General features: G+C 48.9%; 51 protein-coding genes (1 of these 51 cut by a window edge). 39 read left to right on the top strand and 12 right to left on the bottom strand.

What is annotated here, in order from left to right:
* Positions 1-102: 102 nt before the first annotated feature.
* Positions 103-2,319, top strand: coding sequence for a histidine kinase dimerization/phosphoacceptor domain -containing protein (locus tag H6F68_RS12660; RefSeq protein ID WP_190559459.1), 2,217 nt, complete (start codon positions 103-105; stop codon positions 2,317-2,319).
* Positions 2,309-3,427, top strand: coding sequence for an ATP-binding protein (locus tag H6F68_RS12655; RefSeq protein WP_190549611.1), 1,119 nt, complete (start codon positions 2,309-2,311; stop codon positions 3,425-3,427). Before H6F68_RS12660 ends, H6F68_RS12655 begins: the two co-directional genes overlap by 11 nt.
* Positions 3,428-3,432: 5 nt before the next feature.
* Here the strand turns inward: H6F68_RS12655 and H6F68_RS12650 are convergent, their stop codons facing one another.
* On the bottom strand, positions 3,433-7,854 hold the full coding sequence (locus H6F68_RS12650) for a PAS domain S-box protein (RefSeq protein ID WP_190559457.1): 4,422 nt from the start codon (positions 7,852-7,854) through the stop codon (positions 3,433-3,435).
* Between the two features lie 404 nt (positions 7,855-8,258).
* Between H6F68_RS12650 and H6F68_RS12645 the strand changes: the two genes are divergently transcribed.
* The 4 genes from H6F68_RS12645 (at position 8,259) to H6F68_RS12630 (ending at position 11,544) form a co-directional block, all read left to right on the top strand.
* Positions 8,259-8,993, top strand: a complete 735-nt coding sequence (locus tag H6F68_RS12645) for a response regulator transcription factor (RefSeq protein ID WP_190435775.1) — start codon at positions 8,259-8,261, stop codon at positions 8,991-8,993.
* Positions 8,994-9,006: 13 nt separating this feature from the next.
* Complete coding sequence (locus H6F68_RS12640) at positions 9,007-9,165, top strand: hypothetical protein (protein WP_190559455.1); 159 nt, start codon at positions 9,007-9,009, stop codon at positions 9,163-9,165.
* A gap of 213 nt (positions 9,166-9,378) precedes the next feature.
* Entirely contained in the window at positions 9,379-11,085 is a 1,707-nt protein-coding gene (locus H6F68_RS12635; RefSeq protein ID WP_190559453.1) for a SpoIIE family protein phosphatase, read from the top strand.
* 3 nt (positions 11,086-11,088) lie between these two features.
* Positions 11,089-11,544: an anti-sigma regulatory factor gene (locus tag H6F68_RS12630; protein ID WP_190559451.1), complete on the top strand. Its 456-nt coding sequence runs from the start codon at positions 11,089-11,091 to the stop codon at positions 11,542-11,544.
* A gap of 16 nt (positions 11,545-11,560) precedes the next feature.
* Here the strand turns inward: H6F68_RS12630 and H6F68_RS12625 are convergent, their stop codons facing one another.
* The 4 genes from H6F68_RS12625 to H6F68_RS12610 form a co-directional block, all read right to left on the bottom strand.
* Positions 11,561-12,004 (bottom strand): nuclear transport factor 2 family protein, encoded by a 444-nt coding sequence (locus tag H6F68_RS12625; protein ID WP_190559449.1) that lies wholly within the window; start codon positions 12,002-12,004, stop codon positions 11,561-11,563.
* 225 nt (positions 12,005-12,229) lie between these two features.
* Positions 12,230-13,777: a dolichyl-phosphate-mannose--protein mannosyltransferase gene (locus tag H6F68_RS12620; RefSeq protein WP_190559446.1), complete on the bottom strand. Its 1,548-nt coding sequence runs from the start codon at positions 13,775-13,777 to the stop codon at positions 12,230-12,232.
* 242 nt (positions 13,778-14,019) lie between these two features.
* Positions 14,020-14,568 carry a Coq4 family protein gene (locus H6F68_RS12615; RefSeq protein WP_190559444.1) on the bottom strand — a complete coding sequence of 183 codons (549 nt, stop codon included), beginning with the start codon at positions 14,566-14,568 and terminating at the stop codon, positions 14,020-14,022.
* Positions 14,569-14,709: 141 nt separating this feature from the next.
* Entirely contained in the window at positions 14,710-15,228 is a 519-nt protein-coding gene (locus tag H6F68_RS12610) for a P pilus assembly/Cpx signaling pathway, periplasmic inhibitor/zinc-resistance associated protein (RefSeq protein ID WP_190559442.1), read from the bottom strand.
* Between the two features lie 214 nt (positions 15,229-15,442).
* Here H6F68_RS12610 and H6F68_RS12605 point away from each other — a divergent pair, with 214 nt between their 5' ends.
* The 17 genes from H6F68_RS12605 (at position 15,443) to H6F68_RS12525 (ending at position 32,014) form a co-directional block, all read left to right on the top strand.
* Positions 15,443-16,669: a sensor histidine kinase gene (locus tag H6F68_RS12605; protein WP_190559440.1), complete on the top strand. Its 1,227-nt coding sequence runs from the start codon at positions 15,443-15,445 to the stop codon at positions 16,667-16,669.
* Positions 16,666-17,349, top strand: coding sequence for a response regulator transcription factor (locus H6F68_RS12600; RefSeq protein ID WP_190559438.1), 684 nt, complete (start codon positions 16,666-16,668; stop codon positions 17,347-17,349). Before H6F68_RS12605 ends, H6F68_RS12600 begins: the two co-directional genes overlap by 4 nt.
* Positions 17,350-17,385: 36 nt before the next feature.
* On the top strand, positions 17,386-18,183 hold the full coding sequence (locus tag H6F68_RS12595; RefSeq protein WP_313930105.1) for an alpha/beta fold hydrolase: 798 nt from the start codon (positions 17,386-17,388) through the stop codon (positions 18,181-18,183).
* A 9-nt stretch (positions 18,184-18,192) separates the two neighbouring features.
* A complete protein-coding gene (locus H6F68_RS12590; protein ID WP_190559436.1) occupies positions 18,193-18,939 on the top strand; it encodes a 4'-phosphopantetheinyl transferase superfamily protein in 747 nt (248 codons plus the stop codon).
* Between the two features lie 59 nt (positions 18,940-18,998).
* Positions 18,999-19,919, top strand: a complete 921-nt coding sequence (locus H6F68_RS12585; protein ID WP_190559434.1) for an NAD(+) kinase — start codon at positions 18,999-19,001, stop codon at positions 19,917-19,919.
* Positions 19,920-20,265: 346 nt separating this feature from the next.
* Positions 20,266-20,991: a hypothetical protein gene (locus H6F68_RS12580; RefSeq protein WP_190559432.1), complete on the top strand. Its 726-nt coding sequence runs from the start codon at positions 20,266-20,268 to the stop codon at positions 20,989-20,991.
* Between the two features lie 6 nt (positions 20,992-20,997).
* Positions 20,998-22,095: an aromatic ring-hydroxylating dioxygenase subunit alpha gene (locus H6F68_RS12575; RefSeq protein WP_190559430.1), complete on the top strand. Its 1,098-nt coding sequence runs from the start codon at positions 20,998-21,000 to the stop codon at positions 22,093-22,095.
* A complete protein-coding gene (locus H6F68_RS12570) occupies positions 22,092-22,934 on the top strand; it encodes an SDR family oxidoreductase (RefSeq protein WP_190559428.1) in 843 nt (280 codons plus the stop codon). Before H6F68_RS12575 ends, H6F68_RS12570 begins: the two co-directional genes overlap by 4 nt.
* Positions 22,934-23,854: a ferritin-like domain-containing protein gene (locus tag H6F68_RS12565; protein WP_190559426.1), complete on the top strand. Its 921-nt coding sequence runs from the start codon at positions 22,934-22,936 to the stop codon at positions 23,852-23,854. The genes H6F68_RS12570 and H6F68_RS12565 overlap by 1 nt, the downstream gene beginning before the upstream one ends.
* Positions 23,851-25,122 (top strand): P-aminobenzoate N-oxygenase AurF, encoded by a 1,272-nt coding sequence (locus tag H6F68_RS12560; protein ID WP_242065474.1) that lies wholly within the window; start codon positions 23,851-23,853, stop codon positions 25,120-25,122. Before H6F68_RS12565 ends, H6F68_RS12560 begins: the two co-directional genes overlap by 4 nt.
* A gap of 2 nt (positions 25,123-25,124) precedes the next feature.
* Positions 25,125-26,177, top strand: a complete 1,053-nt coding sequence (locus H6F68_RS12555) for a Rieske (2Fe-2S) protein (protein ID WP_190559424.1) — start codon at positions 25,125-25,127, stop codon at positions 26,175-26,177.
* A gap of 145 nt (positions 26,178-26,322) precedes the next feature.
* A complete protein-coding gene (locus H6F68_RS12550; RefSeq protein WP_190559422.1) occupies positions 26,323-26,622 on the top strand; it encodes a 2Fe-2S iron-sulfur cluster-binding protein in 300 nt (99 codons plus the stop codon).
* Positions 26,619-27,641: an aromatic ring-hydroxylating dioxygenase subunit alpha gene (locus H6F68_RS12545; protein WP_190559420.1), complete on the top strand. Its 1,023-nt coding sequence runs from the start codon at positions 26,619-26,621 to the stop codon at positions 27,639-27,641. Before H6F68_RS12550 ends, H6F68_RS12545 begins: the two co-directional genes overlap by 4 nt.
* Before the next feature lie 2 nt (positions 27,642-27,643).
* Positions 27,644-28,363 (top strand): sterol desaturase family protein, encoded by a 720-nt coding sequence (locus H6F68_RS12540; RefSeq protein ID WP_190559418.1) that lies wholly within the window; start codon positions 27,644-27,646, stop codon positions 28,361-28,363.
* A 22-nt stretch (positions 28,364-28,385) separates the two neighbouring features.
* On the top strand, positions 28,386-29,156 hold the full coding sequence (locus tag H6F68_RS12535; protein WP_242065473.1) for an acyl transferase: 771 nt from the start codon (positions 28,386-28,388) through the stop codon (positions 29,154-29,156).
* Between the two features lie 12 nt (positions 29,157-29,168).
* Complete coding sequence (locus H6F68_RS12530; RefSeq protein WP_190559416.1) at positions 29,169-30,506, top strand: glycosyltransferase; 1,338 nt, start codon at positions 29,169-29,171, stop codon at positions 30,504-30,506.
* Entirely contained in the window at positions 30,470-32,014 is a 1,545-nt protein-coding gene (locus H6F68_RS12525) for a GH3 auxin-responsive promoter family protein (RefSeq protein ID WP_190559414.1), read from the top strand. Before H6F68_RS12530 ends, H6F68_RS12525 begins: the two co-directional genes overlap by 37 nt.
* A gap of 43 nt (positions 32,015-32,057) precedes the next feature.
* Here the strand turns inward: H6F68_RS12525 and H6F68_RS12520 are convergent, their stop codons facing one another.
* Positions 32,058-32,342, bottom strand: coding sequence for a DUF427 domain-containing protein (locus H6F68_RS12520; protein WP_190549653.1), 285 nt, complete (start codon positions 32,340-32,342; stop codon positions 32,058-32,060).
* Positions 32,343-32,660: 318 nt separating this feature from the next.
* On the opposite strand from H6F68_RS12520, the gene H6F68_RS12515 reads away from it, so the two are divergent.
* From H6F68_RS12515 to H6F68_RS12505, 3 genes are all read left to right on the top strand, one after another.
* Positions 32,661-34,634 (top strand): long-chain fatty acid--CoA ligase, encoded by a 1,974-nt coding sequence (locus tag H6F68_RS12515; RefSeq protein WP_190559412.1) that lies wholly within the window; start codon positions 32,661-32,663, stop codon positions 34,632-34,634.
* 134 nt (positions 34,635-34,768) lie between these two features.
* Positions 34,769-35,218, top strand: a complete 450-nt coding sequence (locus H6F68_RS12510) for a YlqD family protein (RefSeq protein ID WP_190435841.1) — start codon at positions 34,769-34,771, stop codon at positions 35,216-35,218.
* A 235-nt stretch (positions 35,219-35,453) separates the two neighbouring features.
* Positions 35,454-36,797, top strand: a complete 1,344-nt coding sequence (locus tag H6F68_RS12505) for a dihydrolipoamide acetyltransferase family protein (RefSeq protein ID WP_190559410.1) — start codon at positions 35,454-35,456, stop codon at positions 36,795-36,797.
* A gap of 95 nt (positions 36,798-36,892) precedes the next feature.
* On the opposite strand, the gene H6F68_RS12500 is transcribed toward H6F68_RS12505, so the two are convergent.
* Entirely contained in the window at positions 36,893-37,531 is a 639-nt protein-coding gene (locus tag H6F68_RS12500; RefSeq protein ID WP_313930104.1) for an HAD-IA family hydrolase, read from the bottom strand.
* A gap of 266 nt (positions 37,532-37,797) precedes the next feature.
* Between H6F68_RS12500 and H6F68_RS12495 the strand changes: the two genes are divergently transcribed.
* The 4 genes from H6F68_RS12495 to H6F68_RS12480 all read left to right on the top strand — a co-directional run bounded on the left by H6F68_RS12495 (position 37,798) and on the right by H6F68_RS12480 (position 43,302).
* Positions 37,798-38,796 carry a zinc-binding dehydrogenase gene (locus tag H6F68_RS12495; protein ID WP_190559406.1) on the top strand — a complete coding sequence of 333 codons (999 nt, stop codon included), beginning with the start codon at positions 37,798-37,800 and terminating at the stop codon, positions 38,794-38,796.
* A gap of 34 nt (positions 38,797-38,830) precedes the next feature.
* A complete protein-coding gene (locus H6F68_RS12490; protein WP_242065472.1) occupies positions 38,831-41,059 on the top strand; it encodes a pentapeptide repeat-containing protein in 2,229 nt (742 codons plus the stop codon).
* A 368-nt stretch (positions 41,060-41,427) separates the two neighbouring features.
* Positions 41,428-41,781 carry a PAS domain-containing protein gene (locus tag H6F68_RS12485; protein WP_190559404.1) on the top strand — a complete coding sequence of 118 codons (354 nt, stop codon included), beginning with the start codon at positions 41,428-41,430 and terminating at the stop codon, positions 41,779-41,781.
* An 84-nt stretch (positions 41,782-41,865) separates the two neighbouring features.
* Complete coding sequence (locus H6F68_RS12480) at positions 41,866-43,302, top strand: ATP-binding protein (protein WP_242065471.1); 1,437 nt, start codon at positions 41,866-41,868, stop codon at positions 43,300-43,302.
* Here the strand turns inward: H6F68_RS12480 and ilvN are convergent.
* The gene (gene ilvN / locus H6F68_RS12475) at positions 43,299-43,817 is read right to left on the bottom strand and encodes an acetolactate synthase small subunit (RefSeq protein ID WP_190435859.1); all 519 of its coding nucleotides are present in this window, start codon (positions 43,815-43,817) and stop codon (positions 43,299-43,301) included. The two genes, H6F68_RS12480 and ilvN, sit on opposite strands and share 4 nt — an antisense overlap.
* A 344-nt stretch (positions 43,818-44,161) precedes the next feature.
* Between ilvN and H6F68_RS12470 the strand changes: the two genes are divergently transcribed.
* Complete coding sequence (locus tag H6F68_RS12470; RefSeq protein WP_190435863.1) at positions 44,162-44,551, top strand: BON domain-containing protein; 390 nt, start codon at positions 44,162-44,164, stop codon at positions 44,549-44,551.
* A 106-nt stretch (positions 44,552-44,657) separates the two neighbouring features.
* On the opposite strand, the gene H6F68_RS12465 is transcribed toward H6F68_RS12470, so the two are convergent.
* Positions 44,658-45,611 carry an alpha/beta fold hydrolase gene (locus H6F68_RS12465; RefSeq protein ID WP_190559400.1) on the bottom strand — a complete coding sequence of 318 codons (954 nt, stop codon included), beginning with the start codon at positions 45,609-45,611 and terminating at the stop codon, positions 44,658-44,660.
* Positions 45,612-46,195: 584 nt separating this feature from the next.
* Between H6F68_RS12465 and H6F68_RS12460 the strand changes: the two genes are divergently transcribed.
* From H6F68_RS12460 to H6F68_RS12445, 4 genes are all read left to right on the top strand, one after another.
* Positions 46,196-46,795, top strand: coding sequence for a LexA family transcriptional regulator (locus tag H6F68_RS12460; RefSeq protein WP_190559398.1), 600 nt, complete (start codon positions 46,196-46,198; stop codon positions 46,793-46,795).
* Between the two features lie 82 nt (positions 46,796-46,877).
* Positions 46,878-47,732, top strand: a complete 855-nt coding sequence (locus tag H6F68_RS12455) for a HEAT repeat domain-containing protein (RefSeq protein WP_190559396.1) — start codon at positions 46,878-46,880, stop codon at positions 47,730-47,732.
* Between the two features lie 243 nt (positions 47,733-47,975).
* Positions 47,976-48,935 carry an orange carotenoid-binding protein gene (locus tag H6F68_RS12450; RefSeq protein WP_190559394.1) on the top strand — a complete coding sequence of 320 codons (960 nt, stop codon included), beginning with the start codon at positions 47,976-47,978 and terminating at the stop codon, positions 48,933-48,935.
* Positions 48,936-49,030: 95 nt separating this feature from the next.
* Positions 49,031-49,351 (top strand): hypothetical protein, encoded by a 321-nt coding sequence (locus tag H6F68_RS12445; RefSeq protein WP_199295655.1) that lies wholly within the window; start codon positions 49,031-49,033, stop codon positions 49,349-49,351.
* 12 nt (positions 49,352-49,363) lie between these two features.
* Here the strand turns inward: H6F68_RS12445 and H6F68_RS12440 are convergent, their stop codons facing one another.
* Positions 49,364-50,152, bottom strand: a complete 789-nt coding sequence (locus H6F68_RS12440; protein ID WP_190559392.1) for a peroxiredoxin-like family protein — start codon at positions 50,150-50,152, stop codon at positions 49,364-49,366.
* Positions 50,153-50,449: 297 nt separating this feature from the next.
* Between H6F68_RS12440 and H6F68_RS12435 the strand changes: the two genes are divergently transcribed.
* Positions 50,450-50,899: a hypothetical protein gene (locus tag H6F68_RS12435; RefSeq protein ID WP_190559390.1), complete on the top strand. Its 450-nt coding sequence runs from the start codon at positions 50,450-50,452 to the stop codon at positions 50,897-50,899.
* 78 nt (positions 50,900-50,977) lie between these two features.
* Here H6F68_RS12435 and H6F68_RS12430 read toward each other — a convergent pair whose 3' ends face one another.
* Both H6F68_RS12430 and H6F68_RS12425 read right to left on the bottom strand, forming a co-directional pair.
* A complete protein-coding gene (locus tag H6F68_RS12430; protein ID WP_190559388.1) occupies positions 50,978-52,246 on the bottom strand; it encodes a glutathionylspermidine synthase family protein in 1,269 nt (422 codons plus the stop codon).
* 6 nt (positions 52,247-52,252) lie between these two features.
* On the bottom strand, positions 52,253-52,603 hold the full coding sequence (locus H6F68_RS12425; RefSeq protein WP_190559386.1) for a hypothetical protein: 351 nt from the start codon (positions 52,601-52,603) through the stop codon (positions 52,253-52,255).
* A 139-nt stretch (positions 52,604-52,742) separates the two neighbouring features.
* Here H6F68_RS12425 and H6F68_RS12420 point away from each other — a divergent pair, with 139 nt between their 5' ends.
* The 3 genes from H6F68_RS12420 to H6F68_RS12410 all read left to right on the top strand — a co-directional run.
* The gene (locus H6F68_RS12420) at positions 52,743-53,630 is read left to right on the top strand and encodes a hypothetical protein (protein ID WP_190559384.1); all 888 of its coding nucleotides are present in this window, start codon (positions 52,743-52,745) and stop codon (positions 53,628-53,630) included.
* A 99-nt stretch (positions 53,631-53,729) separates the two neighbouring features.
* Positions 53,730-56,456, top strand: a complete 2,727-nt coding sequence (locus tag H6F68_RS12415) for a valine--tRNA ligase (RefSeq protein WP_190559382.1) — start codon at positions 53,730-53,732, stop codon at positions 56,454-56,456.
* A gap of 245 nt (positions 56,457-56,701) precedes the next feature.
* A protein-coding gene (locus tag H6F68_RS12410) for a DUF3616 domain-containing protein (protein ID WP_190559380.1) crosses the window boundary here: on the top strand, positions 56,702-57,671 show its 5' portion. It continues 137 nt past the right edge of the window; only the first 970 of its 1,107 coding nucleotides appear in the window; it begins with the start codon at positions 56,702-56,704; the stop codon falls past the right edge of the window.

Here is a 57,671-nt window from a genome sequence, read left to right as displayed (position 1 = left end):
CTTTTCTAACAAGGTACCTTAAGAAAAACTCAACTTAAAAGATAACGGGTCGTATCGACGATCGCTCTTAGTAGCTAGCCTGCAACAACCACCTGCTCAACTATGCAAGCACAAGATCCGTTAACCTCTCCACTGGCTTTAGAGACTGCGATCGATCGGCGTCCTTTAACGGCATCTCCTGACACCTCAGTGGCAGAGGTAATTGCCATGATGAGCAAAGCCCAGAGTAGCTGCGTGCTACCCAGTTTAGAACTGTCGCGTAACATCGTTTTAATGGGTGAAGCCCGCGCTAGCGCCATTCTGGTAGTTGAAGGCTCACAGTTACTAGGTGTGTTTTCCGAGCGAGAGGCGATCCAGGCAATTACTACAAATCAAAACTTGGCAGAGACTAGGGTTGATCAGGTCATGCAGCGACCGGCGATCGCCCTAACTCAGACCGAGCATCAAGATGTTTTTACTGCCCTAGCGCTCCTACGGCAACATCAAATTCAGCATTTGCCCGTCGTAGACCCGCAAGGTCAATGGGTAGGGCTAGTCACACCTGCCAGCATTCGGAATGTATTACAGCTAGATGAATTGCTGAAATCCAAGCCGCTAGTAGAGTTGGCGGCTGCTCCGGCAGTTCAAGCCCCTGTGACCACTACGTTGCTAGATTTAGCCCAGCTCATGCTCGCACATCGAGTTGATTATGTAGTGTTGAGCGCAGCAACTCCCGTGCATGAGATGCCGACACCCGTAGGCATCATTCTGGAACGGCACATCATCCAGCTTTGGGCTTTAGGACTCGATTTAGCGCAGATCCCGACCCAAAAGGTTATGAGCGCTGCGCTACCATGCTTCCCGGCTTCAGAGTCTGTGTTGGTGGCCTACTGGGAAATGCAACAACAGCGGGTGCAGCGCTTAGGCGTCTCTGGTGAAGCTGGAGAGTTATTGAGCGTTATTTCCCCAACCAGCTTCCTATACAGCTTAGATCTCGACGAAATGCGCAGCGCTGTGGCACAGTTACAGCGATCGATTGAGGATTTTGAAGTCGAAAAAAACCAACGAGCTCAAAGTTGGCATACTGACCTAGAAACGCAGCTCTTAGAAAATCCAGCAGAGTTACTCGAGCAGTTACAGTGCAGCCAAATTCTGACTGCGATGGCACTCCATATTCGGGAGTCTCTCAACTTAAACGAAATTCTTCAGACTGCTGTGAATGAAGTCCGACGCTTTTTGCAGACGGACCGAGTGATTATCTACCGCTTCAATCCAGACATGAGCGGCACTGTTGTCGTCGAATCAGTGGCCGAAGGTTGGAGGCCTGCCCTCAACAGCAACATTCGAGATACCTGCTTCGGCCAAAATTACGCCCAAGCCTACAAAAAAGGACGCACTCAAGTCACCGAAGATATCTATAGAGCGGGTTTAACTCAATGCCATATCGATATTTTGGTCTTGTATGACATCCGCGCTAGCCTCGTAGTCCCAATCTTGCAAGGCGAGCATTTGTGGGGGCTATTGTGTGCCTACCATTGTGCAGGCCCTAGACGCTGGCGACAATTTGAGGTTGAGTTACTCAAGCAACTAGCCACGCATATGGCGATCGCCATTCAGCAATCTGAACTCTATCACCAAGTCCAGAACGAATTAGCTGAGCGCAAACGGGCAGAAGAACAGCTAAAGCTTTCTTTGAAAGAAAAAGAAGTGCTGCTGAAGGAAATTCACCATCGAGTCAAAAACAATTTGCAAGTCATCTCTAGCGTTTTGAGACTGCAATCTGATTATGTCAAAGATGACAAGATCTTGGCATTGTTTAACGACAGCCAAAACCGCATTCGCTCGATGGCACTGATCCACGAAAAGCTTTACCAGTCCAGCAACTTACTAAAAATAAACTTTGATGAATATATTCACGATTTGACAGAAAATTTAATTCGTTCCTATGTTGCTTTTGCTTCAACTGTTACCTTGACGACCAATGCTATCGGGGTTTGGCTAAATATTGATACAGCAATTCCTTGTGGCCTCATTATTAATGAATTAGTTTCAAATGCCTTAAAGCATGCTTTTTTGGGATCAAATCCAGACAATGAAATTCAAATCAGCATCACCTCAGGTAATGACAATCAATTCACTTTAATTGTTCGGGATAATGGCATGGGATTTCCGGAAGATATTGACTTTCGCAACACTGAATCCTTGGGTTTGGAGTTGGTGTGTGTCTTCACAGAACAGTTGGATGGGGCGATCGCGCTGGATAGAAGCAATGGCACAGCTTTTGTAATTACGTTTTCTGAAATAGGCAATATCGGAAGGACTGAGAAAAATGGCCAATGAAAGAATTTTAGTAGTGGAAGACGAAAGAATTGTTGCCAGGGATATTGAGAAAAGACTCAAAAAACTAGGTTACGTGGTGCCTATAACGGTTGCCTCTGGGGAGGAAGCCATTAAGCAGGCAGCAGAAATACGACCCGACTTAGTGTTGATGGATATTCAACTCAAGGGTGAATTGGATGGCATTGAAGCCGCAGAACAAATTCGAGCAGATTTTAATATTCCAGTAATTTATCTCACTGCTTACGCCGATGAAGCCACCTTGCAGCGAGCCAAAGCAACTGAGCCTTTTGGTTATATTCTGAAACCATTTGATGCCAGAGATTTACAAGTCGCGATTGAAGTTGCTTTACGCAGACGAATCTCGGAAGAAGCGATTCGAGTGGCTTTGGAGAAAGAGAGAGAACTGAGTGAGCTGAAATCCCGTTTTTGGTCTATGGCAGCTCACGAATTTCGGAACCCCATGACTTCTATCTTGTCTGCCGCCCAACTCCTCGAACAAGAAAAACACGATCTACCTGAGGAGCGCAGACGGGAGTACTTGTACGTTATTCAAAATGCGATCCGCTCAATGGATCAATTGCTTAGTGACGTATTAGCCGTAGGTCGAGTCGAGGGAGGGAGCCTGAAGTTTGACCCAGCTCCTTTAGATTTGGAAGAATTTTGTCAAATCGTTGTGGAAGAAATGCAATTTAATGCAGGTCTAAAACATCGGATTGTTCTTCATCAGCAAGGCGACTGTGTTCAGACCTTTTTAGACAAGAAACTACTTAGACACATTTTGACCAATATACTTTCGAATGCGATTAAATATTCGCCTGAAGGTAATGATATTTATTTCGAGCTGATTTGTGCGGATGAGACAGTAATTTTTCAGGTTAGAGATACCGGAATTGGTATTCCAGCAGAAGCCAAAAATCACTTGTTTGAACCATTTCAGCGAGCTGAAAATGTGGGAAATATTCCTGGTACTGGGCTAGGGCTAACAATGGTTAAAAGATGCCTAGATCTACATGGCGGCCAAATTTCTATAGAAAGCAACCCGGGTGGAGGGACCATCGTTACGATTCAACTCCATTTGAATAGCCGAGTAAAATCTCGCCAAGCTTAAACAGTTTAGCGGTGAGGGCTGACTTGACGCGGTAGTTCTACTCGGAAAGTTGAACCCTGCCCCACAACACTTTCGACTGTAATCGAGCCATCCATCATTTGCACCAACCAGTCTGTAATCGCTAGGCCTAATCCTGTGCCCCCATGTTTGCGGGTTGTGGTTTGGTCTACTTGGCGAAACTCTTCAAAGATGTGTTGCAAATCTGATTCAGCAATGCCAATTCCAGTGTCTTGAACCGCGATCGCCACGCAGTTGGCTGAAACTTCCCACGCTATCACCTTGACGCTGCCCGACTCGGTAAACTTAATCGCATTAGACAGCAAATTTACCAAGACTTGGCGCAACCGCATACTGTCATTGATAATGCCAGGATTCACCAAGTCAGTGCTGACCGACAAATCTAGATTCTTTTGCTCAGCTAGCGATCGCAACTCTTCGGTGGTCGCTTTGACTAGGTGCTCTAAGTTAATTTCTTCTAGTTTCAGTTCTAGACGGCCCACTTCAATTTTGGAGAGGTCGAGAATATCGTTAATTAGCGCCAGCAAATTCTTACCATTATTGAGAATTCGCTCCACCATGTCTTGTTGAGGGGCACTTAGTCTTTCCTGGTGCTGGCGGAGCAATAATTGTGAGAAGCCAATGATCGCGTTCATCGGAGTTCGCAGCTCATGGGACATAGTGGCTAGAAACTGAGATTTGAGCTGAGCCGCTTCTAAGAGTTGGAGATTTTGCAGTTGAATTTGTTGGCGTTGCCGTTCTAGCTCCGAGTTCTGACGAGCCAAAATGTCATTCTGCACCGCTAGGCGCTCTTCGCGTTCCTCCAAAACATTGATCAAACGAGCATTGTTGATTGCGATCGCTGCTTGCTCGCCAAAAGCCACTAACAATCGCTGATCTTCATCATCAAAGGCTTGAAGGTCTTGCCAATTGCCGATCGCTAATACACCCAAACGGCCCGCCTGAGCCGACTCGATCGCTACTGCATAAATGGAAGCAGGCATTTCCTCCGAGCCATATTCTCGCAGCGATTCACCTTGCAGGAGTAGCGATTCTCCGGTCAGAAAAACTTGGCCCAGAAATCCATTGCGAATGTAAGAACCATCGAGTTGCAGCTTTTCCATGCCCACACCGACTTTAGCGGTTAGCTCCAGCAGATCGCGTTGAGGGTTACGCAGCGCAATCAAGCCAAACTCAGCTCCGGGTATAGCTCCACAGACCGAGCGCACCATTGTCTGCAACAATCCAGGCAAGTCAGCTAAGCGCTGATTTAATAGATTTGTTAGCCGTTGCAACGTCCGCAACTGCTGTTGCTGCTCACCCAAAATCAGAATTGCCTGGCGTAGGTTTTCCCCGACTTCTTGGGCTTCTCGATACAGCCGCGCATTATCCGCAGCGAGAGCAGCTCGGCGGGCTAGATCTTCTGCCAAAGCCAGATCAGCTGGAGTATAACGCCGACCCGATTCTGCACTCACAAGCGAGATAACTCCCAAAGTGCGATCGCGAGCCATCAACGGCACTAGCATGGCTGAACTGAAGCCCACCTGTCGCAATAAGGCTAGATGGTCTGGATCTTGGGCCATTGCTATCAACAAGACATCGTCCATTTCTGGATAAAACTCAGATTTCCCCGTGCGAATCACGTTCGCTGTTCCTCTAGAAGCATTGGGGTCAGGGGGATAGCGCCGATATAACTCAGCCGCCCAGGCAACGTTCTTAGGGTTGGTATGGGCGATCGCCACTTGCTGTAGGGTTTGGTCCTCTGCAACCACATCCACTACACACCAATCGGCTAAACGCGGCACCAGTGACTGAGCCAAATTTTCCAGGGTGGTTTGATAGTCTAGAGAAGCCGCTAGTAGCGTGCTCGCTTCCGCCAAAAATCGCTGTGACTCCTCCGCTTGCTTGCGCTCTGTAATGTCGAGAAATGCACCCACACACCCTCGCACATTTCCCTGCTCATCAAACAGCGGTGCATCATATTCCAACAGCTTGATGACTCGCCCATTACTGTGGACAATGTCAATCTCTGTATCTAAAACCTCTCTACCCGTCGCGGCAGCGTAGCGCAGCGGTAACTCATGAGCTGCTAATTCTTGACCATTCTGCAAAACTCTAAATCGAGTAGACTTTGCACCAGTTGGGCTGCTTAAATTTGGACTACTTAAATCTGGACTACTTAAAGAAGTAGTACCATCCAACGGCATCTCTAGCAGCTTGGCAAAGTAGGGGTTGACTCGAATATTTTCACAGCTAGGCTCGTCTGCGATGCCAATGCCAATGGGCAGCACATCAAACAACGTCTGCAATTCATCCACCCGTCGCTGCAAGACGCGATTTAGCTCTAGGATTTTCGCTTCTCTGCGCTTGCGTTCTTTGGCAAAGGCGACGTGATTAGCAATGGTTTGGGCGAGTTGAATTTCCTCTTCAGTAAAGTGATGGGGTGTATCGTAGCAAAGCAGAAATTTACCCAACAATTGCCCCTGAGCGATTAGTGGCATAAAACCGATCGCACGAATGCCTTCTTGCAAAATCACCGACCGTAAAGGTTCTTCGGTTAGCTCAGTTTCCACATTTGCCACCCAAATCGGCTGGGGGTTTGCGGCATCGGGAGGCCAAGGAGAACAACCTTCAGTCGCTTGCCGATAGGTGTCCGATAGCTGTCGCCAGGCCTGAAAACGCATGACGCGATCGCTATCTAAAATCAGTACAGCAGTGCGATCGACTTTGAGGGCTTGTTGAAATCCCCCTAAAGCAGCTGCGTAAATATCTTCGAGCGCAGCCGCGTGACTGACTGTATTGGTAATGTGATAAATCGCCTGCAACTGCTCAAACTGCTGACGCAAGGTGGCTTCTGCCTGCTGGCGCTCAGTGACGTCGTAGAAGATCACGACTCCAGCCACAATATTGTTGTCGCGATCGCGGATGGGGCTAGAACTAACCCGCATCACGCCCCAGGTTTGATCTCCCCTTAGAATGCGAATTTCCTCGTCTGTGATGACTTCACCGTGAGCAATGGAACGAGCCAGTGGCCAATCTAGTGACTGATAGGGGCGGCCCTCCGCATCAAATCCTCGGTAGTCTTGATATTGCGCAATTTGCTCGGCAGGCAAAAATGAATGACGCCAAATTTGCTCAACTTGCTCATTGCCCAGCACTAGTTTCCCAGAGGGAGCCTCTGCAATAATCACGCCCGCTGGCATTTGCCTTAGAACTGCTTCCAATCGGCCCCGCTCGGTTTCTAGTTGCCGCAGCAGGTCTTCTCGCTCGGTTTCGGTCTGCTTAGTACGGGTGATGTCTAAGACAAAGCAGACGGTCTCCTGCCCCGACTCCAACAAGGCTGCCCCGATCAGCACCGAAACCCGACTGCCATCTTTGCGGATATATTCCTTTTCCCAAGGCGAGCACACTCCAGCAGTCTGCAATTGCGCGATCGCCCAAGCATCCATCTCTTGGTAGGCCAGGGGAGTCATGGCTGCCCAACGGACTTGGCCTAACTGCAACTCTTCTCTGGTGTAGCCCACCATCTCCAGAAAAGCTTCATTAGCCTCCGTAATCTCGCCGGTCAGTGTGGCAGTGATTACCCCAATCATATTGGCTTCGGCCAAGCGTCTAAATCGCCCTTCGCTTGCTCGTAACGCCTGCTCTAGCTGCTTGCGCTCAGTAATATCGCGCGAATTGAGAATGACTCCGCTCACACCTGCATCTTGCAGCAGGTTATTCGCCACCACTTCTATGTCAATCCAATGCCCCTGAGCATGCTGAATGCGGAATTCTAAAGGAGCCGCAATTCCAGGCTGGGCTAAAATCTGAGTAAAAGTGGTCTGAAGCCTAGCCACCTCGCTGGGATGAGTGTACTTAAAAGCTGATTGACCGATGAGGGTTTCAGGAGGGTAGCCTAAAATTCGCTCGATCGAGGGGCTGACATAGCGAATTGTGCTGTCCGCTTCCAAAATGGTGATGATGTCAGAAGAGTTTTGCACCAACGAGCGGAAGCGAGCTTCACTTTCTCGCAATTTTTGGTTGGCTGCCGTAGCCTGGATTTCAGCACGACACAAACGGATCGCATTATGGAGGCTACGGGACAAACTTTCTGGAGCTAGTTTCGCTTTAGGCAGATAATCGGAAGCGCCTGCTTTCATCAGCTCAACGGCTACTTGCTCATCCCCCTGGTTGGTTAGAACAATGAAAGCAGTTTGAACTCCTTGCTCGCGCGCGGTGCGGACTAAAGTTAAGCCATCGCCGTCAGGTAATTGGTAATCGAGGAGAACGCTATCGAAGGATTGTTGCTGTAAAAGCGCGATCGCGGCACTGTAACTACCCACCTCTGATAGCTCTAACGACAGACCCGCAGCTTGGAGCGCCCGACGCACCGCCATCCGGTCTGCTTCATCATCGTCAACCACTAAGATTTTGAGAATCTCTTCCATAACGATTGGCTATCAGCAATCCGCTCTTAGCTGGCTTTGGTTCAGTATCGACTATTCCTTGTCCTTGTACTAAATACTGTAAACAAATCGCTCAGCCTCAACAAATTCTGAACGCTTCCGGCTGTTTCACTCAAAGTCCCTCATGCTCTACAAACACTCCTTCGCTAGCCAGAGCAGGGACTCAAGGTGGATAGATCGGGTGATGTTAACTTCAAGGGATAACGAGTACACAATGAAGCTTAACCATACATTTTTGACAGCAAGATCTATTATCGGAATAGTTCAGCCCGTTCCTACTATCGATAGATAGATTATTTCAACGCCGGACGGATAAGCTTGAGCTAGTTCCTTTTGTGTGAAAAACTACTTTCACCTTCTTATTTATAAGAATTGCAAAGCTGATTATGAACGAAATTCAAGTTGCCCTGATTGAAGACCATGATTTGACACGAGTGGGCCTACGGACCGCTCTCCAGCAACGGGGCGCAGTTAAAGTTATTGGTGAGGCTGCCACCGGTACTGAAGGATTAAAGTTACTAGAAACTGCTAAACCCGATGTAGCAATTGTGGATATCGGCTTGCCCGATATGGATGGAATCGAACTAACCAGGCGATTTAAGCAAATGCTGGCCGAGTCAGATTCCCCTGAGCCATCCACCACTAAGGTCATGATTTTGACCATGAATGACAACGAGGATGCCGTTCTAGCAGCTTTTGCGGCTGGGGCTGACTCTTATTGCATGAAAGACGTGAATGTGGATCGGCTGCTAGAAGCGCTGAGAGTTACCAACGAAGGCAATAGCTGGATTGATCCAGCGATCGCTCGTGTGGTGCTGCAACAAACCCGCCAGCCTTCGTCTCAAACCGTTAGCAGCATCCCTAGCGAAATTCACACAGTTGCGATCAACGCTGCTGATGATGAATACAGCCAAATGATTGAAGCTTACCCCTTGACCGAGCGGGAGCTAGAAGTTCTAGAGCTGATTGTGGCAGGTTGTAGCAATGCGGCGATCGCCGAAAAACTCTACATCACGGTTGGCACTGTGAAAACCCACGTTCGCAACATCCTCAACAAACTCTGCGCGGATGACCGGACTCAAGCCGCAGTTCGCGCCCTCCGTTCTGGTCTAGTTGGCTAGACTAGCTTTTACTTTGTCTACTCTCCAGTCTGGAGCGACTAAGCTCAAAATTCCTCCAGGCGCGAGTTTACTCTTTGTCCTGCCCATTTTAGTGACGCGATCGCAGTTCGTTCCGGTTGGTTATGGGTGGGACTTTTTTAAGCTCAAGTTTGAGCTGCGTAACCCGTTTTAACCTATACCCATTTCTCTAGAATTTGGGTTTCATCTGTTAGGGTTCCCCTAATCTAGGGTACTTTTGAATTTGAGATGATGTGTGGCCGAGGTGCCGAGACCAGATTGCAACTCGCTGCTCTGTTCTGTCCGCTTGTTTGATTCTTAGTCGAATAGCGTTGCTCTGACTACTTTCAAGCCACCATCACAATTAACCTGTCAAGTGGAGTACCGCATGAGCCAGGGCAGTGGGGGCAAGCTCAAACTGATGGTCGTAGACGACGAACCCGACAACTTAGATTTGTTGTATCGGACCTTTCGGCGTGATTTTGAAGTTTTTAAAGCTAGCAGCGGTCTCAACGCGCTCCAAGCTCTAGATCAAGAGGGAGAGATGGCAATTATCATCTCTGACCAACGCATGCCTGGAATGAACGGCACGGAATTTCTGAGCAAAACAGTCGAGCGCTTCCCCGATACGATTCGTATTGTTTTGACGGGTTACACCGATGTTGAAGACTTGGTAGAGGCCATCAATACAGGCAAGGTTTTCAAGTACATCACTAAACCTTGGATGCCTGATGAGCTGAAAACAGTCGTGCAGCAAGCGGCAGAAACTTATCAAGTTTTGAAGCAGAGAACGAATGAGTTGCAGCGAGCCCTCAGACGCGAATCGCTATTTAATGCCATGACCAGTGCGATTCGAGAGTCGTTAGACTATCGCAGCATGCTACAGACGATTGTGGAAACCATTGGCAGTGGTTTTGAGGCGACTTGCTGTATCTTGCGGCCCGTTGAGAGCGATCGCCTCACCGCCGAATTCTTTTCCTACCAAGCCCCTACCCAAGCAGAGCTCTTGAGTTCGAGTCACTATCTTTCTGGCAGCCAAGCAGAGGCCGACTCACTCACTAATCAAGCACTGACAACTCGCCAAACTCAACTAGCCCCTACAGGGGTGACATCCCCTGAGCTAGCGCAGCTTGTTATTCCGCTGACTTATCAGCAAGAACTGCTCGCCGTCCTGGCACTTTACCAAGACAGTACAGCCTCTATCTGGCCGCCCGAAGACATTCAACTGATTGAAGGGGTTGCAGAACAAGCCGCTCTAGCCATTTCCCAAGCTAAGCTCTACCAACTCATTCAAGAGCAGACGCAACAAATGCGAGCGGAGCTAGAAGTTGCTCGCCAAATTCAAACCAATTTGCTACGGCAAAGCTGGCCAGAGGTTGAGGGAGCCAAGATTCAAGCCTGCTGCTATCCAGCTCGTGAAGTCGGTGGTGATTTCTTTGAAGTCTATGTTCATCCGCAAGGCGATATTTGGTTGACGGTCGGAGATGTCTCTGGCAAAGGAGTCCCAGCCGCTTTATTTATGGCTAGTGCTATTTCCGTGCTACGGCGAGAACTTGCTCAAGAAGCTCCGCCTGAACCAAATATCGTGATGCAAAACTTAAACAGCGGCTTGTCAGAGGATTTAGTCAGTAACAACTGTTTTATTACAATGGTTTTGGCCCGTTATACACCAGCCACGGGTCAGCTAGTCTATGCCAATGCGGGTCACGTTTATCCGCTAGTATGGTCTCACCAGGCCGTGATTTCAGCCAGTTCTTCAGAAACGTTACCAATAGAACCAACTTACTTAAAAACTCGGGGCGTCCCACTGGGCATTCTACCTATTTGGAAGGCGGCGGCAGGCAATGTAGTTCTGAATTCAGGAGAAGTATTTCTGCTGACTAGTGATGGTATTACTGAGGCAACAGTTAACGCAGAAGGGATCGGTGATGGCACTCCTCTGAGTGCAAGTTCGATGTTGCAGCAAACAGGCCTCTGGCAGCTTCTCACCCAAGAGCGAAATCCCTTAAACCTCAATACCCTCCTGGAGCGCATTCAAGCGCATAACCCCATTCAGGAAGATGACCAAACCATTCTCTCTCTGGAGGTTCTGTAGTCCATGAGAACTGAGCTTCACGTACCCAGCGACTTGAAGTTTTTAACTATTGTTGAAAACTGGCTGCTAGGCTCCTTAGAAGTTGAGCTAGGCAACCATGTGGATTGGCCAAAGCAGTCAAATCGCCTCCGTCTAGTGTTAGTCGAAGCGTATTCTAACGTCGTGCGCCATGCCCACCGCAATCAGCCCAACTTACCGGTGTTGATTCGCTTAGAACTCAAAGATCGCGACATTGCTCTAGAGATTTGGGACCACGGCAAAGGGTTTGATCTTTCCACGTATTTGCCCCCCACCCCGGAAGATAAGCAGGAAAGTGGCTATGGATGGTTAATTCTAAACCGTCTCATGGACCGAGTGGAATACCGACTTCAGGTGAATGGCCGCAACTGTCTCAAACTAGAAGCAAGTTTGCCTGAAGAAGCAAATTCTAAACTCAATTCTCATTTGAAAACGGATTGACCAAGCAGTTTATGCCTTAACGCTGAAGATTTAACAGTTCTTGAGGGGACGCCAAGAGCTTAACAGTAACGGAAGTAATTCTTTCTTGGGCGTCTAGAATAAAAAGCCAAGAGACGTTGACACTGAACCAAGGCGTTTGGACTTTGCCAGCTACTTGTGCTTGAAGATAGTTATTGTCTACCTCCTCAGTAATTCCTTGTTCAGGCTGTAGCACCATGCCTGCTGCTTCTTTTTGCAGATAAGCAGCGATCGCTTCTGGTCCTACCAGCGGTGGCTCAAACGGTGCATTCATCACACCCTCAGCCGCAAACAACTGGCTTGCTGCTTCAAAATCAGCCGCATTGAGCCTTTCAAAGTATCGGAGAATTGTTGGTTCTGTAATTCCTGCAATTGAAATGGTTGCTTGATTAGAAGTTACTTGATTAGAAGTTGCTTGATTAGGAGCAGTGGAATTAGACATAGTTAAACTTATAGATTCAGTTGTAATCGCAAAGCTAGTGAAGCAAGCCTTCCTTACAAAGGCTGAACTACAGTAATCGATTAAATTCAGCTTCAAAGGATGCAACTAGACTAAAGAAAAGCAACTGACCAAAGCTTACCCCCGCAGATGGATTTCCCTAATCTCCAAGTAACAACAGGGTTTCAAATTACGAATTGCGAACTACGAATTACAAATTGATGTTACTTACCAAGTAGGCAGCCAACGGCGCAGTTGCCAATCGGAGGGGGACAGGGGGAGTCCCAGGTAGAGGGGTAGCCAAAAGATAAAGGCCAAAATGATCAGGAAAATGGCTGTGGCACCTGCGACTCGGAACCAATACTGGCGGCTGTGGAGCCAGCGATCGATGAGCCACGCGATCGCAAGTAATGAGAAGACGGAAGCACCCATGTAGTGGTAGAGAAAGGTGCAACGGCTGACTCGCATCCAGGGGATCACGTTGGCCCAATAGTTGACGACGATGTAAACGCCAATCCATAAGTCCATGGACCCAGTTATCGACCCAGGGGTTGATCGAGTGAGGGGAGGAGTGGCGATCGCCTGGTCGGAGGGTCGGTTCGAGGGGGCGTCAATGGTGTCGGCTTGTTTCACCCAGTTGTAGAAACGGGTTCCTAGCATCCACATCACCAACAAAATGCCAGCCGTGGAGAGCCACCAGAGTAAGGGGTTGCCCATCGCGTGAATGTCGTAAACCACTTTCACGGCTGCCTGGGGGAGGGGAGGCTTGGCAGGTACGATATCGCTGGTGGTTTGAGCAGTTTCGTAGAGGTAAACAATGGGACGCTGCATGAAAAACCAGCTGTGCCAGTCAGAGCAGTAGGGGTGGACTTTGGGGCCATTGCCAACCTGCTCGTGGTACGACAAAATTCGTTTCTGTACATCCCAGAAGTTGGGGCTGGGATTGAGTTGGAGATGAGGAATCCAGCTCAGGCTGTAAGTTAGAACTGGGACAACTGCCAAACTTGTGATGGCGGCAATCGGATTGAGTTGAGTCAGCTTGCGCAGAGGACAAATGAATTGCTTACCACTGGGTGTGACGGTGAGGTCCGCTGTTGCTCCCCAAAACTTGGCAACCAAGCGCATGATCCACGCGGTAAACCACAACAAGTAAGCGCCGAACAAAAACCATAAGCCATTCCACTTGACAGCAGCGGAAGCGCCAAAGGCAATACCTGCTAGGATCAGCCACCACCAGCGTTTTACGCCTCTTCGATCCAGCGATCGCAAGAAAAACCACTGCCCTAGCAAGCCAAAGCTGATTAGATAGACATTGACTAGGGCGTAGCGAGACTCAACTAAAAATAGGCCATCCAAGGCGGAGAGTAAGCCCGCAACCAAGGCGTAGCTACGACGACGGGTAAGCTGATAAGCAATGCCCATGACAATCAAGGGAATGAATGAACCCACTAGGGCATTCAGCCAACGGTAGCTAAAGGGGGACAGCAGCGAACCTGTGAGAGAGTTTTTAACCGCATTCGCGCCCCAAGGAGTAAGGTTGCCGAGCCAGATCCCAATAGCAATCAGGTATTTGCCCAGGGGTGGGTGTCCATCAAAAAAAGGCCGCTGGGTGAGGTAGTTGTTGGCAAAGGTGGCGAAGTAAACTTCATCGAAGACTAGCATGTTGAAGCGACTCAGGCCCCAGAACCGTAGCGCGATCGCCAATAAGAAAATGCCAACGGTGCCTAGAATGAACCAAAGCTGAGGCTGCTTAGACAACTGCTTAGACCAGGCCATAAACCAACTCTCAATCCCCTAACTTCTGCTGCCTTGCTGTAAGGCTTAAGCGATCGCAATGAACTTTGCTCCATCAACGATACGTCAAAAGCTTGTCTTCTCCTACACTTCGCTCCCTTAGATTTTTAGAGAAGTGATGCAGAAAGGCAAAATGTAGGCGATCGCTTAGAATTCCTTAACCCAAAATTGTTTAGCTAGGCATTGTGCATTAACGTCGGAACTTAACTTTTTTCGGACCCGCCTCAATTTGAGGAGGGTTGCGCTTCAAGGCCAAATAAAGCTTGCACTTGGGCTAAAGGTAATTGCCAAAGCTGCTCTGGTTGCCAAGTATCAGGCTCAAGGCGCGATCGTTGTCCTCGCTGGTAAGCTTGCTTTAGCCGTTCCCAAGGCATTTGGCTAAATTTTAGATTTTGGTTTTGTGGAAGCTGCTGGTAAAGCAGGCGCAGCAATCCTAAACCAATCAGGAGATTGGTGCTGCTGAATTTGGTTCCGAGCAGAAAGGCCTGCACTTCGGCCTCCCCGATTGAGTCACTGCCGTAGCCTGTCAGAATATGAATGCCGTCATGCAGTTGTTTGCGCCGAGAACCTGTGGTGAGTGGTGATAGGCCATGCTGGTCTAGAAAATCGGCCCAAGCTCGACCAAAGGTGCCCGCAGGCAGCGATCGCAAGGTTGTCAGATTCACAATCGTTGGGACGTTGCGCCCTCGTAGCTCAGCGATGCGATCGATTAATTTAAAGAATCTTTCGACTCTAGGATTCGATGCGGGTGTGGCAGCAGTTTGGGCATTCATGTTTGTGTTCCAGATGTGTTCCAGAGACTGTCGGCTTAAAAATGCAGGGGCGAACCAGCGATCGCCCCTGGCAAAATCAACAAAGGTTTAACGGTTTAGAGCGCTTAACAATCCAACTTTCATGGCTAGAGTGCCTAGAAGTTATTGCTGTTGCCCTTGGCGTACTTGCTGTCGAGTTTGCTTCAGTTCATTCAGCTTTTGCCGCTGCTCCTCAGTCAGTACTGCTTCCATGCGTTGACGGGAGGCTTGCCTAATTTCTTGGATGCGAGTTTGTTGCTCGGCTGAGAGATTGAGGTTGGCGAACGGGCCTCTGCGCTCTCTGGTTTCTCCTTGTGGTCTAGCTTGGCCTTCTCTGGCTGCTCGTCTTTCAGCTCTGGTGGCTTGTCGCTGTTCCTTGGCTGCCTCCAGTTGTTGCCGTTGCTCTGCGGTCAAAACTTGCTCGATTTGAGCTTTAGTCGCTTCGTGAATTTGCTGCATCTGCGCCCTTTGTTCCGCAGATAGATTTAAGGTGTTCATGCCTTTCATGCCTTTCATCCGGTGACCGCTTTGGCTCGGCGTTCCTGTGTTGGACTGCGCCTGAACGACTTGGGTCGCAAGTGGAGCAGCAGCTAGAGTCATGGCGATCGCGCCTGCTAGCAGAGGAATCAGTTTCAGTTTCATAGTTGAAATCTTTTGTGAGGTAGCTCAGTCATTTGTGGATGAGCCAATCATAAAAAATTGGTTCTCCACACACCTGAGGAGAAGGTCATGAAGTCGGCATGACTTTGGTCATGGATGATGGCGTAGGACTAGGTATAAAAGCAGTAGTTCAAGGAAAGGTAGTGCTCTTACAGTAGAAAGCAGCACCCTTGATTTTGCTAATCCGCAAACTTCCGTGAGTCAGCCGCTAAAAGTTCCAACTCATCCATTTCCCTTCTTGCTGTATCTAGAGTGGGCTCTGCTCGGTGTCGCCATACTTTCGGAGCTGTTCTTTGTGCCGCTGCCCCGGATGCGCCAGTTTCCCCTCACGACGCTCTTGAGTATTGGCGGCTTGTGGCTGATGGGGCTACGACTGCCTGTGGGCCGACCTGGATGGCTGAAGCTGCTGTATACAGGGTTAGAGTTTAGTTTAATTGTTTTGGCTGGAGGCTTGAGTCCACGGGGAATCCGGGTTTTTCCGTTTCTCTATTTGGTTTTAGTTATTCGCAGTTGTTTGCTGTTTAAGCTGCCTGGACGCTTGATGGTGACAGGGCTAGCGTTTTCTTCCTTCCTGCTGACGCTGCTCTACCGCATGCAAACGCTGAATCTGCCAGGGCGACCGATGGTGCAAGACCGCATCCGGTTTCTCATCCTCAATTTGACGTTGAATGCAGCTTTGCTGTTTGGTCTGATCCTGATTTTGGTGTTGTTTTTAATCAATGCGCTGCTATCAGAGCGCGAAAGCCGAGAAAAGCTGGCGATCGCCAATGAACAACTGCGCCAATATGCCCTGCGAATTGAAGACCAAGCCACGCTGCAAGAACGCAACCGCATTGCCCGCGATATTCACGATTCCTTGGGCCATGCTCTCACCGGGCTGAACATTCAACTGGAAGGAGCCTTAAAGCTTTGGCAAACCAACCCCATCAAAGCGCAAGCCTTTCTAGCGGAAGCAAAACGGTTGGGATCAACAGCATTGCAAGCAGTCCGACAGTCTGTAGCAGCTTTGCGCTCCGATCCGCTGCAAGGGCAATCTGTAGAGATGGCGATCGCCCGCCTAGCCCAAGAATTTCACTGTACAACCGGAATTTTGCCAACTTGCGAAATCGAACTGACGCGATCGCTGCCGCTAGAAGTCAAAACTACGGTCTACCGAATTGTCCAGGAATCTTTGACTAACATTTGCAAATACGCTGCGGCCAGTGCGGTGCAAATTCAGCTCAGGACGGCGAAAGACATCCTGCTCTTACAGGTTCAGGATGACGGCAAGGGCTTTGAAGTGAATGAAAATACCACTGGCTTTGGAATTCAGGGGATGCAGGAACGGAGTTTGGCATTGGGCGGTCACTTTACCATTGAAAGTCAACTAGGATCGGGTTGTCGCATTCTAGCCAAGCTGCCTTTACCGAAACTGCCCTCATGATCCGCGTTCTACTAGTCGATGACCAAAGTATTCTGCGCCAGGGTTTGAAAGCACTGCTGGAGCTAGAGCCAGACCTGGATGTGGTGGGAGATGCCAGTAACGGACAAGTTGCGCTCCAACAAGTAGAAGCACTGCAACCCGATGTGGTGCTGATGGATGTGCGGATGCCTGTAATGGATGGGGTTGCCGCTACCAGAAGCATCTGCCAACGCTTTCCAGCAATTAAAGTCTTGGTATTGACCACCTTTGATGACGATGAATACATTGCTGAAGCCATGCGAGTGGGGGCGATCGGCTATCTGCTTAAAGATACGCCTTCGGAGGAGTTAGCCGCAGCAATCCGAGCTGTTCATAAGGGATATGCCCAATTTGGTCCTGGCATTTTTCAGAAAGTGCTTTCTCATATGGGGCCGAAACCGAGTACGAGTGCTAGCTCACCTGCTGAGCTGATACCTCCTGGCCTAAGCGAACTCACGCCCAGAGAACGGGAGGTGCTGCGCCTGATTGCGGCGGGTTCCAGTAATCGCGAGATTGCTCAAACTTTGTTTATCTCAGAAGGTACGGTCAAAAATCACGTCACTAATATTCTGAATCGGCTGAATTTACGCGATCGCACTCAAGCAGCTATCTTCGCCAATGCCTATCTAACGTTGCTGGATGACGGAAGTGGTAGCCTGTAAACTCAGATCGGCAAATTTTGGTTGAGTAGAAAATTGGTGCCCACTGCTACGACTTATGTGACCTACCCCAAACGCAATTCTCAAGCCCGTTTGCGGCTATTTTGCTTTCCCTACGCGGGGGCGAATTCTTTCATCTTTCGCCCTTGGCTGCATAGCTTGCCAGCAGATGTTGAGCTAGGCGCGATCGAGCTACCTGGGCATGGCACGCGCATAGCTGAACCGCTATTTACTCGAATGACTAAGTTGGTAGAAGCGATCGCTTCATCTCTCCTGCCACATCTAGACAAGCCTTTTGCGTTCTTCGGGCACAGTATGGGAGCCTGGGTGAGCTTTGAGGTAGCTCGCTGGTTACAAGCCCATCATGTGTATCCGGTGCATCTCTTTGTGTCTGGGGCACGGGCTCCTCAATTGCCTAGTTTGCGATCGCCACTACACCAGTTGCCAGAGGCAGAATTTGTCGCAGCGCTGCGTCGTCTGCAAGGCACTCCAGAAGCGGTGTTAGATCATACCGAACTTATGGAACTGATGCTGCCAATCCTACGGGCTGACTTTGCGGTGCTAGAAACCTACACATATTCACCCCAAACTCTCCTACCTTGCCCGATTACCGCCTTTGGAGGATTGCAGGATGTAGATGTGTCTCCGGAGATGTTACATGCTTGGCAAACCCAAACCAATGCTAGTTTTTCTCACCGAATGCTACCAGGTAATCACTTCTTCATTCACTCAGACCAACCGTTGCTCCTACAACTGTTGACCCAAGAACTCACTCAGATTGTCAGCCATCTACCTGAGTATGCCCCTCTCAAATCCCCGCAAGATTTGGGGAGTTAGGAGGGCCAAATGCAGCATTGTAAGGACAATCCTTGGCAGTCGCCCCCCGCCGATCTGAAGTTAGCTCAGGATGAAGTGCATGTCTGGTGTATGGCACTCGATCAAGATCCTGCGTTGGTTGAGCAGTTCCAGCAAACCCTATCCAGCGATGAACAGGAACGAGCCGCGAAATTTTATTTTCCTAAAGATAGGCAGCATTTTATTGTGGCTCGGGGGCTACTTCGCTTGCTTTTGGGCCGCTACCTCGACCAAGCACCCACTCAGCTACGTTTTGTCTATAACGCTTATGGCAAGCCCAGCTTAGAAGCTCCTCCATCGCTACATTTCAATTTATCTCACTCGAAGGGATTGGCTCTATTGGGAGTGTCGAGCGATCGCGAACTAGGAATCGACCTCGAATACATCCGCACAGACTTTCCTTTTGAACAGGTGGCTAAATCTGTTTTCTCAGTTTCAGAGCAAAATATTTTGCGATCGCTACCTGATGCCCTCAAGCCTGAAGCATTTTTTAATGCCTGGACTCGTAAAGAAGCCTATATCAAAGCTTTGGGCCAAGGGTTGTCGATTCCGCTCGATCAGTTTGATGTGGCTTTCGTCCCTGGCGAACCTGCGGCTTTGCGGGACGTGCGGGGCACTTGGGCCAACGGCAACAATTGGACTTTTCAGCACCTTACACCTGCACCAAACTATGCAGGTGCGATCGTAGTCGCAGGCTCAGGCTGGCAGCTTAAGTGTTGGCGCTGGTCCAACGGCTGAAAGGCAAGTGATAGGATTAAATCCAGCATCGCTAAACTCTGAAGTTTATTGGTATTTAGGTGCAACTCAAAAACGTCATTATTGCTCACAAAGCAGGAGATGCGACCAGTCGGCGCTGGGCTGAAAAATGTGCTCGGCAACTAGAAGACCGAGGTTGTAAAGTGCTGATGGGACCGAGCGGCCCCAAAGACAATCCCTATCCCGTCTTCTTGGCCTCAGCCACTCATCCAATCGATTTGGCTCTGGTCTTGGGCGGAGATGGCACAGCGCTCTCAGCGACCAGGCATTTAGCTGCCGATGGTATTCCGATCTTGGCGGTGAATGTGGGTGGTCATTTGGGATTCCTCACCGAGTCCTCAGAGGAGCTAAGCGATTCAGAGCAAGTTTGGGATCGGCTGCTAGAAGACCGCTTTGCGGTGCAGACTCGGATGATGGTACAAGCAAGTGTGTATGAAGGACATCGTACCAATCTCGATCCGGTGAGCGATCGCTACTTAGCCCTCAATGAAATGACGGTGAAGCCTGCCTCTGCCGATCGCATGATTACTTCCATTTTGGAAATGGAAATTGATGGCGAGGTAGTGGATCAGTACCAGGGAGATGGCCTGATCGTCGCCACACCCACAGGATCTACTTCCTACACCGTGGCTGCTAATGGCCCGATTGTGCATCCAGGGATGGAAGCGTTGGTTGTGACCCCAATTTGCCCTTTAAGTCTTTCTAGTCGCTCGATTGTGCTGCCGCCTGGTTCCGTCGTGAGCATTTGGCCCTTGGCAGACAACGACCTCAGCACTAAGCTCTGGATGGATGGCGTGATGGCAACCTCAATTTGGCCAGGGCAGCGAGTAGATGTGCGCGTGGCAGACTGCCAAGCCAAGTTTATTATCTTGCGCGAAAACTATTCTTATTACCAAACTTTGCGAGAAAAGTTGCAATGGGCTGGCGCTAGAATTCGCTACAGCAACAACCACCGTAACTGAACACCGGAATTAAAGCGAGGGGGACAGATTATTAGGTGGAACATAGGTTAACTCAACAGCTTGGATGTGTCGTTACGCTTTATACAGTTGCACCCAATCGATTGAAAAACCCCTCCAACCCTAACGACTCAATCCTTCTAGCTTGTAGTCTGTGCTGATTCGTTCCTAAGAATAACGGAATCAGACAAAGTGAGCTAGCAAATTTTGTCCGTTGCTTTACGGATGGCAGGGGGAAGCAATTGGCTGAATTTGGTGGCCCTCAAAAGTTCTAGGGAACTCTATCAACAAATAGCCAGCATCTCAGTCAGCTAGGAATTGCAATTGCCCGATCTCGTGAATTTTAACTATGAAAAGTCACCTTGTGGCGATCGCAGAGTTACCTACTGCCGATCGCGAGGCTATGTATGGCCTATTAAGCACTCATTTTTCCGGAGTCAAGCGAGCCGTTTTTGAAGCTGACTTGAATACCAAAAACTGGGTGATCTTATTGAAAGATGAGCGATCGCGGACCCTCAAGGGTTTTTCCACAATTCTGATGTATGAAACTGAGTTTGAGGGTGAGGAGTTGACGGTCGTCTACTCTGGCGACACGATCATGGACCCTAGCGCTTGGTCTAGTTCAGCGCTTTCACGGGCTTGGATCGCCTCTGTCAATCAGTTACGGCGCAAATATCCTCGCGGCAAACTGTATTGGCTCTTGATCTCCTCTGGCTATCGTACCTACCGCTTTTTGCCTACGTTTTGGCAAGAATTTTATCCCCGCTATGATGCTCCCACATCTCCCACAATGACTAGATTAATGCAATTTCTAGCGCAACGGCAGTTTGGCGGCTGTTATGACACGACAACTGGCATTGTCCGCTTCCCTCATCCGCAACAGCTCAAGGGTCAGCTTCAGGGAATTCCAGAAGAGCGCTGCAAAGATCCCCATATAGATTTTTTTGCTGCCCGCAATCCACATCACGATCAAGGAGATGAGTTGGTGTGCTTAGCAGAGATTACCGAAACTAACTTAACGCCAGCAGGACGGCGGATGTGGTTCGCCACGCTAGAACCTGCGGCCCTGGTGTAACGACTCATGAGTAGCAAAGCTGGGACGTGGACAGAAACCTTTAATCATCCCGATCGCTTTATCCAAGGGTGGCATTGGGCACTGCGATCGCGGGATCTCAAAGTGGGGCAGGTCAAACCTCTGCAGCTGTTGGGGCGAGAGTTGGCGATCTACCGCAATCAAGATGGCCAGGTGGTGGCTCTAGATGCCTACTGCCCACATATGGGGGCACATTTGGCGGAAGGCAAAGTAGACGGCATAGGCATCCGCTGTTTCTTCCATAACTGGAAATTTAATTCTCAAGGGCATTGTGTGGATGTGCCTTGCTTAGGAAAAGCGATTCCTGCCCAACTTTCCAGTTGGCCCACTGCTGAGCATTACGGCCTGATTTGGATTTGGACGGGAGAGACACCTCAGCAATCTCTGCCATTTGTGCCAGAGCTAGAACATACAGACTGTGACGTGATGTTTGGCTCGCATTTCTTCAAAAACTGCCATCCTAATGTCCTGCTGATCAATGCGATCGATGCCCAGCATTTCAATACGGTGCACAACTTTCCGATTCAGATTGTGTTTCGCACAGAGACGTTGCATCGCAATGCCATCACCTTCAGTAACACGACTCGAGGTGGCGATGAATCTTGGCTGATGCGCTTGATTCAGCCGTTTTACAAAAATGAGGGCACCTACAGCATGTGCTACTGGTATGGCAGCACAGGCACAGTGACGCTCGGCCCTGATTTTCTCCACTTCTACATCATGTTTACCCTACGGCTGTTGGAAGGTGGCAAAACCGAAGGACAAACCGTTTTAATCACCAAAAAGCAGCCTGGTCTTCTGGGTTGGTTGTTGAACCGAGTAACTTTATTCGCTACCCAATTAGTCGGCAACTACTTTGCCAAAGGTGATACTCAAGTCTTCCAGACAATTAAATTCAACCTCAAAACTCCAACCAAAGCGGATCAATCTATCGTTCAGTTCATGCAGCATGTGGAGCAACAGCAACCGCTCGCTTGGGGAACCTGGGAGCCAATTTTAGAACTAACACAAGCATCTGTGACAGAACAGCCACAGACTAATTCTGGAGTGGAACCTGAGCCAGAACGAGTTTGGGAGGCCGTATGAAAACAGTCCTGATTACAGGCTGCTCCTCTGGATTTGGACGCGGCATGGTAGATGAGTTTCTCCGCTGCGGTTGGCAGGTGATCAGCACAATGCGTCATGCTGATCAACGCCGAGAGTTATTGGCAGAGCCGCTAGAGAAGTATGGCAATCGCCTAACTATTCTCACTCTGGATGTAACAGATCCAGCGCAACGAGAGGCAGTAGTAAAGTATGTACGCCAAAAAGGAGATTTGGATTGTCTGGTAAATAATGCAGGCGATCGCTTTTTCGGCCCTCTGGAAGATCTCAGCGAAGCTCAGCTGCGGCGACAAATGGAGGTAAATTTCTATGGTCCCACACTTCTGACGCGAGCTTTATTACCTGAGATCCGGACAGCGCAGGGCACGATTATCTTTGTCTCCTCGACGTTTGGTTATACAGGTTTCCCGCTGACCTCCGCTTACTGCGCCAGTAAATATGCTTTGGAAGGCTTGGCTGAGAGCCTGTATTACGAACTAAAGCCGCATGGCGTGCATGTTGCCCTGATTGAACCTGGAGCCAGCCACACTAACTTTGGTCACGATCCGGGTTGGGCAGAAGGAGACTCGGAAGTTTATCAGTTACAGATGCAGAATTATCACTTGCTGAAGGAGCGATTACGGGCCAAATCCCCCAACAACACAATCCAAGTGGCTCGACAAGCGGTGGCTTTGGCAGAAGGGCGATCGCGGCGATTACGAGTGCGGGTCGGGTGCGATGCGACGTTAGTGTATTTCTTTCAACGGCTCGTACCTGATGGGATTCGTCTGCCTTTATCTGACTTGTTTTACCGTCGGATCTTTTTTCGGAGGCCAGCTTGATGAACCCGAACATTGCTGGATTTGATCTACCTCTGCTTGATGAAGGAGATAAACTCAATCGGATTTTGGCTTCCGCTTTAGGTGAGCGCCTACCCGCAGCAGCACAGCTTTCCTACTCCTACCAGTCAATCACACCACTGCCCTATTGGGATGCGACACATTTCGGTTTGGAACAAGTCGCCATTTTTCAAGATGCGAGTGAGGAAGATCAGCGAGCGATCGCGCAAATTGCCAGCCAAGGATTGTTAGCAGAAGCCTACTTTGTGGAGAAAGCGGGCATGGGCTATATGGCTAAGATGCTCTTGCTAGCAGAGACCCTAGAAGAACGGATGCTCTACAGCCTCTTTGCTGCTGAAGAAGCCACGCATTTAGCTCAAATTCAGAGCTTTTTTACACAAGAGCCTATTGGCACCGACGATCCGTTTCTCCGGTTTTTGTCTGATTTGCTAGAGACAGAAGATAAAGCCATTTTGTTGTTCATCATCCAAGTAGTGTTGGAAGGATGGGGATTAAGTCACTATCGTAGTCTGGCTAAAGGGTGTTGTCACCTAGAGTTAGGTCAATTGTTTGAGCAATTTCTGCAAGCCGAAGCGCGTCATCATGGTTCTGGCTTGATGCTGTTCAATCAAATATCTTTAGCAGAACCAAGCCAAAGTGCAATTATCGAGGCATTGACGCTGTTTCTACAAATGGTGCAAGTAGGGCCACAGCGAGTTTTAGGTGCGATCGCTCAAGTCAAAGGAGATCTATCGCGATCGCAACAAATCCAGGTTTTGCAAGAGCTAGAAACCGAGATCCAGAGCGGGGCGCGGTTGAGTTATTTACGCTCTCTGATGCAGAAAACCACTGCTCATGCCATTGTTCAAGAATTAGAGGAACGTGGTTCTTTCCAACCTTTCCCAGCGGAGAAATGTATATGACCAATTTATTTGACGAACTTCAAACAAATACCTTGCTGGAGAATCAAAAGGTTTACCGCAAGCTACAAATTAACTACCAGCGTAACCAGCAGCAAGACCAAACTGCCGCGATCGATGCCGCTGCTGCCAACTTTAAATATGACCAGTGCAAAGATGAATACTGGAATCCAGAGGAGTTCTCTCTGCTTTACGGCACTCCCTTGTGGGAACAAGCGAGTCTCAGCCAACGCATCGTGTTGAACCATCTCTATTGGGTGGCTTATTATTCGCAAATTGTCTCAGCGGAGATCGCGACGATTTTCTTTAACCAGACAAGCGCGGCGGGTCTCTATGCTCAAGAAGATTTCCGCTTGGTCTGTGACACTTTGGATCTAGAGTCAGCCCAAGAACGAGCCCATATTCAGGCATTCAGAACCATCGCTAGCCAGACAGAGGCAGCCTTGTTCGGTCAACGGGTTTTTACGTATCCCATGCGGGGACCGTTTGCAGAGACAATGATCTTTGCCGATACCAACGCCCTAAAACGCTGGTGGAAGCAGGTTCAGCTCAAATGTTTTGGCTTGTTGTCTTCAGATAACACCTTTCTAGCGTGCCAATATTTCACGGTTCGGGGAGTGCGGACACTGAACGGCAAATTGGTGCAGCACAAACTCAGCGCTTACTACCAAAAGCATCCTGATCCAGATGATGCACCGATTCCTAGCCAAATTTCCTACTATCACTTCTTGGATGAAAGTTTCCATTTCAACAGTTCTACAATTTTGTCTCATGATGTCGTGAAGTGCCTGAAGCCTCCGACAAAGTTTGAACAAACTGTTGCAAACCTAGGGTTACGGGGTTGTCAGCGTGATCATTATCATTTCTCAGCAGCGATCAACGGCATTTTTTGGTATGACCCAGAGCTGTATAGAGCGATCTATCAAGTGCTGCGATCGCCTGTATTTGAAATGAGCGATCGCGAAGCTAAGGAGATGATGGTGGCTTGCTTTAGCCAAGAGTCAGAGGGGTTGCATCGTAGCTATCAGACGCATCAAGAGGCGATGGAGTCTTACAAAATATATCTCGATAAGCTCGATTATGTTTGGCAGAGCAATCGCGAGATGACATTAATGGCGGCGAATTCTCTCCCTCAATATCTAAAGACGCAACAACGAGCCATGCAGAAATTTTTGGCTACGGGAGAAGTTGGTTCTGTGCCGCGATCGCAGCCAGCTTTTACCCCCGCTCTTCCCCAGGCTCAGGCTGAAATGCTGGAGGAGATGAGTTAAATATGCAATTCATCCCTTCCTTGGCTGATCTCAAAACCCCTGTTTTTAACAATAGCGATGTCGTAGCTCAAGGATGGTATATCATCTGTGCGAGTCGTGACTTACCAGTGGGTCGAGCTAAATCGTTCGATCTGTGCGACCAGAAAATTGTTGTTTATCGGGGCATGGATGGTAGCGTAAGGGCTTTAGATGCCTATTGTCCTCACTTAGGTACTGACTTGAGCCTAGGACGAGTTGATGGCAGTGTAATTCGTTGCTTTTTCCACCACTGGGCTTTTGATAGCACTGGCCAATGTCAGGATATCCCTTGCCAAGAGCATATTCCAGCTAGAGCCAAGGTTCAGGCTTATGCGACCGATGAGAAATATGGCTTTATTTGGGTGTACCCCGACAGCCAAGCGCCAGAGCCTGTAGTTGAGTTTGATGAGTTAAAAGGTAAATCTCTAGTAGTTTGGACTGATAAGCCCTTGGAGCGCCATTGTCATCATCACATCTGCATGATGAACGGCATTGATGCTCAACATTTGCGAACGGTTCACAAACTTAATGTTGCAATGGAATTATCTCTCGATCGCAATGCCACTGGCAATGTGATTAATTTCACCATGCGGGGAGAGATTCCTGGCAAAACGTGGCGAGAAACAGTGCTTCAGAGATTTTTAGGCAAAAGATATGAGTATTCCATGCGCTACGCCGATGGCTGCATGGGATTGCTAACTATGATGAAAAATGTGCGTTTGGTACCAGCGCTACACATGATTTATGCCTATACACCGATCGCACCGAATAAGACTCGCGTTCAACCAATCTATGTGGCAGAGAAGAGAGCAGGGATCTGGGGTTGGATGGTGACGCGATCGCTCTTACTACTCACTCGCCTGAGCTACTATTTCCTCCGTGATGAGGATGGCCTGATCTATGACAACATCCGCTTCAATCCACAAGTGCTTTTGAGTATTGATGCGCCGCTGGTTAATTACATGAACTATGTGAATCAACTCAAACCTTCCCTCTGGTCAAAATATTTCTCTAAGCAGAAATTATCCGAAGATTGAGCGTTTCTATGTGTATCTCCTTATAGGGGGTAAGGGCGAAGCATTCAGTAGATATTCCTCGAACAAATGCAACAACTATTAGCCGAATGTTACGCCCCTACAGGCGTAACCCAAATCATTAATATTTATTTGACCCACGATTTTTATGAATGCATCCTGTTGTGTAATTCACTTTCCAAATTCAGATTATGCGCCCCTGGCTCTAGAGCCCCGCCAACCTTTAGCCGAGCAGCTTACAGTCCAGAATTCTCCAGTGCTATTTGGTTGCCGTACAGGACTTTGTGGAACCTGCTTAGTCACGGTAACAGGAGATTTCTCTCCACCTAGCACAGCCGAGCAAGAAATCCTCGATATGTTGGCACCTGGAAATTCTCAAGCAAGACTGGCTTGCCAGCTAGATGTGATGGGGGAAATTGCGATCGCGCCTCTGACGGAGGTTATATGAAGTTTGAAGATTTCTGGTATGTGGTGGCTCAAAGTGAGCAACTAAAACCCAATAAAGTTCTATCTCGGACTGTGTTGGGAGAATGGCTAGCAGTTTTCCGAGATGAGAACGGTGAACCTGTAGCTTTGCGCGATCGCTGTATGCACCGCAACAGTAGGTTGTCCAGCGGTCAAGTATGTCAAGGACAGGTACATTGCCCTTACCACGGTTGGGTATATGACAACAATGGAACTGTGGTGGCAGTTCCTGCAGAAGGAGATGACTTTAAGCACCTTCAAACTCGGCGGGTAAAGCGTTACGATACCTGTGAACAAGATGGTTATATTTATGTACGCTTAACCAGCAAGCCGAGTGAGGAGCTAGAACCTTTCCCAATGCCCTATTACCAAGAACCTGGCTGGGCAACGGTGCGAGTGATCAACCGCTTCCGCAATAATGTCACAAACTGTGCCGAAAACTTTATCGACATCCCGCATACGGCTTCTGTGCATCCGGGTGTCTTTCGTACGCCCCGAAGACAAAAGTTGGAGATGACCGTAGAGCGACAAAAAGGAGCAGTACGGGCAGAATACCGGAACGAGACCACAAACTTGGGCTGGTATGCCAAGTTTCTCAATCCCAAGGGCGGCAAGATTCGCCATACGGATTATTTCTTCATGCCCAATGTCACCAGCGTCGAGTATGACATGGGGCCGTATCGCCAACTGTGGATTACCAGTCAATCCGTCCCAGAAACAGAAGATTCCACCTTGGTCTATACCGATGTTACTTACAACTATGGCATTTGGAATCAATTGGCGCGTCCCTTCATCCATTGGACAGCTCAACACATCATCGGTCAGGATGTGGCAGCGTTGGACTTGCAGCAAGAAGTGATTGAGAAATACGGTCAGAAATTTGCTAATACTCCGGCGGATACGATTCATACATTCGTGGAGTCTATTCGCGATCGCATTGCCGCTGGAGAAGATCCCCGTCTGTTGCCCGATCAGTCGGTTCAAGTCACGTTCTGGGTGTAGGGATGGCGATCTTTGCTGCTTTTGTTACTTTACTATTGTTGACCGTAACTCGCGATCGCCACTCTAATTTCCTATGGCAGAAGAACCGAGAAGATTGGCTGCTTGATATGTTAGGTTTATTGGTTCAAGGAGTGGTAATTCCTGCTCTACAACTACTGTTGGTTTATCAATTATATCAATGGTTTTTACCTGCCTGGAAAGGAGTTTTAGAGCTATCTCTTGGGCTAGGGTTTCTGCTCAGCTTTGTTTTCGTAGATTATCTCTATTATTGGAACCATCGCCTGCTCCATCATCGCTTCTGGCCTTGGCACCAAGTTCATCACACCGTTACTCAAATGGACGTGTTGGGCACCTCTCGCAATACGCTATGGAGCAGCTTTTTTATTCTGTATCTGTGGATTCATCCCTTGTTTCTCTTTCTGTTGCAGCATCCAGCAGGTTATGTTTTGGGAGTCACCTTAACTGCAATTTTGGATCTGTGGCGACATAGTGCGATCGCTCCTGCTCCTCAGAGTTTGATTTATTGTTGGCTTTCACCTTGGCTTGTTTTGCCCCAAGACCATGCTTGGCACCATGCCCAAGTTCAGGGCTGTAATTATGGAGCCAATTTGAAGTTGTGGGATCAACTGCATGGAACTTATTATGAGTGCGATCGCGCTCCAGAAAATTTAGGAACTCAAACGAATCTGACGTTGTCTCAGAAGCTATTTTGGCCTTTTTGATATAGGAATAGAGAGCTCATTAATGGAGACTAATCAAGCGGAAATAGACCTACCCCCCCAGCCCCCTTCCCTGCTAGAGAAGGGGGAGTTGAATGCAAGCCAAACGATGAAGGTGGAGCGGCAGGGAATGACATGGCTTAGCGCTATATTGGCCTGCTTTCCGGCGCTGGTGATGTTGTTATCAGGAGGTTCTTTTCTGGCAATCTGTATCTCTCCTAGCGTTTGGACTGTTTTACTGGTGCTGTTTTCGCTTTATGGCATACCGCTATTGATTTACCGCATTCATAATCACTTTTATCCTCAGTTAGAAGGCATTAGCTATCTGCAAGGAAAAGAGTATTCGCCTTGGTGGGGGAGTCATCAAATTCAGGCGATCTATGTTGCCTTTCCTGCCTTGGAAACTGTATTGCGTTTAATTCCCGGTGCTTTCTCCCTTTGGTTGCGATTATGGGGTTCAAAGGTCGGTACAGGCGTGTACTGGACGCCTCATCTGGAGATCGCCGATCGCGGATTGTTAGAGATAGGCGATCGCGTCATTTTCGGTCATCAGGTGGGTCTCTATCCGCACATTATTAAGCCCCGAAAGCAAGATTTGATGCTGTATGTCAAACAGATCAAAATCAGAGACGGTGTGTTTTTAGGGGCTTGGAATCACCTTGGGCCTGGGGTTGTTGTACAAGCAGAAACATACATCCCCGTTTTTACGCATGTGTACCCTAACCAAACGATTGATCAGAGCAAAGTTCAAACTCTTTTAGCCAAACAGCAACATCAACCCTCAAAACTTGAGTAATCCTAAAATTTTATGACTCATTACGGTCTGTTATGCCCTCCCACAACTGGGCACCTCAACCCCATACTAGCTCTAGGCTGCGAGCTGAAACAACGAGGCCATCAAGTCACTCTCTTCAATATCCTCGATACAGCAGCAAAGGCAAAAGCGGTTGAAATTAACTTTTGGCCCCTTGGTAGGAAAGAGTTTCCTTTAGGAACTTTGGGAAATTTCTATGATCATTTGGGCACATTACGAGGTTTAGCGGCTTTTCAGACCACCCTGAACTTCAGACAACAAGTTTGGGCTACTGTGTTTCTGCAAGAAGCTTCTGCTGCAATTCAAGCCGCAGGGGTAGAAGCTCTGCTCGTGGACCATGTGATTGTTGTTGGAGGAGCGATCGCCGAACGATTATCTCTGCCCTTTGTTTCTCTCTGTAGTGCCCTCTTAATGCAGCCCGATGACAGTGTGCCTCCCTTCTTTGCAGGTTGGCCTTATGACCCAGCACCTTGGACACGGTTACGAAATCGGTTTGGTCATGCTCTGTTGGTGCAGTATTGGCGCATGGTGCATCAACCTGTGAATGAGTACCGCCAAATGTGGCGATCGCCGCTATATCTTAATCCCAGTGGTGCGCTCTCACCCCTAGCCCAAATTAGCCATCAACCCACCGAGTTTGAATATCCTCGTCAACATCTTGCTCCCTACTTCCACTTTACTGGGCCGTTCCACAGCACTGTGAGTCGAGAAACCGTCTCCTTCCCATTTGAGAAACTAACGGGTCAACCTTTGATCTATGCCTCAATGGGAACGCTACGAAACCGTTCGCATCGGGTGTTTGAGCAAATTGCTGCCGCTTGTGTTGGCTTAGATGCTCAGTTGGTAATTGCTTTAGGGAAAGGTCTTGCTCCGGAAGCTCTTGGGGCTCTCCCTGGCGATCCGATTGTGGTCGGTTATGCTCCCCAGTTAGAACTTCTGCAACGCGCCACTCTAGCCATCACCCATGCAGGCTTGAATACTGCCCTAGAATCTTTGCAAGCAGGAGTGCCGATGGTGGCGCTCCCAGTCACAGATGATCAGCCAGGAGTTGCAGCTCGGATCAAATGGACAGGCGCTGGAGAAGTAGTTCCAAAATCTCGCTTGACCACAGCCCGTTTAAGAACTGCGGTTCAACAAGTCTTAACTTGCGAAACTTATAAACAAAACGCAGTCAGATTACAACAAGCGATTGCCCAAGCTGGCGGAGTAACACGGGCTGCGGACATTGTGGAACGAGCGATCGCAACTGGCAAGCCTGTCTTGGCTCAAGATTTCTCCAAACCTAAACCTGAACCATGCGCCCCATTATTCAACTCTTTGCCAAGCTGTTAAGCCCGGAGGCCCACAGATTTCATCAAGCTCTGCAAGACCCACAAGCCGCTCAACAAAAAGTTCAAAAGAAGATTTTTGAGTGCTTCGTTGCCAGTGAATATGGCAGATCTTTAGGGGTGCGATCGCTAGAAGATTGGCACAAGATTCAAATTGTGAATTATGCCGATTTGGAGCCGTGGATCGAACGCCAAAAGCAGAGCAAAACAGCACTTTTGACTTCAGAACCTATTCTCTTTTATGAGAAAACATCAGGGAGTCGTGGACCTGCAAAATGGATTCCCTACACGCGATCGCTGCGCCGCTCCTTTAGCCAAATGTTTTGCATCTGGGCGCATGACCTGATCACAAATGGCCCTAAATTTTTTACAGGACAAGTCTACTTCTGTATCTCCCCGCAACTCACTCAACCCACACAGACAGATACAGGAGTACAGGTTGGACTAGCAGATGATGCTGAATATCTAGATGGTTGGTTGCAGTGGATATTACGACCTTTTTTGGTGGCTCCTGCGGGTTTAAGTCGTCTTCGTGATCCAGAAGCGTTTAAAGAACAGCTCTGTTTAGCATTATTCCAAGCAGAAAAGCTAGAGATTATCTCCATTTGGAGTCCTAGCTTTCTCACCGTGCATCTCGACTACATCCAGCAACATCGCCAAAAGCTTTGTGACCAATTGCGCTATCGCGTCTCTCCCCAACGCCTCGCCTTGCTCTCAGATCCCACAACAACTTGGACAGAAATTTGGCCCCACCTAAAGCTGATTTCCTGTTGGGATAGCGTCAATGCTGCCGACCAAGCTCAAGCGCTGCGATCGCACTTTCCTGGTGTGATGGTGCAGGGTAAAGGACTTTTGGCGACTGAAGCCCCGATGACAGTGCCACTGATTGCCGCTCAGGGATCTGTGCCGCTGCTGAATGAAGTCTTCTTTGAATTTGAGGATTCCACTGGCAAGATTTATCTTTTGCACGAGCTAGAGCCAGCCACAGAATACTCAATCATCTTGTCCCAAAAAGGCGGGTTGTATCGGTATCGCATGGGCGATCGCGTCTGGATGACTCACACCTACCTGAACACGCCTTGCCTGGAGTTCTGGGGCCGTGATCAGATGACCAGCGATTTAGTTGGCGAAAAACTACATGCTGCGTTTGTGGCTCAAGTCCTCGATCACCTAAATTTGGGGGGCACAACGTTTAGAACTTTAGTTCCCGTCACTCAACCTCAGCCCCATTATGTTTTGTTGCTCAATCAGGCTGATCGGGGAGATGCGATCGCCCAACGACTAGATGCTGCCCTCAGCGAGTCTCCCCACTATGAACATGCTCGGCTTTTAGGACAACTAGCACCTGCTCAAGTTTGGGTATCGCCAGATGTGCCTGACCTGGTGCTGCGACAGAAATTGCAAGCGGGCCAAAAGTGGGGAGATATCAAGCATGAGGTCCTAGCTACGAAGCCTGTCGAAACCTTTCGAGTTTTTGAGTTTAGTTCCAGCAGTTCCGGTAGGGTGGGTTAGGCTAGCCGTAACCCACCGAGCAAGCAAAACCGAGAGGCAAAAGTTATGCCTCGACTTTGACACCGCGCCAAAAGGCGATATAGCCTTCAATGTTTTTGGCAGCCTGCTTCGCCTCTGGATAGTACCAAGCCGCGTCTTTGTTCACTTGGCCCTCTACTTCAACGTTGTAGTAGCTGGCTACACCTTTCCAAGGACAAGTGGTATGAGTTGAACTTTCTTTAAAGAATTCGCGATTGATGGCATCTGGGGGGAAGTAGTAGTTATTCTCTACCACTTCGCAATTGTTACTTTCGGCGAGGACTGCACCGTTCCAAACTGCTTTTGCCATGATTCACTTCCCTCGTTTCTATTCAAGTTCGCTTGTTTGGTCAATTTTGGTTAAGAACGGACAGATTGAATCCTGTCCTAAACCAGTCTTTCTCTAGACTCTAGTCAGGATAGCGTGGAACTATAGCGGGTTGTGCGAGGAAAGTTTATCTGTATCTTTTTGTCCTATATTTGGTAGCCATGATGCCTAGTGCTGTATCAAGCAATTTTTGACCGGTGATGTAGTACACATCATTCAATCAAACCCTTCAATTACAAATTGGCAGATTACCAGCTATTTATGCTTAATTTCCTATCGTTTTTGAGGTAAAGAGCGACTATGAACCCTCCTAATGCACCTAACCTCCATTTAACTGAGCCAGAGCGCGCTAACCTCAAGCGCTTAGTGGACTATCAAGCTGTTGAGTCTTTGCCAGCGATTTGGCCAATGGTGGCTCAGAAATTTGGCTCGATTGTGGCCCTAAAAGATCCCCATGCCAAACCGGAAGTGTCGCTGACTTACGCGCAGGTATATCAGCAAATGCAACACTTTGCCGCAGGGTTGCAGGCATTAGGGGTGGAAGTGGGCGATCGCGTGGGCCTAATCTCCGACAACAGCCCCCGTTGGTTTGTGGCGGATCAAGGCATCATGACGGCTGGAGCAGCCAATGCCGTCCGTAGTTCTCAAGCAGACCGCGAAGAACTTTTGTTTATTCTGGCTGATAGTGGCAGCACCGCGTTGGTCGTTGAGAATCAAGCCACTCTCAAGAAACTACGTTCTGGCCTGGATGGGCTAGCAGTCCGAACCGTGGTGTTACTTTCCGACGAGGAACCACCCGTTGATGAAACGCTCAAAGTCTTGAACTTTTCTCAATTACTGGAGCTGGGTGCTAATCACTCGTTGCAACCGGTGCAGCAAAATCGGGAAACCTTGGCTACTTTGATCTATACATCAGGTACGACAGGCAGACCAAAGGGAGCCATGCTCAGTCATGGCAACTTGTTGCATCAAGCCACCATGCTAGGGGCCGTTGTGCCGCCACAGCCCGGTAATATTGTGCTGAGCATCTTACCTAGCTGGCATGCTTATGAGCGAGCTTTTGAGTACTTTGTTTTAGCTCAGGGTTGCACTCAGGTCTACACCAGTATCCGTCACGTTAAGCAAGATCTGAAAACATACAAACCCCAATACATGGTAGGAGTCCCCCGTCTGTGGGAGTCGATTTATGAAGGGGTACAGAAGCAGTTTCGGGAGCAGCCAGCGAGTAAGCAACGGCTGATCAACTCGTTCCTGACGGCTAGCCAAAAATACATTGCCGCTCAGCGCATTATCCAGGGTCTGAGCCTAGAGCATCCCCATCCTTCGGCGGTTGAACGCTTAGCAGCCGCTGCAAAAGCTGCCGCTCTGGCTCCGGTTCATGCCTTGGGCGATCGCCTGGTTTATCGTCAAGTCCGGGAGGCAACTGGCGGCAAAATCGAGTTTTTGGTGAGTGGAGGTGGGTCTTTTGCCAAGCACCTCGACAACTTCTTTGAAATTATTGGAGTCACCGTTTTGCAGGGCTATGGCCTTACAGAAACTTCACCCGTCACGAATGTGCGTCGGCCTTGGCGCAATCTCAAAGGCGCTTCTGGTCAGCCCGTACCAGGAACGGAGATTCGCATTGTAGACCCAGAAACTCGTAAACCTCTACCCCCTGGAAAGCGGGGTTTGGTGCTGATTCGGGGTCGGCAAGTGATGCAGGGGTATTACAACAACCCACAGGCGACCGCTAAAGCGATTGACCTGGAAGGGTGGTTTGATAGCGGCGACTTAGGCTGGGTGACGGATGAAAATGATTTGGTGCTGACGGGACGTGCCAAAGACACGATTGTCTTGACTAGTGGCGAAAACATCGAACCGCAACCGATTGAAGATGCTTGCATTCGCAGCCCTTACATCGACCAAATTATGGTGGTTGGGCAAGACCAGCGATCGCTGGGTGCCCTAGTTGTGCCTAACTTGGATGCTCTACAACTATGGGCCACTCAGCAAAACCTATCTCTCAACTTGCCTGATCAACCCGCTAGCACCAATCCTTCCGGGGCTACGGCGATCGCCATAGACGACAAACGCATTCAAGATTTATTCCGCCAAGAACTGAATCGGGAAGTGCAGAACCGCCCAGGTTATCGCCCCGATGATCGAGTGGGGCCATTTCGCCTAATTGTGGAACCCTTTTCAGTCGAGAATGGCATGATGACGCAAACCTTGAAGATTCGGCGACCCGTTGTGATGGAGCGCTATCAAGGTATGATCGACGGGATGTTTGCCTGATCGCTGGGCTGACGCACCGTATACAGACGCAGTATCGTTTTTGACAGAATCGTTTCTTGCAAAAACGTTGGCGCAAGTACGCGTTGTTTCCCAAGCGTTGCCCATCCTCAAACTATTTTCCAAGTGAAATGTTTATGGACGTCTCCAATTCACAATTACTCCTGAAACGAGCCATTACAGTTAAAGCGATCGTCACCCCTCGGTGGAAGGAGGAAGCTCAGCAGCAACTCCAGGCGCAAATTAATCAACTTGACAGCCAATTGCAACAGTTGGAAATGCAAGGGCAGCGGATGATTGCTGAAATTCAAAAGCAAAGTCTGCAACCCCCTGGCCCTCAAACAGTGCAGCAGATTGACAATATTCAAATTCAGGTCAATCAAAAGAAAAGTGAGCTGCTAGAGCAAAAAAACCAAGTGCTCCAGCAGTTGCAGCAAGTGCAAATGCTAGAACTCAACCAAGAAGTGAGCCAAGGCCAAATCGAAAGCTTCTTCCGGATCGAGCCGGGTGATAACTTGGTTGAAAAGATGCAAGTTGAGGTTTTATTGCGGGATGGCATCGTCGAAGAAATTCGGGGCGATGTCTAAAGCTTGACTCTCTAACGATGGGTGCGATCGCTCAGAGCACTCAGGTTAGGTGCGATTTCTAACTCTCTTGAGGTTTCCCACTGTTACAGGTGGGAATTTTTGTAGGGTCGGTGAGGCGATCGCAGCAATTCTAGTCAACTTTGTTCTGTGTGATAGCCCTGGTGGCATCTGTCAGGATAAAATGCGATCTGGCTTTGCTCCAGTTTTAACGATTTATTGATTCAGAACCCAGCCCATGATCAACGAAGTTTTCATGCCTGCCCTCAGTTCTACGATGACTGAAGGAAAAATTGTTTCCTGGACCAAGTCGCCAGGTGACAAAGTTGAGAGAGGCGAAACCGTCCTAGTTGTCGAATCCGACAAGGCAGACATGGATGTGGAGTCCTTCTATGAAGGCTATCTCGCTGTGATCATGGTGCCTGCGGGTGAGAGCGCTCCAGTGGGACAAACGATCGCCTTCATTGCCGAAACGGAAGCTGAAATTGAGACAGCGAAACAGAAAGCAGGGGGTCAATCATCTACAACCACGACAAATCCTGCGGCTGTGTCTGCGCCTGCGGATGCCTCCACCCAAGCCCGCCAAGCAGCGATCGCGACAGAAGCTACAGTTGCAACCGCCGCCAACGGTAACGGCTCCAGCGTTAGCAGTGGCCGCACCATTGTTTCTCCTCGTGCTCGCAAACTGGCAAAAGACTTAAAAGTGGATCTCGCCGGATTAAAGGGCAGTGGCCCTCACGGTCGGATCGTCGCTCAAGATGTGGAAGCGGCTGCGGGTAAATCTCAACCTCCTGTTTCTGGTGGGGGCACAGTTCCACCTTCTCCAGACAGGCTCGTAGATCCAGTTCCTCCAGGTGTAGGTTCTAAGCCTAAGTCTGTTCCAATTTCTCCACCTGCCCCTGTAGTTCCCGGTCAAGTGGTGCCGTTGACCACGCTGCAAAACGCGGTCGTCCGCAACATGATGGTGAGCCTCAGCGTCCCCACCTACCATGTTGGCTACACGATTACCACCGACAACCTAGACAAGCTTTATAAGCAAGTGAAGTCCAAAGGTGTCACTATGTCGGCTCTGCTGGCCAAAGCAGTGGCAGTGACACTACAAAAGCATCCTCTATTGAATGCCAGCTACACCGAGCAAGGCATTAGCTATCCTTCTGCGATCAATATCTCTGTCGCAGTGGCAATGGAAGATGGTGGCTTGATTACCCCTGTGCTAAAAAATGCCGATCAATCGGATCTCTACTCGTTGTCTCGCACATGGAAAGACTTGGTCGATCGCGCCCGTGCCAAGCAACTCCAACCTGATGAGTACAACAGCGGCACCTTCACCATTTCTAACCTGGGCATGTTTGGGGTCGATCGCTTTGATGCGATTCTGCCTCCCGGTCAAGGTTCGATCCTGGCGATCGGAGCTTCCAGACCTCAAATGGTAGCGACCGATGATGGCTTGTTCGGCGTGAAACGGCAGATGCAAGTGAATATCACCTGCGATCACCGCATCATTTACGGCGCTCATGCGGCTGCTTTCTTGAAAGACTTGGCAACCTTGATTGAGACCAATACTCAGTCGTTGACGCTGTAGCGTTCGCTTAATCAGGATACCTAAATAAAATTAAGAGGCGATCGCTCCTTCAACGAGAACAGCGATCGCCTTTTTTGTAGTGCAGGTGTTCCCAATTACGAATTGGCGATTCGTAGAGATTGAGCGATCGCTAACAATTCGTCTGGTTGACCAATCAAGAAATCAGGATTTTGTCTCGCTAAGGCTTGCCTAGAATTAAATCCCCAACTTACAGCCACGGACTTGATTTTGACTTGTTTGGCTGCTTCAATATCTCGCGTTTCGTCACCCACGTAGATGACAGTATTGGGGTTGATTTGTTTTTGTAATAGCAGCCGACTTAAAACCTTATTTTTGCCGAACAAGCTGCTTCCTGAATACACGAAATCAAACAGCTCATATAAATCGTGATGCTTCAAGAAGGTTAGAACGTTGCTCTCAGCATTAGAGGTAACGATCCCGAGCCGATTTCCATCTTGCTTCAACGCCCATAAAGCTTCTTGGATACCGTGAATTGGTTTTAGATGCGGGATTTCTTGTTTTAGCTCGTTTTTAACTCGACGCATTAAAAAAGGCAGCTTTAAGATCGGAATTTTTGAATATCTAATGATTTCTTGAGAACTTAAGTTCTGAAGTTTTTTGACCTCTTCAGAATTAACGGCTTTGTAACCAAATTCTATGGCTAGGCGATTAGTGATTGCCACGATCGCCTCTAATGTATCGGCCAAAGTTCCATCGAAATCGAAAATAATCACTGACACAGCTACAAATACAAAAATAACTATTAATTCATGAACCAAGATCACAGCCGTAGTCTAACTCAGATTGGGTGTGGGATTGAGGGGCGATCGCCAATCTCTCATTTCCAAAACGATGGGTCAGAGGAGCAGCCTGAGCAATGCCTTCTCTAGTATTCTGATGAAGGAGCTGAGTAACATTTATCTAAGGCGGTAGATTAGCAATTCTTGCCTATTCCGCCGTTAGCTCCAGTGATGCCTAACTGTTTACTAAGAGAGCAACCGTGAAAGCAATTTTGATGACAGCCCCTGGAAGCCCGGAGGTCTTGCAACTTCAGGAAGTGCCTGATTTAGCAATTCAAAAACCCACCGAGCTATTAGTGCGGCTCAAAGCTGCTGGCATCAACCCAATCGACACCAAATTGCGACAACGAGGCACGTTTTTCCCAGACCAAATGCCCGCAATTTTGGGATGCGATGGCGCTGGAGTGGTTGAGGCTGTGGGTGCAGAAGTCCAACGGTTTCAGGTGGGCGATGAAGTGTACTTCTGCAACGGCGGCTTGGGTGGGCATCCGGGCAACTATGCGGAGTTGGCAACGATTGATGAGAAATTTGCGGCTCGCAAGCCTGCCTCACTCAGCTTCGAGGAAGCGGCAGCGGCTCCCTTAGTGTTGCTGACCGCTTGGGAGGCGTTGTGCGATCGCTGCAATTTGCAACCAGGGCAGCGGGTGCTAGTCCATGCAGGTGCGGGAGGCGTTGGTCATGTAGCGGTACAACTGGCGGTAATTAAGGGAGCGCGAGTTTGCAGCACGGTGGGTACAGAAGAAAAAGCTCGCTTGGTGCGTCAGTTGGGAGCTGAGTTGGCGATTTTGTATCAGCAAACTGACTTTGTCCAAGCGGTGATGGATTGGACCGAGGGCGAAGGGGTAGACATTGCCTTTGATACCGTGGGCGGCAGCAATTTTTTTAAGTCCTTGGAGGCTGTCAAGGTATACGGAGAAACAGTGACAATTTTGGACTTCGATACCACTAACGCTAACTGGAAGACTGCTAGAATGCGGAATTTGCGGGTCAGTCAGGAACTGATGCTGACTCCAATGCTGCAAGGGTTAGTAGCGGCTCAGCAACATCAAGCCGAAATTCTAGAAACCTGCGCGGCTCTGTTTGATGAAGGCAAACTGAAAATTCATCTGCAACAAGCCTTGCCTTTGGCTGAAGCGGCTACGGCTCACCGTTTGCTGGAAGCTGGCTCCATGACAGGCAAATTAGTTTTGGTGATTTAGCCTAACCGAGAGCTGTAAATTGGGGTAATAATTCTTGCGCTGGCTATTTGGGGATTGCTGGGAGCATCGTTCTGAAAGGGCGATCGCCTCCCGATTCATTCGTAAAATCATTCGCTTATTGCTGCTGTGCGGTCTGTTGCTAGGGCTGCTATGGCCACAGCCAAGTTGGGCCGCTGCCCCACCAGAACGCACCCTCCTAACCTTAGATCTGTTGCAGGAACGGTTGCGATCGCCAGCCCAAAGTGAGGGGATTCGCACAATTGATTTGCGCCGCCTCGACATTGATCTGCGACCAGAAAATGCTACATTTCGCGATCAATTTTACCGTTTGTTGCAAACTCAGTTGCAGCGGGCAGGATCGCCTTTGGGCTTGGATCTGAGCTATTCGGTAGTTCAAGGAGAGTTTGCGGGCAACCAGTTGGGCTTGAGAGCGCCGATGTATGGGCAGGCGTTGTCTCCCATCTTTACTACGGCTGAGCAAGAGCAACTACGACGCGATCGCCGCCGTTTATCGCGCTTGAGTGAACTGTCGCGATCGTTGATTACTACCCCAAATGTGGGCACGCAAGCGCTTGCCCCCTTACAAATTGCCGTATTTCGCGGCCCGCTGAAGCTGTCTCAGACTCGCTTTGTGGGAGCGGCGAACTTTAGTAATACCTTCTTTCTCAATCGGGTTGAAGCTCAAGGGACTTGGTTTGGCCAGGAAGCCGATTGGTCGGGCACCCGCTTCAGCCAGCCCAGCAGTTTCGCCGGAACGACTTTTAATCAAGAAACTCGCTTTCGCAGCAGTATCTTTTTCGATCGCGCAGGATTTAATCAGTCGCAGTTTCAGGGACTCGTTAACTTCCAAAGTAGTGAATTTCAGGGCACAGCCAACTTTAGCCAAGCCATGTTTCGGCAATTTGCCAATTTCAGTCGCGTGCAGTGGCAAGGGACTGCAGACTTGGCCCAAACCCGTTGGCAAGAAGCGGCTCAGTTTAATAAAAGTCGATTCGTGCAGTCCTGTTTTCTCACGGAAGCGGAGTTTGAGCAACCTGTGAGCTTTCGGGAAGTGCAATTTAGTCGTCCGGTGAATCTGCGCGGGGCAAGTATTCTGGAGCAAGCCGACTTTAGCGATGCGGGCTTTAGTAAAGCGGCTTACCTGAATGTGCCAGGGTTAAAGTTTGATGCTGACCATGCCAAGTTTCTCGGTAATCCAGGGCAAATTGGGCGATCGCTTTCGGTTCCGGTGCTGCAAGGCAATGAAAGCTTATTGCGGAACTTAGTGCGAAACTTTCGCCAACTAGAACAAATTAGTGACGCCAATCAGATTGAATACAAAACTGAATCTTTGCGGCTGCAAGAATTACGACAACGACTTCTAGGCACAAACATCAACACCGCATCGCTGCCACGTTTAATCAAGATTGGTTTTTCTGCGGCTCAAGCCGAAGCGATCGCCCAACGCCGAGTCGAGCAACCCTTCCGCGCCCTCACCGAACTGCTCACCCTCGACAGCATTGACCTGGCTGACTATATCAAGATTCGCGATCGCGCCATAGCCGCCGATTCCCGCAACTGTGTGGGGTGGGTGCTAGACGGATTGCACTGGCTCTGCCTTAGCCTGCTGTTGCTACTGAGTCGATATGGCACCAATTTTTGGTTGGTGTTTGGGGTGGAAATTGTCGCGATCGCTTACTTCGGCGTGCTGTTTTGGCTAATCGATCGCCTGCGTCGCTTACGACCCAAGCCCATTGTGCCGACTCTTTACGAAACGATCGCGGTGCTGAGTAGCTTTAGTGTGCTGTCTTTGGGCGGACTGGTGACGATTTTTCAAACCTCCGATAGCCCTTGGCTCACCTTAGCTTGCCTCGCCGTGGTGATTGTCCCAGTTCCTTTGTTGCTCTTGGGACGGCTATATCAGCAGGGTCGCTACCACAACTTAATGGATGTCAGCTATTTTGTCGAAGAAGGTAGCTTGCGGCAATTGCGCCTCCTAATTGGGCGAATGCCAATCATGCCTCGCTTCCCGTTGTTCCAGGAGCGCTACGTGCCGCTACTCTGGGATCGCCGCTGGAACTGGCTGAACTATTACGACTTCAGCTTCAACAACCTGCTGCGCTTTGGATTTAATGACATTCGTCTGCGCGATCGCGATATGCCTGGTTTAATTACGACCCTCGTTTGGTACCAGTGGAGCCTAGGCATCCTCTTCATTGCCTTGCTACTTTGGACCCTGTCGCGTACTATTCCAGGGCTAAACCTATTGATTTACTTCAAGTAGCAAGAATCTGTAGCGCCTACCATACTTGTACTTAGCATCAAATATTACCTTGGTGTGATTGTTTCCTAGACAAATCACGAATAAGCTTTATAAAAATGCGGCACTAAGCATAAGCGACAAACGTCAACTTACAAAGTTAGTAGTTTGATGTGCTCTAGCTTTGACTAATTTTTTTCATTAATCTCCGTTAAACACAAGTAACTTTAGCAACATTGCTAAGGTTCGTGCTAAATCAGGCGTGCATCTTCAGAGTGGAAAGATTTCATCCAAAACTTTCTACCACCATGACTCCAACTCCCTTAGAAGCAATTTCCGTAGCAATTATTGCCTCACCTCTTAGCTGTTTTTATAACAACTCCGAGCCATAGATGAAGACAATCGAAGAAATCAAGCTTCAAGCGGAATTGCCTGTTTTAGTAACTGATGAGCAGGGACTAATCATTTACGCAAACGAGCCTTTTAGAGCAGTTTTCGGGTGGAACGACGACGAAGTGTTGGGACAGACACTGGAAGTAATAATTCCAAGAAGCTTCCACGATTCTCACCACCTTGGCTTTTCGCGCTTTGCCATGACTGAGCAGTCGAAAGTTCTCAACCACCCCTTGAAACTAAAAGCAGTCAAAAAAGATGGCACAGAGATTGAGGCTGAGCATTTTATTACGGCTGAAAAGTTAGCAGGAAATTGGTTTTTTGCAGCCATACTTCGTCCCCTGGATGCCTAATCACCTCATTGCTGAATTCCAAGGATACAGATGGTGGCTAACTCAACTGACCTAGTCAGCAAATTGCGCACAACTCTGGGAAAGATGGAGGTGGCGCTGGGAGCAATTACAGAAGCGATCGCCTGGACTGATGAACTAGGAAGAGTTCAGTGGTCTAACACTGCATTCGATCACCTAATTGCCAAAAATCGATTTGAAATTTTAGGCACCAAGCTAATCAATTTGTTGCCTTTAATCCAAAATGGCGAACCTGTTTCTGTGGCGACCCATCCAGTCACAATGGCCTTCAAACGTCAGAGGGATTCGACTGCCTGTTATGAATTTCGGCAGGATAATACCACGTTAGTTATAGAAATTTCTTGTACTTGTATTCATCTCAAAGACGCAGACAATGGTGTTGTAGTCGCGATTCGCAATATTACGCAACGCCAACAAGCAGAAGCACTCTCAAAGCGACACCAAGAACAATTGCAAGACTTGGTAGAAGAGCGAACAGCAACCTTGTCGTTTATTAACAACCAACTGCAACAGGAAGTTTGCGATCGCCAGTACACAGAAGCAGTCTTACGCGAAAGTGAGGCTAAAAATCGCGCCTTGGCAGAAGCTGCTACCCTCCAAGCGCAACAGCTCAGCCAGACGCTGTTGGAACTGAAGCAAACCCAAACCCAACTTGTTCAAAGTGCCAAAATGTCCAGCTTGGGCCAAATGGTGGCTGGCATCGCTCACGAAATTAACAATCCCGTCAACTTCATCTACGGCAACTTAACTTACACCGATCAATACACGCAGAACTTGTTGGCTTTGCTGCAACTTTATCAGCAAGCTCATCCCCAACCTAACTCCAAAATTACCGAATTTAGTGAAGCGATCGAACTCGATTTTTTAATCAGCGATCTGCCGAGAATCTTAGCTTCGATGCAGATTGGGGCCGAACGGATTCGAGAAATTGTTTTGTCACTAAGGACATTTGCGCGACTGGATGAAGCAGAACGCAAGGCTGTGGATATTCATGCTGGAATCGACAGTACTTTGTTGATTTTGGAAAATCGGCTGAAGGCCAAGGGACGCGATCCAGAAATTATCGTAGTTAAAAAATATGGCAATTTGCCTGAGGTGGAGTGCTACGCCAGCCAACTCAACCAAGTATTTATGAATGTGCTCAGTAATGCGATCGATGCTTTAGAAGAGCAACCCGAACCGCGAGTCATCACGATCAAGACCTCAGTAGTAAGCTCAACGGCTGCACCTGACAAGACTCAACCGTTGGGTGACCAGAGCGATCGCGTGATTATCCAAATTCATGACAACGGCCCAGGTATCCCAGAAGCAGTGCAGGCAAAGCTATTTGAGCCATTCTTTACCACTAAACCCACGCAACAAGGCACTGGACTAGGGTTAGCCATCAGCTACCAAATTATTGTAGATAAACACAAAGGAACGCTCCGATGTACTTCGGCACCGGAGCAAGGCACAGAATTTTGGATCGAAATTCCGCTTCAGGACGTGGCTGCGGATGCCTAAAGCTTGGCTTCGAGAGACTTCAAGTATTCAGTATTGACTCCAGACTCGCGAGTTAAGGCAATTTTTCCGGTGCGGGCAATTTCGCGAATGCCAAATTTATTCAACACTTGCACGATCGCCACCATTTTGCCCGGATCGCCCACAACTTCTAGAGTGATGGCATCTTCCGCCACATCTACCACCCGCGCCCGGAAGATTTGCGCCAGCTCCACAATCTCCGAACGATTGGAGCTAACCGCGTTCACCTTCAGCAGCATCAGCTCTCGTTCGACACAGGGCACTTCGGTAATGTCCTGCACTTTGATGACATTGATCAGCTTGTAGAGCTGCTTGGTGAGCTGCTCAATGCTGTTGTCATCACCCGGAACCACCATCGTAATTCGAGAGACTCCCATCTGCTCGGCTGGGCCTACGGCTAAGCTTTCAATGTTAAAACCCCGACGGGCAAACAGACCAGCAATGCGGGTTAGAACTCCCGCTTCATCTTCAACCAGAACAGAAAGGGTATGTTTCATCGCAGTAATTGTCTAACCAAAATGCTGGTAGCAACAGCACAGTAGACCGCCATTTTATCGCGCTCTCTCTCGATTGGAAAACTATTAATTCATCAAATTAGATTTGTGAGGTTGTGCTGCACAGGCTTTGCCACCCAACTAGCAACTCGATACCTAGACTTGCAAGGCTGTCTTGAGCTGATGAAACTTGCCCAACCAGCTAGGATTTCTGACCGGATCAACTAACTATGTCTCTGTCAATAGGGTTAGCGCTGCTCCTTGCGGACCTCTTTTCCTGGGCAGATGCTTGACTGGCCTGAAATGTTTTTAATCAAGTTAAGTAAAGATTGATTCGGAGCAAGATTATGGGTTGGTTACAAAGACTGTTTGGCGTTAAAAAGCCTCAGAATCCTCAGCAGGCAATTAATGCAACTCCTGCACCCCAAGCAGCGCCCCAAAGCGCACCCGCAGGACAATCCTACGCTGCCCCTTCTGCAACTGAAGCAACTCCCCCAGAGCGAGTGGGCCTAAATGGTGAGTACGACCAGAGTGGTCTAGCAAAGCGTGTCGCTCTAGCATTTGACGAAGATGACCAGTTGGATGACATTGAGACGCTGTATGTGGCTCAGACTGGCGGCACTGTCGTACTGAAGGGCAAAGTACCCAGCCAAGACATTCTCAACAGGATGGTTTCAGTCGCTAGAAATGTTAGCGGTGCAACTGGCGTAGAAACCGACCAAGTCACGATAGGCTAAGTCATCGTAGCGTGACAAATTCAAAATTTATCCTGTACTGCTGTTTGATTTTATCTCTCCTAATTTTGATCTCTACTGAATTCAGTAGAGATTTTTTTATGAGCCGTTACTCCTCAACAGCAACTGGTAGCGCTGAAAATTCAGCCGTTTTAGCTACACTCCAAGCATCAATCCACTCCAAAATCGCCTGATTCACTGCTTCGGGACATTCATCGTGCAGGCAATGACCGGCGTTGTCTACTTCAACAAACTTGAGGTTGGGGTTGTAGCTGATGAACTGCCGCGCCAAGCTATAAGGAATCATCCGGTCCTGCTTCCCCCACATCAGCAGCATGGGAATTTGCAACGTTGGCAGCATAGACTTGACGCTAGGGCCAAATTTGGTGCTAGTCATGGCTTTGAGGATGGCACAAAATGCTTGAGCAGAGCCTCGGTCTTGGGCAGGTCCAGTCAAAATATCTACGAGTTCATCGGTAACAGCTTCTGGGTTGGCGTAAGCAATTCTGGCCCAGGGCTTTACGACTTGAGGCCGACGCACGACTCGAAATATGGTTTTGAGCAATAGCGGAGAGGCAAATAAACCTTCGAGAGTGGCGATCGCGGGTCGGAGAAATTGAGGAATCGCTTCTTCGCGGGCAGAAGGATCGGGCAAGCTGAGCATGGCAATCCCCGCGACCATATCGGGGTGAGCCGCTGCTGCTGCCATACAAATCAGCGAGCCAATGGAGTTACCCACTAACACCACAGGCTGGCGAATAAAGGTTTTCCAGAAGTCATAAACTTGCTCGACCCAAAAAGCTGCGTTGTAGTTAGCCACTGCTTTCTCGGAAGCTCCAAACCCCAACATATCGAGCGCATAAACAGTGTGGGATTGGCTCAGCACTTCTAGATTCTGCCGCCAGTGCCCAATTGACGCGCCAAACCCATGCAGCAAAATCAAAGGGGTGTTGCTAGTAGCTCGCTGCGCCGCTCGCATGTAGGTGTAGCGAGTTTGCCACCCCCGCCAAACCCAATCTCGCTGATTGCCAACCCGCTGATGCCAAGGCAAAGAAGTGACCACGCTGACCTCAAAAGTTGCTCCTAAAGCCTATGCTAAGCCAAAAATTTTGTTGCTTGGGTGCGTGAGGGGAAAGGGGAGGGGCGATCGCTATACAAACCTGTTAAAGAACTACGTGCATGCAGAAGAGTTTATTGCAATTGAATACAGATTCAGTTTCTGCTGCTGGGCAATTAAGATGCTATGTCAGATGTGATGCTAGCAGGGCTTTGGTTGACTTGCATTAGATATCACGCCTTATGCTTTTCTGCAAATTTGATTTCCAGGCTTTTTTCAAGAAAAGCTTTGCAGAGCAGTTTATCTGTAATAAATTTGAAAGCAAGGTTTTGGTACAAATGTATTATGAAAAGCAATCGTAAACGACGCAGAGAAGCGATTTCTAATACTGGACTCAGCGTTATGTTCTCTGAAAAAGCCCTTATTGCACTGTTGTCTGTGGTTCTAACTCTCGGTGTTGCTCACTTACAAGTTAGAAGCTCGGTTAGTCAACAAGCTCCGATGAGAGTCTTACAAGATAAACAAAGTTAGTTGATTGATCTAAGGGAAGTTCAAGAAATTACAAAAATTTGTACAGAGGATGATTACTTATGCCGAGCGGCGGTTCTCGAAAAGGATCAGGTCGAAAATATAAATTTGGAGAACCATCTGCGGATATTGGTGTTCCTAGATCAATTAGTAATGATTTAGCCGTAGCAATAGAGTACTTGTGGGAACAGGGAATAAGAGGACAAGAACTAGTCCAGATCTTACGTTCAGCGAAGTTACATCGGATTAGAAAGTACGATTATTCGGTGTCAGCGGGTGCGAACAGTACATCCAGCGTCGGAGGGGATTCAATGAACACCGATTATGAGGAAATTGACCTCTATGACGCACTAATCGAGGAACCGAGCAAAACCATCATATTGCCCGTGATAGGCGACTCAATGATAGGTATTGGTATTTATCCAGGTGACTGGTTGATTGTTGAACAAATTAACCCTCTATATCAGAAACCTCAAGAGGAAGACATTGTTATAGTCTCCATTGATGATGAAACCTTAGTTAAACGCTACAGAAGGGAAAAGGGAGAGGTAGTTCTGGTATCAGAGAACGAGAACCACAAACCTATCAGGCGTACTGAAGGTTCGATTTACATCTCAGGAATTGTGAAAATAGCTATTCGTCGTAACTTGTCAAAACTGTAACTTCAGCCCGATCACACAATGAAGCAATTCGGGATTAGATAGTAGATCTGGTGTTGAATTAATAAGCTAGTTGGCTAAGACAATGCCCACGCTTGTCCACATCACAGACGAAAAAAATAGCGCCCGAATCCAAGAGTCTGGCATTGCGCTAGGAAAATATCGTAGCGTCATCTATTTCATGCCTGTTGTACAGGATCACTTTATATCGCATCAGTGGTTACGGGAACTTCGGCGTAGGGGTGCACGGGTATTGGTTGGTGTTTACTTTCGCTTGCCATCAGATGAGCTTGTTTGGGCAGGGAAGTACAGCTCAAAACACCAACGTCTACCCTTAGGGCAAGCCATCCGTGACTTTTCTGCACTTGCAGATCCATTGGGTTATGAGATGTTCATCGAGAGAAAGATCGATGCGGCAGAAATCACCAAGATTCGTCATTTACCTCAAAAAATCGGTTGGCGTTATCAGCCCCACGCTCATAGAAAGCCACCATGCGGATGTCCAGCATGTTTAGACTACGGCTCCTATGGGTCAAGAAAGATTCGTGAGAAATATGATTCTCCGCCTATCCCAGTTCCCTACGAAATACTTAAGGCTAGGATTGCAGAGTCTAGTCAGATAGATGTTTTGTTGGACTGCTTATGGGCGCTGTGCAATAAGCGCCGAACTGCCGACCCTTCCTTTCTTGAGCATCTTCTGACTATTGAGGACGCCGAACTTCAGGAAGTGCTGGCTCGCACGCTTGCACATTTTAGACACGAAAAGACGAAACGCATATTGCTGGGGCTGTGTAAGCATGAGTCTGCTGAAGTCAAGACAGCTGCCATAGAGAGTCTTGTTCAACTCTATCGCCAGGACGCGATCGCCGTGCTAGGCCCATTAGTGGATGATCCAGCAATTTCAATAGCACTGGCTGACAGTTCGCTTGAATTCTTGTAAGGGGTGATTGGCAATCCTAGTTGATTCGCCCTAATTCGCGATCGCCTCTCCGCAAACCTGAGTAAACCCATTAGGTGCTGCTTTCGCAAGATCAAGGCAAACCCGCGACTTTACGTAAAGGTTTGTTAAGTTTTGTGAAATTTAGTGTTATTCTCTTAACAGATTGCTGAAGCTTCAGCGTGGAAACGCTCTGGAGTGCATCTCTTTGTCAGTTGTAAATCTCATCAAGGTTAGGCCCGTACTATGCCGATTACGATTGACTCAGCTCGCGGAATTTTTCCTCAAACTCTATTTGCTGATGCAGTACCAGCTACGATCGCTAGATTCAAACAACTCAACGCCGAAGACCAACTAGCATGGACTTGGTTTGCTTATCTTGAGATGGGCCAGACCATTACCGTTGCCGCTCCTGGCGCTGCCAGCATGCAGTTTGCAGAAGCAACTCTAGAGCAAATTCGGAAAATGACTTTTGCTGAGCAAACGCAAGTAATGTGCGACCTGGCAAACCATGCCGACACCCCCATTTGTCGCACCTACGCTGCTTGGTCTGCAAACATCAAGCTAGGATTTTGGTACAAGCTTGGGCAATGGATGGATGAAGGAATTGTGGCTCCCATTCCAGCAGGCTATCAACTTTCCGCCAACGCCTCAGCAGTACTGCAAGCGGTTAGAGAATTAGATCAGGGCCAACAAATTACAGTCCTACGCAATTCTGTAGTTGATATGGGGTTTGACCCAGGTAAGTTGGGTGACTACACCAAAGTTACTGAACCTGTTGTTACTCCCAAAGAGATCTCACAGCGTACTCAAGTCACTATTGAAGGGATTGATAACCCGACGGTGCTGAGCTACATGAACAACTTGAATGCCAATGACTTTGGCGCTTTGATTGAGTTGTTCGCACCCGACGGTGCTCTTCAGCCTCCTTTTCAGAGACCTATTGTGGGCAGAGATGGCATCCTGCAATTCTTCAACGAAGAATGTCAAAATCTGAATCTGATTCCAGAGCGAGGCGTTTCTGAACCCGCAGAAGACGGTTACACCCAAGTAAAAGTCACTGGCAAAGTCCAAACTCCTTGGTTTGGTGCCGCTGTAGGCATGAATATGGCTTGGCGATTCTTGATCAATCCCAAAGGCAAGATTTTCTTTGTCGCAATTGATTTGTTGGCTTCTCCTAAAGAATTGCTGAACTTGATTCGCTAAAGAAGTGACCCTGTAGATAAGCTCTGAACGATTGTGAGCGCTCTCCTAAAGGGCGCTCAGCTTTGTCTTGACCAGATGATATAGAAATAGTGCAAATGAGTGACGTTGAGTGGTCTCAAGTAGAGAAAGAAGTAGCTCAGGAAGCTTTTGAGAGAGCCTACGAACGAGAAATTAATGCTTTGATAACAGAGGTTCGTGAGAGAGCTAGCACGATTACAAAATTGGATGATACTTGGCTGTTACACGATTTTTTAAGTGCAAGAAGACACCAATTGGATGGCAAGTACGACTATAAATATTCAGTGCTGATCTTTGTGTTTGCTCAGTTGGTTAAGGAGGGTTGGTTGCATCTCAAGGAGCTAGAGGGGCTAGAAAAAGATAAGCTGACCAAGATAGCAGCTCTTACCCGGATGTGAGAAATGCCCTGCCTAAGAACCTACATTGAGACAAGAGCCATCGCCCAGAAACGATAGCGGGTTACTCATATCTTCTGCAAAGCCAAGGATGCCGCGATCGCGATGTTCGTAGAGCAATTCTCCCTGAGCATTGAATAGAAAGGTGCCTCCTCGTTGCGTCATATAAGCGGCATCTGGCACATAGGTGTTCCAATGGCTCAGCACTTCTGTCATATTTCGCAGTCGCAAAGTGGCAAGCTCGAAGGGGCGTTGGAATCCTTTGCCGCCTGCCAGCTTGAAAAATGAACCTTTAAATGGTGGGAGTGGTTTAGCTTGCACCACTTCTTCGTCATCAATCAGCTGAGGAGCTTGGCGATCGCCCCGATAACCCCGAAACACTTCGGCCAGTGTCCCAGGGCTACCAATCCCGGCGCACATCAGCATCAAGTTCATCCAGGCATTCTGAGCCGAGGAAAGACTGGGTACTTTGAGCGAGAGACCCGAATAGAGGCCGAGTTGACGGTGCAGTTCTGCGGTCGGGTCAATGAATAAGCAGCCAGCGGGAAAACCTGTGTAGTCGCAAAATTTCTGACCAGAAGCGCGATCGCCAATTCCCACGGCTCGAATTATGATGTTCTGAGCTTGGAGCTGTTCTGCTTCTCGTTGCAGCCACCAGGCATATTCCAAACTGTCAAAGTCTCCCAGTTGCGGCCAGACTAAGACCAACTGTTTGGCAGCATGACAATCGCCGAGAATCGGTGCGATCGCTCCATCGCTTACCCGCTGCCGTTGAGTTTGCTTGATGATGGCGTAAGCATCCATAAAATTGGTCTAATCAGAGAAGAAAAACTAGAAAAGTATAAATGATTTAGTCAGGTAGTCTAGTTAGGAGTGAGGTGAAGGACGATCGCCTATTTTGAAGCTGCAGCCATCAAGAAAGCTAATTAGGGTCATCACAGGGACTGAGCAGTCTTGCTTAGAGTTGGGGCTGATCTTCCCCTACAATACAATCAGCGAAGCGTGGGATCGCAGGTAGATCAGGGGTATAAGGATCAACGCGATCGCTAGCTTGGTAGGGAATAAAAAATTCAGTTAATTAGGTCAGATAAGGTGTCGGCTATGAGCACAACAGAGACTTCCAGCGCTAGCAAGAGCAAAGCTAAGAGTGATCAACCAGCAACTTTGGAACTTGCTGACAAGAAAAAAACGGGTAGTGTGACTAAGGCTAGAACCTCAGGATTGGCGCTGCAAACCTATCATCCTAGCCCTTTGCCCAATAACCGCCCCATTGGGCCCAGCACTCTAAGAGTGGCCCATGTAGGTTCTTTGCCAGGTGGCCGTCCGATTTTTGAAAGTGACCTGCAAATTGTAGAGTTTGGCGGACTCCATCAAGATCGCCCCATTTTTGCTAGCACCTTAGAGGTTGCCGACTCCGACTCTCTCCCCAATCACCGACCGATTGCAGTTAGCAAGTTGGAAATTTCAGCGTTAGATTCCCTCCCAAACCATCGCCCCATTATGGTGAGCCAATATGAAGGAGAGGAAGACTCAATGGGTTTTATCGATTAAACTCGTGACAGCAAGTTTGTGTTCCAGACAGTTCCGCAGGGGTTATTGGTTGAGCCTCCTGCGGAATTTTTTATAGCCTTAACAACCGATCGCGCACCAGTAAGAATAGTCGTCTGTAATCTCGCCTTCTGAAACCCGCATCCCCAAGCCTCCAGCCACGAGGCGATCGCAGCCATCGTTGTAGAGCCACGCGCCCCAAACGGCGGTCATTAATTCGTCAGCAATAGTTAGTTGGGGAAACTCTAGGAGTTCTTGGTAGACGTAGGGCTGCTCGGTGTACCAAGGGTCGTTGTTGTGGCTGCGGTTGGCAATCGCCCCTGCTTCAACGGCAAATCCCCCTTCCCCTTGGCGGCCCAAAATTGGTTTGGCAAAGTAGTCGCTGCCCAGCGCCTCAGTGGTTAAGGAAGTTTTGGGGAAATAGTCGATTACAGCGGCAGCATCGCGATCGTCAAAGAATTCTGATCCTAAATCGTTTACCAGGGCAAAAACACTTTTGGGTTGCAGCAGAAACGCTGAAGCAAAGTTCACAATCACGACTTTACGCTCCAGAATTAGCTGCTCCAAGGCAGGCCAGAGGCGCTCTCCTGCTTCGTCGGTATCGTGAATCGCCCACTCGACCGGATACCACATAAACAGAATGTCAACGCGCTCTCCAGTCCGTTCGTGGAAGAGGCGATCGCCGTTTTGAATCCGTAGAAATTCCAACGGAAACACGGTGCTCTTACCAGAATAATGCTGGCTCAGCCATTGCATGGTGCCGACATCTTCAGGGTTGTTGAGAGCGGTAAAAGCAACATGACAATCTGAGAGGGGTTTCTTGAGATAAGCTGCGGCTCGCTTGAGGTGTTGATTTAAGCTGGCACGAAGCAAATTTTGGGCACCGGGAACGGGGTCTTGCAAGCCAAAATGCTGGGCAACATGGCCATTGCCTTCGGTACATTCAAACCAAAAGCTGGGCGTTTGCGGATTGGTTTCGACGACTTTTTTCAGGCTGACAGCGGGATTCCAGCACCAGTCCAGCCGCATACAAAGGGGAGGCAGTGGATCGTACTTAACCAAGCGAATAGTCTCAACTGGGAAGCCGTAGTCGAGCAATGTGTCGCCATCCAACTGCCGAATCACGGACCACATTTTCATAAACACGCGACCCACCGCTTCAGAAGCTTGTTGCATCTCCCGCACAAAGTCAGGTGAAACTGGGTGGCAGTGGTAGAGCGCGTAAGGCACTTGCTCAGAGGCGATCGGCAAACCTGTTTCGCCGTCAATCGGACACAGGTTATACCAGTTGAGCCGCATCGACTTAAACAAGTAATCGCGTTCTGGACTGTCGAAAATCTTGCTATTCATGGTTGCCTAGCCCATACCGCCCCAACGACCAAAACTACCAAATCCACCTCGGCCACTGCTGGAACTAGAGTGGCTACTGCTGCCGACACTTGAGCCTTTGCTGCCAGTGGTGGCAGGCACTTGCCGTAAGGTGCTACTAGAACCGGAAGTATAAACTCCCGAACCACCGCCGACATAAGTTCGGCTGCTGCCATTTGAAGAGTTGGTGCATTCGCGGTTGGCTTGTCTAACAGCAGGGTCGTTGCAGTTGAGATTGGTGGCGCTAGGATTGGTCGTGCAAGCGGCTAAGAATGATGCCATTAAGGACGACATCATCAAGAGAGTAATCAGTTGTAATAAGCTAGGCTTCAATTTCATGCCAGTGTCCCATCGGACTAAGTGAGAAAAAGCTACAAGATTTGCGTGCAAGTTTACGGAATGAGGAATTCCTGAGGTTGTCAGTGTTTCTCCTGGTTGTGGGCGATCGCGTTTCTAAAATTCCCAGGATGGAAAAGAAATGACTCCTGAGTTAACAGCAGCATTGCAATTTATCGAAAAAATTGAGCGAGCCAATGCAGATCAGTCTGTCTATGAGATTGCCAACAAACTGCGGGGCTACACCAAGCCTAGCTACACCACGCCGATGTGGAGTACGGCTACAGGCTATAAGCAGCCTTACCTAGAGGGTGAGTTTAAGGGCAAGCTAAATCAAGAATTGCTGCTCAGCGGCGAGAAAACTGACTTTGGGCATTTCATCGCAGCACTCTCCGATCATGTGAATCAGCCGGGAGTACGTTGGTCAGATTTGACGAGTTGGACGGCTGATCATACCTCTTGGGCAGGCGACATTGGTTCCGCGATCGCCACGTTTCACGCACAGGGTAGTCAGCAGAAAATTCCTACAGTACTAGAATCGCTAAATCGCTACGCCTCTGACTCTGACTACGCGGCAAATATTGCAGCTTATGTAGTTGGCGTAATGCTGAATTCTGGTAAACAAGCTTTAATTTCTCAAGCGATCGCTCAGTATGATGCTCAGCCTTATGCCGAGACTGTCCGATGGTTTCTGCAAGAACGGTTTAAGGGAGCGATCGCCAACAATCAACTGCAAAATCCGGCAGAAGTGGAAGCAGAAATCCGCCGTGCGATCTCAACTTATATTCGCCTGTCACCTGATTCGGGTTTGTTTAAATCGGTCAAAAATTTATTGAAGTTGGACCCACAAATACAACGCGAAGATTTTCAGCACCCAAACGCAACTGAGTTATTGCAAGGGTCACTGCACTTTCTGACGTATCTAGTCAAGAAATCTGGACTAGAACCCCTTAAATTCAAACCTTATCAATTGCCCAAGGTACCTTGGTTGGGAACAGTCAGTTATGAAGTGAAAGTACCATTTGTTTGAGCGATCGCCCTACATTGTCTTAGCGGCTTGGCGGTGCATCATGGCAGAATTTAGTAGTGTTAAGCATCTGTTCTGATTAATTTATTTAGTCTGCCCTTCATGACTGCAACTATCCCGACCCTCGCCAGCCAGTACGACCCCTCCACAACTGAATCTAAGTGGCAAACAGCTTGGGAGCAAAACCAAGTCTTTAAGGCTGACCCCAATCATGGTGGAGAGCCTTACTGCGTGGTGATTCCGCCACCCAACGTCACGGGTAGCTTGCACATGGGGCACGCCTTCGAGAGTTCCCTGATTGATACTTTGGTGCGCTATCACCGGATGCTGGGTCGCAACACCCTCTGGCTGCCTGGTACTGATCACGCCAGCATTGCGGTGCAAACGATTTTAGACAAGCAGCTCAAGGCAGAAGGCAAAACTCGTTACGACCTGGGCCGTGAGCAGTTTCTAGAGCGGGCGTGGCAGTGGAAAGCTGAGTCTGGCGGCACGATCGTTAACCAATTGCGGCGCTTGGGTGTCTCGGTTGATTGGTCACGGGAACGCTTCACGATGGATGAAGGGCTGTCTCGTGCTGTCTTGACCGCGTTTGTGCAGCTTTACGAAGAAGGACTGATTTATCGCGGTCAATATTTGGTTAACTGGTGCCCTGCCACCCAGTCAGCCGTGTCTGACCTAGAAGTAGAACCCCAAGAAGTGAATGGGCATCTCTGGCACTTCCGCTATCCGCTCTCGGATGGTTCTGGTTATGTGGAAGTCGCGACCACTCGCCCCGAAACGATGTTGGGCGATACAGCCGTGGCGGTCAACCCCAACGACGATCGCTACAAGCATTTAATTGGCAAAACCCTCACCCTGCCAATTATGAATCGGGAAATTCCGATCATTGGGGATGAGTACGTCGATGCCACCTTTGGGACGGGTTGCGTCAAAGTTACCCCTGCTCACGACCCCAACGACTTTGAGATGGGCAAACGCCACAACCTGCCTTTCATCAACATCATGAACAAAGATGGCTCGCTGAATGAGAATGCGGGGCCATTCCAAGGTCAGGATCGCTTCGTGGCTCGTAAGAATGTGGTCGCGCGTCTAGAAGAATTAGAGGTGCTTGTCAAGATTGAGGACTACAAACACTCCGTCCCCTACAGCGATCGCGGCAAAGTTCCGGTAGAGCCGCTACTCTCGACCCAGTGGTTTGTCAAGATCAAGCCGATGTCCGAGCGGGCGCTGGAGTTTCTTAACCAAAAACAAGAGCCAGTCTTCGTGCCCGATCGCTGGACGAAGGTATACCGGGATTGGTTGGTGAGCTTGCGCGACTGGTGTATCTCACGGCAACTTTGGTGGGGGCATCAAATCCCTGCTTGGTACGCAGTGAGTGAAACCAATGGCGAGATTATGGACAACACGCCCTTTGTGGTTGCCCATAGCGAAGCAGAAGCGAGAGAAAAGGCGATCGCGAAATTTGGCGCGGATGTCCAACTAGCACAAGATCCGGATGTGCTAGATACTTGGTTCTCGTCAGGTCTGTGGCCGTTCTCGACTTTGGGTTGGCCAGAACAAACGGCAGATTTGCAACGCTACTACCCCACCACAACGCTCGTGACTGGGTTTGACATTATCTTCTTCTGGGTGGCCCGGATGACGATGATGGCAGGGCACTTTACCGGACAAATGCCGTTTGAGACCGTCTACATTCACGGTTTGGTGCGGGATGAAAACAACAAGAAGATGTCGAAGTCAGCCAACAACGGCATCGACCCCCTGTTGCTGATTAACAAATACGGCACTGATGCCCTCCGCTACACCTTAATCAGGGAAGTTGTGGGTGCGGGTCAAGACATCCGCTTGGAGTACAACCGCAAAACCGACGAATCCGCCTCGGTAGAAGCCTCCCGCAACTTCACCAATAAGCTGTGGAATGCCTCCCGGTTCGTGATGATGAACCTGGAAGGTCAAACCCCGCAACAGTTAGGAGTTCCTAGCGAGAATTTAGAGTTAAGCGATCGCTGGATTCTCTCTCGCTTCTATCAAGTCGTGCAGCAAACCCGCAACGACATTGATAACTTCGGGTTAGGTGAAGCGGCTAAAGGTCTGTATGAGTTTACCTGGGGCGACTTCTGCGATTGGTATATCGAATTGGTGAAGCCTCGCTTGCAAGAAGGAGAAAATGCAACTTCCCGCAAAGCGGCTCAGCAAACCTTAGCTTATGTGTTGGAAGGCATCCTCAAACTGTTCCATCCCTTTATGCCGCACATCACTGAGGAGATCTGGCACACCCTAACTCAAGCAGGTGAAGACCAATATTTGGCAGTGCAAGCGTATCCGGAAGTGAATGCCGCACAAATTGATGCTGAACTAGAGCACCAGTTTGATCTGTTGATCGGCACCATTCGCACCATCCGTAATTTGCGCGCGGAAGCGGATGTGAAGCCAGGAGCAAAGGTACAGACCATTCTGCAAAGTGAGAGCGATCGCGAACGCCAAATCCTTGACCAGGGTCAGTCCTATATCCAAAACCTCGCCAAGGTGGAAACTCTCAGCATTGTGGAGAAGCTAGAATCTGCCCCAGAAGCGATCGCAGGTGTGGTTGGAACTGTGCAAGTTCTTGTACTGCTCGCAGGTGTGGTGGATGTAGCTGCACTCAAGGCCAAGCTGGAGAAAGACCTCAAAAAGGTAGAAGCCGAGATCGCCGCTCTTTCTGGTCGTCTTAGCAACTCTAAGTTTGTGGATAAAGCCCCTGCCGATGTCGTCCAAGGTGCGAGAGATACCCTAGCCGAAGCCGAAAAACAAGCCGAGATCCTCAAAGCTCGATTGTCTCAAGTAAGTTAACCTCTCCCCAAACCCCTCGCCTACAAGGCGAGGGGCTTGGAATATTTCTCCCCTTCCCACCCCTTTGGGGAAGCAAGCTACAGCAGGGAAGGGGCTGGGGGTTAGGTTTCATTCTGATTCCCGCCAGTCAGCTCGATAAATTGCCTGAGATCGATCGCTAAACTCCACCAAAAACGCGATCGCCTGCACATCACTGAAAGTGAGCTAGTTTTGAACAAAGGCTAGTGTGCCAAAGGAGCAAAACGATGACAAACGGTTTTTTGTTGAGTCGAATTGTTTTGCAGTTTAGTTCTAAGTTTCAGGGGGTTTCTGAAGACCTCTCAGCGGTGATTCACACAAAAGATGGGCACCTGTGGGTTGCCTCCGATGAAGCGGCCACAATCGATCGCTTGTCCTTTGCAGAGCCTTATGTTTACAAACACGATAAGCAATTCGCCCTTGCTGATCTGATCAATCTACCTGATCGCAAGAAGGTTGAAGTTGATATTGAAGGTATGGACTATGGCGATGAATATCTTTGGGTCGTCGGCTCCCACGGTACCAAACGAAAGAAAGTCAAAGCCGAAAAAACTGATGAAGAAAATCTGCAACGCTTAACCGAAGTCGAATTTGACCCCAACCGCTACATTCTGGCTCGAATCCCACTCTGCAATGGAGATTTGGTTAAGTCCTGTCCCCATTCTCAAGACCCCAGCCAACAATTAACCGCTGCGACCTTAGAACTCACAGCGGGCGGCAATGTCTTGATTGATGCCCTCAAATCTGACCCTCACTTGGGTCCGTTTCTCTCCACCTATACCCAAGCTCAGGACCAGCCTTTACTATTGCCAGGAAAAGATAATGGTTTTGATGTTGAAGGGTTAGCAGTTTATGGCGATCGCATTTTCGTTGGGTTACGGGGACCCGTGTTACGCGGTTGGGCAATTATTTTAGAGATCGCCGTGGAGCAGAAAACTCCCGAAACTTTATCCCTAAAACCCATTGGTAAAGAAGGACAACTCTATAAAAAACACTTTTTTGATTTGGGTGGGTTAGGCATTCGAGATCTCCATTTTCAAGGCAAAGATCTATTGATTTTGGCTGGCCCAACGATGGTACTCGACGGCTCTATTCGAGTGTTTCGTCTCACCAAAGCCCTAGATTTGGATGAAAACAGTCTGTGTGAGCAAGCAGAGGGAGAGCTAGAACTCTTATTTGATATTCCCTACGGTATTG

Source organism: Trichocoleus sp. FACHB-262 (assembly GCF_014696035.1).
In the GTDB taxonomy this organism is placed as follows: domain Bacteria; phylum Cyanobacteriota; class Cyanobacteriia; order FACHB-46; family FACHB-46; genus Trichocoleus.
This window is presented reverse-complemented; position numbering and strand designations above follow the sequence as displayed.

Bases quoted from the DNA above. Each gene is read 5' to 3' on its own strand.
- H6F68_RS12660 (WP_190559459.1), top strand. From the start codon at position 103: ATGCAAGCACAAGATCCGTTAACCTCTCCACTGGCTTTAGAGACTGCG.
- H6F68_RS12655 (WP_190549611.1), top strand. From the start codon at position 2,309: ATGGCCAATGAAAGAATTTTAGTAGTGGAAGACGAAAGAATTGTTGCC.
- H6F68_RS12650 (WP_190559457.1), bottom strand. From the start codon at position 7,854: ATGGAAGAGATTCTCAAAATCTTAGTGGTTGACGATGATGAAGCAGAC.
- H6F68_RS12645 (WP_190435775.1), top strand. From the start codon at position 8,259: ATGAACGAAATTCAAGTTGCCCTGATTGAAGACCATGATTTGACACGA.
- H6F68_RS12635 (WP_190559453.1), top strand. From the start codon at position 9,379: ATGAGCCAGGGCAGTGGGGGCAAGCTCAAACTGATGGTCGTAGACGAC.
- H6F68_RS12630 (WP_190559451.1), top strand. From the start codon at position 11,089: ATGAGAACTGAGCTTCACGTACCCAGCGACTTGAAGTTTTTAACTATT.
- H6F68_RS12625 (WP_190559449.1), bottom strand. From the start codon at position 12,004: ATGTCTAATTCCACTGCTCCTAATCAAGCAACTTCTAATCAAGTAACT.
- H6F68_RS12620 (WP_190559446.1), bottom strand. From the start codon at position 13,777: ATGGCCTGGTCTAAGCAGTTGTCTAAGCAGCCTCAGCTTTGGTTCATT.
- H6F68_RS12615 (WP_190559444.1), bottom strand. From the start codon at position 14,568: ATGAATGCCCAAACTGCTGCCACACCCGCATCGAATCCTAGAGTCGAA.
- H6F68_RS12610 (WP_190559442.1), bottom strand. From the start codon at position 15,228: ATGAAACTGAAACTGATTCCTCTGCTAGCAGGCGCGATCGCCATGACT.
- H6F68_RS12600 (WP_190559438.1), top strand. From the start codon at position 16,666: ATGATCCGCGTTCTACTAGTCGATGACCAAAGTATTCTGCGCCAGGGT.
- H6F68_RS12590 (WP_190559436.1), top strand. From the start codon at position 18,193: ATGCAGCATTGTAAGGACAATCCTTGGCAGTCGCCCCCCGCCGATCTG.
- H6F68_RS12580 (WP_190559432.1), top strand. From the start codon at position 20,266: ATGAAAAGTCACCTTGTGGCGATCGCAGAGTTACCTACTGCCGATCGC.
- H6F68_RS12575 (WP_190559430.1), top strand. From the start codon at position 20,998: ATGAGTAGCAAAGCTGGGACGTGGACAGAAACCTTTAATCATCCCGAT.
- H6F68_RS12570 (WP_190559428.1), top strand. From the start codon at position 22,092: ATGAAAACAGTCCTGATTACAGGCTGCTCCTCTGGATTTGGACGCGGC.
- H6F68_RS12565 (WP_190559426.1), top strand. From the start codon at position 22,934: ATGAACCCGAACATTGCTGGATTTGATCTACCTCTGCTTGATGAAGGA.
- H6F68_RS12560 (WP_242065474.1), top strand. From the start codon at position 23,851: ATGACCAATTTATTTGACGAACTTCAAACAAATACCTTGCTGGAGAAT.
- H6F68_RS12555 (WP_190559424.1), top strand. From the start codon at position 25,125: ATGCAATTCATCCCTTCCTTGGCTGATCTCAAAACCCCTGTTTTTAAC.
- H6F68_RS12550 (WP_190559422.1), top strand. From the start codon at position 26,323: ATGAATGCATCCTGTTGTGTAATTCACTTTCCAAATTCAGATTATGCG.
- H6F68_RS12545 (WP_190559420.1), top strand. From the start codon at position 26,619: ATGAAGTTTGAAGATTTCTGGTATGTGGTGGCTCAAAGTGAGCAACTA.
- H6F68_RS12540 (WP_190559418.1), top strand. From the start codon at position 27,644: ATGGCGATCTTTGCTGCTTTTGTTACTTTACTATTGTTGACCGTAACT.
- H6F68_RS12535 (WP_242065473.1), top strand. From the start codon at position 28,386: ATGGAGACTAATCAAGCGGAAATAGACCTACCCCCCCAGCCCCCTTCC.
- H6F68_RS12530 (WP_190559416.1), top strand. From the start codon at position 29,169: ATGACTCATTACGGTCTGTTATGCCCTCCCACAACTGGGCACCTCAAC.
- H6F68_RS12525 (WP_190559414.1), top strand. From the start codon at position 30,470: ATGCGCCCCATTATTCAACTCTTTGCCAAGCTGTTAAGCCCGGAGGCC.
- H6F68_RS12520 (WP_190549653.1), bottom strand. From the start codon at position 32,342: ATGGCAAAAGCAGTTTGGAACGGTGCAGTCCTCGCCGAAAGTAACAAT.
- H6F68_RS12515 (WP_190559412.1), top strand. From the start codon at position 32,661: ATGAACCCTCCTAATGCACCTAACCTCCATTTAACTGAGCCAGAGCGC.
- H6F68_RS12510 (WP_190435841.1), top strand. From the start codon at position 34,769: ATGGACGTCTCCAATTCACAATTACTCCTGAAACGAGCCATTACAGTT.
- H6F68_RS12505 (WP_190559410.1), top strand. From the start codon at position 35,454: ATGATCAACGAAGTTTTCATGCCTGCCCTCAGTTCTACGATGACTGAA.
- H6F68_RS12485 (WP_190559404.1), top strand. From the start codon at position 41,428: ATGAAGACAATCGAAGAAATCAAGCTTCAAGCGGAATTGCCTGTTTTA.
- H6F68_RS12480 (WP_242065471.1), top strand. From the start codon at position 41,866: ATGGAGGTGGCGCTGGGAGCAATTACAGAAGCGATCGCCTGGACTGAT.
- ilvN (WP_190435859.1), bottom strand. From the start codon at position 43,817: ATGAAACATACCCTTTCTGTTCTGGTTGAAGATGAAGCGGGAGTTCTA.
- H6F68_RS12470 (WP_190435863.1), top strand. From the start codon at position 44,162: ATGGGTTGGTTACAAAGACTGTTTGGCGTTAAAAAGCCTCAGAATCCT.
- H6F68_RS12460 (WP_190559398.1), top strand. From the start codon at position 46,196: ATGCCGAGCGGCGGTTCTCGAAAAGGATCAGGTCGAAAATATAAATTT.
- H6F68_RS12455 (WP_190559396.1), top strand. From the start codon at position 46,878: ATGCCCACGCTTGTCCACATCACAGACGAAAAAAATAGCGCCCGAATC.
- H6F68_RS12450 (WP_190559394.1), top strand. From the start codon at position 47,976: ATGCCGATTACGATTGACTCAGCTCGCGGAATTTTTCCTCAAACTCTA.
- H6F68_RS12445 (WP_199295655.1), top strand. From the start codon at position 49,031: ATGAGTGACGTTGAGTGGTCTCAAGTAGAGAAAGAAGTAGCTCAGGAA.
- H6F68_RS12440 (WP_190559392.1), bottom strand. From the start codon at position 50,152: ATGGATGCTTACGCCATCATCAAGCAAACTCAACGGCAGCGGGTAAGC.
- H6F68_RS12435 (WP_190559390.1), top strand. From the start codon at position 50,450: ATGAGCACAACAGAGACTTCCAGCGCTAGCAAGAGCAAAGCTAAGAGT.
- H6F68_RS12430 (WP_190559388.1), bottom strand. From the start codon at position 52,246: ATGAATAGCAAGATTTTCGACAGTCCAGAACGCGATTACTTGTTTAAG.
- H6F68_RS12425 (WP_190559386.1), bottom strand. From the start codon at position 52,603: ATGAAATTGAAGCCTAGCTTATTACAACTGATTACTCTCTTGATGATG.
- H6F68_RS12420 (WP_190559384.1), top strand. From the start codon at position 52,743: ATGACTCCTGAGTTAACAGCAGCATTGCAATTTATCGAAAAAATTGAG.
- H6F68_RS12415 (WP_190559382.1), top strand. From the start codon at position 53,730: ATGACTGCAACTATCCCGACCCTCGCCAGCCAGTACGACCCCTCCACA.